Raw genomic sequence first — 57671 nt, forward strand, 5'->3', positions numbered from 1 at the left:
CCGGCGACACCTACGGCCTGCACCTGCCGCTGATCGACGGCACCGAAGTGGCGATCGCCTTCGAAGAGGGCGACCCCGATCGCCCCTACATCGCCCACGCCCTGCACGACAGCGAACGCCCCGATCTGGTTACCGACAGACGCCGGGATCACACCCGCAATGTCTTGCGCACGCCGGCCAACAACAAGCTGCGCATGGAAGACAACCGCGGGCAGGAGCACGTCAAGCTCAGTACGGAATATGGCGGCAAGAGCCAGCTGAATCTGGGGCATTTGGTGGATGCCAAGAAGCAGAAGCGCGGGGAAGGATTCGAAGTCAGGACCGATGATTGGGGCGCGATTCGTGCCGGTAAGGGCCTCTTTATCAGTGCCGATGCGCAACCCAAGGCGCAGGGGCAAGTGCTCGATATGAATGCTGCCCTGGCGCAACTCAATAACGCCTTGCATCTGGTCACTGCCCTGGCGCAAAGCGCTGACGTATCCGGCGCATTAGCCGCCGACACGCAAGCGCAACTGGGTTTGCAGCAAGCCCTGAGCGGTCTGCAAAAGGCGGGTTTGTTGGCGTCTGCGCCTGCGGGTATTGGCTTGGCAACACCGGCCAATCTGCAACTCTCGGCCGGCCAGAACCTCATCGCTACGGCGGGCGACAGTGCCGACGTCAGCGTATTCAAACGCTTCAGCCTTGCCGCAGGGGAGGCCGTCAGCTTATTCGCGCAGAAGCTCGGGATGAAGCTCATCGCCGCCCGTGGTGCGGTGGACATCCAGGCACAAAGCGATGCCATGACCCTGCAAGCACACAAGGCACTGACCCTCAACAGCATCAGCGACGAAATCACCTTGAATGCAGAGCAGGGCATCACCCTCGTCAGCCGGGGTGCGTACGGATAACTCCGGCGACCCTGAGCGCAACCTCCAACTGTCCGAGGCCCGTGCCCTGGCCGTGCGTGACTGGATGCAGCGCATGGGTGATATTCCCGGCAGCTGTTTTGCGATCCAGGGCTTTGGTGCCCAGCAACCTGTCGCCAGCAATGAGACCGAAGCCGGGCGCCTGGAAAATCGCCGGGTGGATATTCGCCTGGTTCCCGAGACCGCTGCGTGTGCAATCCCATCGCCGGTGCCGCTGGCGAGTATTGACAGCACGCACCGGCCAATGGATAGGTGATGCACTTTCAACCTTGTCCTGGGCCCGACGCATGCTGATCGCCGCATCGATATTCCTCCTGACCATCACCCTGGTCATCTGGCAACCCCGCGGCCTGGGGGTGGGCTGGAGTGCCATGCTCGGCGCCGGGTTGGCGCTGCTCAGCGGTGTGGTGCACCTCAGCGATATCCCGCTGGTGTGGGAGATCATCTGGAATGCCACCGGGACTTTTGTCGCGCTGATCATCATCAGCCTGCTGCTGGACGAAGCCGGTTTTTTTGCCTGGGCGGCCTTGCATGTGGCGCGTTGGGGGCGAGGCAGGGGGCGGCGGTTGTATGCCTGGATGATTGTGCTGGGGGCGCTGGTCTCGGCGCTGTTTGCCAACGATGGCGCGGCGTTGATCCTGACGCCGATCGTGATGTCGATGTTGCTGGCCCTGCGTTTTTCCCCGGCGGCGACCCTGGCCTTCGTCATGGGCGCCGGGTTTATCGCCGACACCGCCAGCTTGCCGCTGGTGGTGTCGAACCTGGTGAACATTGTCTCGGCGGACTTCTTCCATATCGGCTTCAACCGCTATGCCGCGGTGATGGTGCCGGTCAACCTGGTGGCGGTCGCGGCCACGCTGGTGGTGCTGATGGGGTTTTTCCGGCGGGACATTCCGCTGGCCTATGACCCTGGGCAACTGGCGAAGCCGAAGAACGCGATCCACGACAAGCCGACCTTTTATGCCGGCTGGGTGGTGCTGGTCATTCTGCTGCTGGGATGTTTTGCCCTGGAGCCGCTGGGGATTCCGATCAGTGCGATTTCGGCCGTGTGCGCGGTGCTGTTGTTGATCGTTGCCGGACGTGGCCACAGGATTTCCACGCGCAAAGTGCTCAAGGAGGCGCCTTGGCACATCGTGATTTTCTCCCTGGGCATGTACCTGGTGGTCTACGGCTTGCGCAATGCCGGGCTGACCGCGTACCTGGCGGGTTGGCTGGACGTGTTCGCCCGCCAGGGCGTGTGGGGCGCGGCGATGGGCACCGGGTTACTGACGGCGCTGCTGTCCTCGTTGATGAACAATCTGCCCACGGTGCTGATTGGCGCCTTGTCGATCGATGCCAGCCAGGCGACCGGGGTGGTCAAGGAGGCGATGATCTACGCCAACGTGATCGGCAGCGACCTGGGGCCGAAAATCACCCCCATCGGCAGCCTGGCGACCTTGCTGTGGCTGCATGTGCTGCAGCGCAAGGGCATCCTGATTGGCTGGGGGTACTACTTCAAGGTCGGGATTGTGCTGACGTTGCCGGTGTTGTTGCTGACCCTGGCGGCGTTGGCGGTGCGGTTGACGGTGGGATTCTGAGAATGGACACCACCCTGTAGGAGCCGGCTTGCCGGCGAAGGCGTCCTTGAGAGCGCTATAAAGCTTCGCTGGCAAGCCAGCTCCTACCCAAGCCAGCTCCTACAGGGTTTTGAACGGCATCAATTCCCCGGCACATTCGGCCAGCGGTCCGAGACCAGGAACAGCCGTTCGGCTTCCTCCCAATCACCCCGGGCGTTCTCGCTCAGGCGCACCAGCAGTTGCGCCGGCGCCAGTGGGTCGAGGTGGTCCAGCCAGTCCTGCAATTGTTCAGCCTCCCAGGTCTGTTCCGCCGGATAGTGGGCCGGGGCCAGCCAGGCGTGGCGGGGCAGGGGTTGCCAGCGGCCGGGCGGGCGTTGGGCGACGAAGGCCGGCCAGTCCTGCTGGTGCAGCCAGCTGCCGCGCAGGTGTTGTGGATGGGCGCCGGCAGGTGCGGCGGCGTGGCCGGGCCAGGGATAGAGCAGGTAGCCACCGAGCCACAGTTTGGCGCTGAAGTCGCCGACCTCCAGCGCTGCCAGGGCTTCGCGGCTCTCCGGGCGGGCGGAAATGGGCAACTGATGCTGGCTCAGGTGCGCCAGTTTCAGGTCCAGCCGGTCGTGGCAGCCGGGCCCCAGCCACTGCGCCGGATCCGTGCCATCGCCGTGCTGCGGCCCCAGGTACAGCTTGATCGCCAGCTCCAGGTGATGCACGCCGTCGCGATCGCGCAGCAGCATGTCCAGTTCACCCAGGGTATGGCCTTCGCGGCGGATCGGCAGGTTGGCGGCGATCAGTTCGATGCCCGGTGCCTGTTCCACGGCAAACTGCCACAAGCGCTCGTAGTACAGGCCCAGGCGCCGGGTGCGGGCCTGGGACAGCCAGTGCAGCAGCGCGTAGCTGTCGCGGTCCAGTTGCCGCAGCCAGTGCTCCAGGCGCTGCGGGTCGCGCACCCAGTCGCTGCCGGCCAGTGGGTGGCGTTGCGGCCAGGGCGTGGCGCAGAGCATCGGCGGGGCGAGGATGACCCACGCCAGGTCACGCACTTCAGGGTGGCGTAATTGCTGGGGCAACTGCAGCAAATCGGGAAATAGGATCATCCTGCGAGCATAGCCGCAAACCGCAGTGGCTCCTTGCCGCTGAAAGGATTTTGTCTACGGCGCGCTTTCGCCCATAATCGGGGTTTTCGCCGTCGCAGACCTCAGGGCCTGCCGACCGGGGCGGCACAGCCCCCACGGTCAACCGACTCATGCTAGGAGCCCCATGGAGCAATTTCGCAATATCGGCATCATCGGTCGCCTGGGCAGTTCGCAGGTGCTGGATACCGTTCGCCGACTGAAAAGATTCCTGCTGGACCGGCACCTGCACGTGATTCTCGAAGACACCATCGCCGAAGTCTTGCCCGGCCACGGCCTGCAAACCTCGTCGCGCAAGATGCTCGGCGAAGTCTGCGACATGGTCATCGTTGTCGGCGGTGACGGCAGCCTGCTGGGCGCCGCCCGCGCGCTGGCCCGTCACAACATTCCGGTGCTGGGGATCAACCGCGGCAACCTGGGCTTTCTCACCGACATCCGCCCCGATGAGCTGGAAACCAAGGTCGCTGAAGTGCTCGACGGCCATTACCTGGTGGAAAACCGCTTCCTGCTGCAGGCCGAAGTCCGCCGGCACGGCGAAGCCATCGGTCAGGGCGACGCGCTCAACGACGTGGTGCTGCACCCCGGCAAATCGACGCGGATGATCGAGTTCGAGCTGTACATCGACGGCCAGTTCGTCTGCAGCCAGAAGGCCGACGGCCTGATCGTCTCGACGCCCACCGGTTCCACCGCCTACGCGCTGTCCGCCGGCGGGCCGATCATGCATCCCAAGCTCGATGCCATTGTGATTGTGCCAATGTACCCCCATACCTTGTCCGGAAGGCCAATCGTGGTCGATGGCAACAGCGAGCTGAAAATCGTCGTGTCCAAGGATATGCAGATCTACCCGCAGGTCTCCTGCGACGGGCAGAACCATTTCACCTGTGCGCCCGGTGACACCATCACCATCAGCAAAAAAGCGCAGAAACTGCGCCTGATCCATCCGCTGGATCACAACTACTACGAAGTCTGCCGGACGAAGCTGGGCTGGGGCAGCCGCTTGGGTGGTGGAGGCGACTGATGCTCGATCCCGCGCGTAGCTACGACCTGATCGGTGACGTGCACGGTTGCGCTCATACCCTTGAGCATCTGCTGGACCGGCTCGGTTACCAGAAGTACGGCGGCGTGTGGCGTCACGCCCGGCGCATGGCGGTGTTTCTCGGCGATGTGATCGACCGTGGCCCGCGAATCCGCGAGGCCCTGCACATCGTCCACGACATGGTCGAGGCCGGGCAGGCGCTGTGCATCATGGGCAACCATGAGTTCAACGCGCTGGGCTGGTCTACCCCGGCACCACCGGGCAGTGGCAAGCAGTACGTGCGCGAACACACGCCACGTCACGCGCGCCTGCTCGAAGAGACCCTGACCCAGTTCGCCCACCATCCGGGGGACTGGCACGACTTTCTCGCCTGGTTCTACGAAATGCCGCTGTTCGTTGACGCCGGGCGTTTTCGCGTGGTGCATGCCTGCTGGGACGGCGCGTTGATCGACGTGCTGCGTCAACAGTACCCGGAGGGCCGGGTCGACGAGCATTTCGTCCAGGCCGCCGCGGTGCCTGGCAGTTTTGCCTGCATGGCCTTCGACCGCCTGCTGCGCGGCACCGATATGCGCTTGCCCCATGGCCAGACCATGACCAGCGGCGATGGCCTGACGCGCGCGTTCTTCCGCACCAAGTTCTGGGAAGACAACCCGCAGACCTACGGCGATATCGTGTTCCAGCCGGATGCCTTGCCCGAACCGGTGGCGCAGACGCTGCTGTCGCCGGTAGAAAAAAACAAACTGCTGCGTTACGACGCCCAACAGCCGTTGTTGTTTGTCGGCCACTACTGGCGCAGCGGCACGCCGGCACCGATCCGCGCCAACCTGGCGTGCCTGGACTACAGCGCCGTGCTCTACGGCAAGCTGGTCGCCTATCGTCTGGACCAGGAAACCCGCCTCGACCCGAACAAGTTCGTCTGGGTCGATGTTGAACGGCCGGAGGCCCCGCAATGACTGCTGTTGCCGTACTGCGCCTGCCGCTGAGTGTTGATCTCAGTGGTTTCGTCAAACTGCTGCAGCGCATGCAGGTGCCCCATCGGGTCAGCGAGGAGGCTGGCGAGCAGGTGCTGTGGGCGCCGGAGTCGATCAGCGAGGACGTGCGCTCGCTGTATCAGCGTTTTCCGGCGGGCGATCCCGAGCAGCAACTGGACCTGCCACCGACCGCGCGCTCACAGCGTCCCGGCTTCGTCGAGCAACTGCGCCACAGCCCGATGACCGCACTGGTGCTGCTGGCGACCCTGATCGTCGGCGGCCTGACGCTGCTGGGCTCCAATCTCGACACCATGGAATGGTTTTCCTTCCTGCAATACCGGATTTCGGGCGAGTACATCCAGTTCACCCCGCTGACCGAAAGCCTGGCGGCAGGGCAGTGGTGGCGCCTCGTGACGCCGATGCTGATTCACTTCGGTTTCCTGCACATCGCCATGAACGGCATGTGGTACTGGGAACTGGGGCGGCGCATCGAGGCGCGCCAGGGCGGGATCAACCTGCTGGGCCTGACCCTGCTGTTCAGCCTGGTGTCGAACTACGCGCAGTATTACTACGGCGGTCCGGGGCTGTTTGGCGGCCTGTCCGGGGTGTTGTATGGCTTGCTCGGGCACTGCTGGATCTACCAGTGGCTGTCGCCCAACCCGGCGTACCGCCTGCCCCGTGGGGTGCTGGTGATGATGCTGGTGTGGCTGGCGCTGTGCATGTCCGGGCTGATGTCGATGATCGGCTTCGGCGAAATCGCCAACGCGGCCCATGTCGGCGGGTTACTCGTCGGATGCCTCAGCGGTTTGTTGGGTGGCTTGTACAGTCGCCGTAAAATCGCCCTCTAATTCTGTTATGTCACTGAAGAGCACGGAGACCCTGATGCCCTCTTTCAACGAAATGATCAGCAATATCACCCCCGAGATCTACCAGAGCCTGAAACTGGCGGTAGAGATCGGCAAGTGGTCCGACGGCGGCAAACTGACCACCGAGCAGCGTGAATTGTCCCTGCAGGCGATGATCGCCTGGGAAATGCAGAACCTGCCGGAAGACCAGCGCACCGGTTACATGGGCCCGCAGGAATGCAGCTCGAAGTCGATCCAGGTGCCGAATATCCTGTTCAAGTCGGATGCCATCCATTGATCGAGATTGGCCGCGGTGCAATCAGCAAAATGTCGGCGCGCCTCGACGGGCCGAACGTGCAATACGCCTTTCGCCTGGGCGACAGCGAGGTGCCGGTCAACCCGTTGATCGGCTCCACGGTGCGCCTGGAATACCTGGGGGCAATCCACTGCACCCATTGCGGGCGCAAGACCAAGACCAGTTTCAGCCAGGGCTATTGCTACCCGTGCATGACCAAGCTGGCGCAGTGTGACGTCTGCATCATGAGCCCGGAACGCTGCCACTACGACGCCGGCACCTGCCGCGAGCCGCAGTGGGGCGAGCAGTTCTGCATGACCGATCACATCGTCTATCTGTCGAACTCCTCCGGGGTCAAGGTCGGGATCACCCGCGCCACCCAGTTGCCGACCCGCTGGATCGACCAGGGCGCCAGCCAGGCGCTGCCGATCATGCGTGTTGCCACTCGCCAGCAATCGGGCTTCGTCGAAGACCTGTTGCGCAGCCAGGTGGCCGACAAGACCAACTGGCGCGCCTTGCTCAAGGGCGATGCCGCACCGGTCGACCTGGCCCAGGTCCGTGACCAGTTGTTCGCCAGTTGTGCCGACGGCTTGCAGGGCTTGCAGGAACGATTTGGCCTGCAGGCGATCCAGACAGTAACCGACGTCGCGCCGCTGGAAATTCGCTATCCGGTCGAGCAGTACCCGGCCAAGATCGTCAGTTTCAACCTGGACAAGCAGCCGATTGCCGAAGGCACGCTGATGGGCATCAAGGGCCAGTACCTGATTTTCGACACCGGCGTGATCAATATTCGTAAGTACACGGCCTACCAGCTCGCCGTGCATCAGTAAGGACTCCAGCATGCGCACCGAACAACCGAAGATGATTTACCTCAAGGACTATCAGGCACCCGAGTACCTGATCGACGAAACGCACCTGACCTTCGAGTTGTTCGAGGACCACAGCCTGGTCCACGCGCAGCTGGTGATGCGCCGCAACCCCGAGCGTGGCCCGGGCCTGCCGCCGCTGGTGCTCGACGGCCAGCAGCTGGAGCTGTTGGCGGTGAGCCTGGCCGACCAGGCGCTGGACGCCGGCGACTACCAGTTGACCGACAGCCACCTGACCCTGCATCCGACCAGCACCCGTTTCACGGTTGACACCAGCGTGCGCATCCACCCGGAAACCAACACCGCGCTGGAAGGCCTGTACAAGTCCGGCACGATGTTCTGCACCCAGTGCGAAGCCGAAGGCTTTCGCAAGATCACCTATTACCTCGACCGCCCGGATGTGATGAGCGCCTTCACCACCACCGTGGTCGCCGAGCAGCACAGCTACCCGGTGTTGCTGTCCAACGGCAACCCGGTCGCCTCCGGTCCTGGCGAAGACGGCCGGCACTGGGCGACCTGGGAAGACCCGTTCAAGAAACCGGCCTACCTGTTTGCCCTGGTGGCCGGTGACCTGTGGTGCGTCGAAGACAGCTTCACCACCATGAACCAGCGCGACGTGGCGCTGCGCATCTACGTCGAGCCGGAAAACATCGACAAGTGCCAGCACGCCATGAACAGCCTGAAGAAGTCCATGCGCTGGGACGAAGAGGTGTATGGCCGCGAGTACGACCTGGACATCTTCATGATCGTCGCGGTCAACGACTTCAACATGGGCGCCATGGAGAACAAGGGCCTCAACATCTTCAACTCCAGCGCCGTGCTGGCCCGTGCCGAGACCGCCACCGACGCCGCGCACCAGCGGGTCGAAGCGATCGTCGCCCATGAATACTTCCACAACTGGTCGGGCAACCGCGTGACCTGCCGCGACTGGTTCCAGTTGTCGCTCAAGGAAGGCTTCACCGTGTTCCGCGACTCGGGCTTCTCCGCCGACATGAACTCGGCCACGGTCAAGCGCATCCAGGACGTGGCCTTCCTGCGCACCCACCAGTTCGCCGAAGACGCCGGCCCCATGGCCCACGCCGTGCGCCCCGACAGCTTCATCGAGATTTCCAACTTCTACACCCTGACCGTCTACGAGAAGGGTTCGGAAGTGGTCGGCATGATTCACACCCTGCTCGGCGCCGAAGGTTTCCGTAAAGGCAGCGACCTGTACTTCGAGCGCCATGACGGCCAGGCCGTGACCTGCGATGACTTCATCAAGGCCATGGAAGACGCCAACGGCGTCGACCTGAGCCAGTTCAAGCGCTGGTACAGCCAGGCCGGTACGCCGCGCCTGGCGGTAAGCGAGTCCTATGACGCCGCCGCGAAGACCTACAGCCTGACCTTCCGCCAGAGCTGCCCGCAGACCCCGGACAAGGTAGAAAAACTGCCGTTCGTGATCCCGGTTGAGTTGGGCCTGCTGGACAGCCAGGGCAACGAGATTGCCCTGCGTCTGGCCGGCGAAACGGCGGCGCAAGGTACTTCCCGGGTGATCTCGGTGACCGAAGCCGAGCAGACTTTTACCTTCGTCGACATCGCCGAACAACCGCTGCCGTCGTTGCTGCGTGGCTTCTCGGCGCCGGTCAAGCTGAGCTTCCCGTACAACCGCGACCAACTGATGTTCCTCATGCAGCACGACAGTGACGGTTTCAACCGCTGGGATGCGGGCCAGCAACTGGCAGTGCAGGTGTTGCAGGAATTGATCGCCCAGCAGCAGAAGGGCGAGGCCATGGTGCTCGATCCGCGGCTGGTGACGGCGCTGAAAACCGTGCTGTCCGATGAGTCGCTGGATCAGGCCATGGTCGCCGAAATGCTCTCGCTGCCGGGTGAAGCCTACCTCACTGAAATCAGCGAAGTGGCGGACGTCGAGGCGATCCACAACGCCCGTGAATTTGCCCGCAAGCAACTGGCAGAGGCCCTGTTCGAAGGCCTGTGGCTGCGTTACCAGGCCAATCGCGACCTGTCCCGCCAGACCCCGTACGTCGCCGAAGCCGAGCATTTCGCCCGGCGTGCCCTGCAGAACATCGCGCTGTCGTACCTGATGCTCAGCGGCAAGCCGCAAGTGCTGGCGGCGACCCTCGAGCAGTTCGAGCATTGCGACAACATGACCGAGCGCCTGACCGCGCTGGCGGTGCTGGTCAACTCGTCGTTCGAAGAGCAGAAGGCCCAGGCGCTGGCGAGCTTCGCCGAGCACTTCAAGGCCAACCCGCTGGTGATGGACCAGTGGTTCAGCGTGCAGGCTGGCAGCACCTTGCCCGGCGGTCTGGAGCGGGTCAAGGCGCTGATGCAGCACCCGGCGTTCACCCTGAAGAATCCGAACAAGGTGCGGGCGCTCATCGGTGCGTTCGCCGGCCAGAACCTGATCAACTTCCATGCCGCCGACGGCTCCGGCTATCGCTTCCTCGCGGATCTGGTGATCGAGCTCAACGGCTTCAACCCGCAGATCGCCTCCCGCCAATTGGCACCGCTGACCCGCTGGCGCAAATACGACAGCGCCCGCCAGGCGCTGATGAAGGCCGAACTGGAGCGCATTCGTGCCTCCGGTGAATTGTCCAGCGATGTATATGAGGTGGTCAGCAAAAGTTTGGCTTGATGCTGTAGGAGCCGGCTTGCCGGCGATAGTCGCCAACGATGACGCGAGCATCCTGACTGTACGCGGCGCTCTCAGGTCCTTCGCCAGCAAGCTGGCTCCTACGGGTTATTCGCCTGCCTGGATTATGCATACGATCCCCTGTAGGAGCCGGCTTGCCGGCGAAGCTCGTGAACGATAACGCGGGCATCCTGACTGCACGCGGCGCTCTCAAGTCATTCGCCAGCAAGCTGGCTCCTACGGGTTATTCGCCTGCCTGGATTATGCATACGATCCCCTGTAGGAGCCGGCTTGCCGGCGAAGCTCGTGAACGATAACGCGGGCATCCTGACTGCACGCGGCGATCTCAGGTCATTCGCCAGCAAGCTGGCTCCTACGGGTTATTCGCCTGCCTGGATTATGCATACGATCCCCTGTAGGAGCCGGCTTGCCGGCGATGGTCGTGAACGATAACGCGGGCATCCTGACTGTACGCGGCGCTCTCAGGTCCTTCGCCAGCAAGCTGGCTCCTACAGGTTATTCGCCTGCCTGGATTATGCATACGATCCCCTGTAGGAGCCGGCTTGCCGGCGAAGCTCGTGAACGATGACGCGGGCATCCTGACTGAACGCGGCGCTCTCAGGTCCTTCGCCAGCAAGCTGGCTCCTACGGGTTATTCGCCTCCCTGGATTATGCATACGATCCCCTGTAGGAGCCGGCTTGCCGGCGATGGTCGTGAACGATGACGCGAGCATTCTGAATGCACGCGGCGCTCTCAGGTCCTTCGCCAGCAAGCTGGCTCCTACAGGTTATTCGCCTGCCTGGATTATGCATACGATCCCCTGTAGGAGCCGGCTTGCCGGCGATGGTTGTGAACGATGACGCGAGCATCCTGACTGCAGGCGGCGCTCTCAGGTCCTTCGCCAGCAAGCTGGCTCCTACGGGTTATTCGCCTGACTGGATTATGCATACGATCCCCTGTAGGAGCCGGCTTGCCGGCGATGGTCGTGAACGATGACGCGAGCATCCTGACTGCACGCGGCGCTCTCAGGTCCTTCGCCAGCAAGCTGGCTCCTACAGTTCCGCCGCCAGCAAGCAGGCCCCCACAATCATCGAGCTCAGCGAGCCTTTTTTCATCATCCCCACGAATGCCCACACATTCACCATCTACCCTCAATCCCCAGGTTAACAAAACATAACGTGGCGTTGATTGTCAGACGATTCCAAAGCTGGATAGGATAAGCCAGCCCGCAGAAGGGGCTCTAGATGGCAGGTTTCAGCAGTGTGTTGAAGCTGTTTAAAAAGAGCATGAACTCCCCGAACGGCGCCCCAAGGGTTGAACGACCTGACAATAATAATGGGAGAAAGGTCTATGAGTGAGCCTGTCATGGGTGTGGGTATTGGCCGCCCGCCGGCGCTGCGCAGATTCGCGATGCTGGCTACAGGGCTCTCGCTGCTGGCGACTGCAGTGCTGTCGGCCCCGGTGCTGGCGGCCGCGACGCCTGCCGTCGAAACCGTCTATTCGATTGAATCGGCCAAGGCCGCCAAGGGCTTGATGCTCGATGTGGTGCACGCCGGCAACCGGCTGATCGCGGTCGGTGATCGCGGGCACATTCTCTACTCCAATGACCAGGGCGCCACCTGGACCCAGGCCAAGGTGCCGACCCGGCAACTGCTGACGTCGGTGTTCTTCGTTGATGAGCAGCACGGCTGGGCCGTGGGCCACGACGCGCAGATCCTCGCCAGCGCCGATGGCGGCGTCACCTGGACCAAACAATTCGAAGACCTCAAGCGTGAAGCGCCGTTGCTCGACGTCTGGTTCAAGGACACCAGCAGCGGCTTTGCCGTGGGTGCCTATGGGGCTTTGCTGACCACCATCGACGGTGGCAAGACCTGGGAAGACGTCAGCGACCGCCTCGACAACGAAGACCAGTTCCACCTCAACGGCATTGCCGCGGTCAAGGATTCCGGGCTGTTCATCGTTGGCGAACAGGGCAGCATGTTCCGCTCGGCCGACTGGGGCGAGACCTGGGAGCACGTCGAAGGGCCGTATGAAGGCTCGCTGTTCGGCGTGATCGGCACCGCCCAGCCAGCGACCCTGTTGGCCTACGGCCTGCGTGGCAACCTGTTTCGCTCAACTGATTTTGGCAGCACCTGGGAACCGGTCGAACTCAAGGCCGCTCGTGGTGCGCTGGAGTTTGGCCTGGCGGGCGCGACCCTGCTCGACGATGGCTCCATCGTCATCGTCGGCAACGGCGGCAGCGTGGTGCGCAGCAGTGACGATGGCCAGAGCTTCAGCGTGTTCAATCGGCCGGACCGGATCTCCGTGTCGGGCGTGACCGCCGCAGGCAATGGCAACCTGATTCTGGTCGGACAGGGCGGCGTTCGCGTGTCGATGCCAACCGGCGCTGAGCTAAGCAAATGAGCCGGGCACATAATAAGAAGGCGGAGATATGACATCCATGAGCAGCCACCACCAAGACAAGGCGACCTTTCTCGAACGCCTGATATTCAACAACCGCCCGGCAGTCATCGTGATCTGCCTGCTAGTGAGCATTTTCCTGTTCTGGCAGGCGACGCTGATTCGCCCCTCCACCAGCTTTGAAAAGATGATCCCGCTGGAGCATCCCTTCATTGAAAAAATGATGGAGCACCGCAACGACCTGGCCAACCTGGGCAACACCGTGCGGATTTCGGTGGAAGCCACCAACGGCGACATCTTCTCCAAGGAGTACATGGAGACCCTGCGCCAGATCAACGACGAGGTGTTCTACATCTCCGGCGTCGATCGTTCGGGGCTGAAGTCGCTGTGGAGTCCGAGCGTGCGCTGGACCGAAGTGACCGAGGAGGGTTTTGCCGGGGGTGAAGTGATCCCGCAGAGCTACAACGGTTCGGCCGACAGCCTCGAACTGCTGCGCAACAACGTGCTCAAGTCGGGGCAGGTCGGGCGCCTGGTGGCCAACGATTTCAAGTCGAGCATCGTCGATATCCCGCTGCTGGAGTCCTACCCGGACCCGCAGGACCAAGGCAAGCTGCTGGCCCTGGACTACCAGAAGTTCTCCCACGAACTTGAAGAAAAGATCCGCGACAAGTTCGAAAAACAGAACCCCAACATCAAGATCCACATCGTCGGTTTCGCCAAGAAAGTCGGTGACCTGATCGATGGCCTGATCATGGTCGTGCTGTTCTTCGGCGTGGCCTTCGTCATCACCCTGATTCTGCTGCTGTGGTTCACCAACTGCGTGCGCAGCACAGTGGCGGTGTTGATCACCACCCTGGTGGCGGTGATCTGGCAACTGGGTTTGATGCATGCGTTCGGCTTCGGTCTTGACCCGTACTCGATGCTGGTGCCGTTCCTGATCTTCGCCATCGGTATTTCCCACGGTGTGCAGAAAATCAACGGCATCGCCCTGCAATCCGGTGAGGCCGACAACGCCCTGACTGCCGCCCGGCGCACCTTCCGCCAGTTGTTCCTGCCGGGGATGATCGCGATTCTCGCCGACGCCGTGGGCTTCATCACCTTGCTGATCATCGACATCGGGGTGATTCGCGAGCTGGCCATCGGCGCCTCGATCGGCGTGGCGGTGATCGTGTTCACCAACCTGATCCTGTTGCCGGTGGCGATTTCCTATGTCGGCATCAGCAAGCGCGCGATCGCCCGCAGCAAGAAGGACGCGACCCGCGAGCATCCGTTCTGGCGCCTGCTGTCGAACTTCGCCAGCTCGAAAGTCGCCCCGGTGTCGATCCTGATTGCCCTGGTCGCCTTCGGTGGCGGCCTGTGGTACAGCAAGAACCTGAAGATCGGCGACCTCGACCAGGGCGCGCCGGAACTGCGTCCGGACTCGCGCTACAACCAGGACAACAACTTCATCATCAGCAACTACTCCACCAGTTCCGACGTGCTGGTGGTGATGGTCAAGACCAAGGCCGAAGGCTGCTCGCGCTACGAAGCCATGGCGCCGATCGATGAGCTGATGTGGAAGATGCAGAACACCGAGGGCGTGCAGTCGGCGATTTCCCTGGTGACCGTGTCCAAGCAGATGATCAAGGGCATGAACGAGGGCAACCTGAAATGGGAGACCCTGTCGCGCAACCCGGACGTGCTGAACAACTCCATCGCCCGTGCTGACGGTCTGTATAACAACAGCTGCTCGCTGGCGCCGGTGCTGGTGTTCCTCAACGACCACAAGGCCGAAACCCTCGACCGCGCGGTGCATGCGGTGCAGGAGTTCGCCAGGGAGAACAACAAGGACGGCCTGGAGTTCATCCTGGCAGCGGGTAACGCCGGGATCGAGGCGGCGACCAACGAGGTGATCAAGGAGTCGGAGCTGACGATTCTTATCCTGGTCTACATCTGCGTCGCGACCATGTGCATGATCACCTTCCGCTCGTGGGCGGCGACCCTGTGCATCGTCCTGCCGCTGGTGCTGACCTCGGTGCTGGGCAACGCCCTGATGGCCTTCATGGGCATCGGCGTCAAGGTCGCGACCTTGCCGGTGGTGGCGCTCGGGGTGGGGATTGGCGTGGACTACGGCATCTACATCTACAGCCGCCTGGAAAGCTTCCTGCGTGCCGGCTTGCCGCTACAAGAGGCGTATTACGAGACGCTCAAATCCACCGGTAAAGCCGTGCTGTTCACCGGCCTGTGCCTGGCCATCGGCGTGTGCACCTGGATCTTCTCGGCCATCAAGTTCCAGGCCGACATGGGCCTGATGCTGACCTTCATGCTGTTGTGGAACATGTTCGGTGCCCTGTGGCTGCTGCCGGCACTGGCACGCTTCCTGATCAAGCCGGAGAAACTGGCGGGGCAGAAGGGTAACTCGCTGTTCGCCCACTGATCCTCGGTTGTACTGAAAACGAAAGCCGCGCCCTTCAACAGGCGCGGCTTTCGGCGTTTCAGGTAGGGCGATCAACCCGGCAGCAGGTTCAGGAACAGGCGCTGATCCCCAGGTGCGGTGATGGGGCTGTAGAGGTCGCGCACGATTACTGTGTTGTCCGCTCCGGCCTGGGCAATCAGGTCCTTGAAAATCATGAAGCGATGTTCAGGGCGTTTGAGGTGGGCCACGCTGTAGGTGGAGGACGTCGCCTGGTCGTAGTGAAAGTGCGCGTACCACAGGACCTTCACCGAGTTCTTCTCGCGAATGGCGAACTCCGTCAGATAGTCCTTGGCCGCCGTGCGCTTGAGCGCCTGGATCAGGCCAATGTCCACCGCCTGATGCTGCACCAGGTACTCGATGTTGTCCTGGCGCGGGCGCTGCGCCTTGTAGCCCTCGATGCAGGCTTGCTGGCCCTTGAGGCGGGTTTGCGCGGCGCTGTCGCGCAGTACCTGCAGTTCGCTGGCCAGTTGTGGATGGTCGGGATGGGCGTGTTCCAGTTCGCTGGCCAGGGTTTCCAGCTGCCGGGCCTGGAACTCCAGCATATCGTTCCAGTCGCGGGGGTTGAGTTGATCACGGCGGTGCGGGTCGGCGAGTTTCTTTTTCTGAAACTCGATCGAGCGCTCGATGGCCGGGATTTGCGCCGTCAGTCGCTGGCCTTCTGCACGCAATGTCGCAAAACTGCGCGGTTTCACGGCTGGAGCAGGCCGTACCGGTTCGGCGTCGACAATCCTCACCCAGCCTTCATTGGGATGCTCGATGTAACGTCCACTGACTTGCAGCGTCACCGGATTGCGGGTGACCAGTGTCGCAAACGGCGTATCGGCATCCGCCGGCTGCAGGTCGCCGACCAGGGCGCCGTTGTCCCGCGACTTGAACACGCGTTTGGTGCTTGAAGGCACTTTCACCGGTTTCAGGGTGACCGGCAAAGGCGGCAGGAACTCATCCTCGCGCAACAGATCGGCAAGCTCGGCTTCGGCGCTGCCGCGCGCGGTTTCCAGGCGAGTCATCAACAAGTCCATGAAGGGCTGGCGGACCAGCGGCGACTGCAGGTCCTGCAGCAGACGGTTGAGTTCCAGTCGCCCTTCATAGTGTTTGAGTACATTGCCCAGGACGTCCTTGCGCTCTTGCGGGGTAAAACCATCGGTGCTCATCAGGTCGAGGTGGGAGTTCTCAAACGCCACCATGTTGTCCCGCCGCTCCTCGTAGGCCTTGAGGAAAAACTGCTCCTGCGGTGTAGCGGCGTCGCCGTAGAAGTCGATGCTCAGGGTGTTGAGCACGTCGAGCGATTCGAGGGTTGCGGTGTCGCGATTGTAGAACCGGGTACGGGGGTTGTCCCTGAGGAATTTGAGGCGGGCTGCCGGCCCGGTCTTGAAGTTCCGCGCCAGCTCCGCCAGGACGTCATCGAAGGCGATCATCGCGCCTGTGTAGCGCTCGGAGGCGGCAAAATGGATTTCCAGCAGGTCATACATGCGTTGCGAGCTTTCGACGTCGCTGATCTTGTGTTGCATCTCGATCAGCGGCTCGCCATGTTCGGAGATGAAGCTGGCCAGGTACAGGTCCGACAACCGATGGATCCGCAGTACACGGGCGCCGAGAATCTTGTGATATTCGTCCGTCGCCATGCCCTCGAAGTCGAAACGCACATCGACGTCCTTGAGCTGTCGGAAGGCTTCGATCAGGTCACGCCGGGCCTGGATCAACTGATCGATGACGATCTCCTCACGCTCCTGCAGCACCTGGACAGCCAGCCGGCTGCGCGATCGCGCAAGCACCTTGAGCCGCTGGTCGGCAATCAGTTGGCGCTCCTCGGGTGATGCCCGCAGGCGCTCGCGGGCAATGCCGAGGTCGTTGTGGTTTTGTTCGTAGGCTGCCTGGGCGACGCTCAGTTGCTGGTCCAGATCCTTGGCTTCTCGGATCAACTGCGAGGCGTTCACGCCGATTCGATTGATCTCGTCACTGGCCAGTTGGCGCTTCTTTTCTATTTCCGCCAGCTTGCTCTTCAGGCGATTTTTCGGCCCGCCACCGCGCAGCTTCAAGCCCCGGTCAAGCGTCCAGCGGCCCTGGCCGTCGTTCTTGAGCTGAAACCCGGGGTGGCGGGGTTTTTGCGGGTGAACGATGTGCACCTCGCCGGTCCCGGCATCGACGCTGACCTTGAACAACAGGCCGGCCACCGACCCATGCCATTGATTGTCGAAACGGTACAGCCCCTTGAACATGCCGATTTCCACCGGCTCGGGCACCGGCACGGGCCAGTCGACCTTCAATTCGAGCAAGGCATTGAGCAGGCGCCTGTTGGATGAATCCCGGGCGGTCGAGTGAATGAAATCGACCTGGGTGTTATCGCCGGCTGGCGGCGAAGCGGGCAAGCCGGTGGTCCCTGGTTCGATGGTGACACTGGCGCCCGCAGCTTCCTCGGTAGCGCGACGCAGGGCCGCGAGGTGCAGCGGCGGCTCTATCGAGTCGGGCGTGGGCAGGGCGGGATGGCCGCGAGAAGAGAAGTGCATCAGCACCAGGCCGATATTGAGCAACAGGTCGACCCAGGCCAGCTCCCTGGCGGTGGGGTCATCACTGTACAGGGCTGCCATATCGTTATTGAGGCTGACGGCCAGTTGCAGCATCCATCCGGCAAGCATCGCCGGACCACTGAGCAGCGGCATGAGGATCGCGTTGAACAGCAGCCAGCCGCCCTCGCGGACAATCGCCCAGCGGCTCTCGGCGTTGGACACCGTTTCGCGGTCGGCGAGGTCGACCAGCGCCCGGGCGTTGCAGGTGTAGAGGTACCCGGTCAGGTTGCCGCTGGCCAGGGCCTCGGCCAGCGAACCTGGCGACGCCGGGTCGCTGGCATCCTGGGCCAATCGGGCCGGCTGCGGTTTTTCCCAGCGGACGCTGTCGTCCCCAGGCAGGAATCGCAGGAGATGCGGGCTGTTGAAACCATCATGGTCGTAGATCGGCCGGGCCTTGTCCGGTAGCCAGCTCAGCACACTGTCCTGCAGGGCGCCGGCTTGGGCAATGGCCTGGAACAAGGCCTCGCGGCTGGCGAATTGCAGCAGGGCGTCCTGATAGACGGGACGATAGAGGATGTGCGGACCAAGGGCGGTGTCACGGGGTTCGATGATGAACATATTGTCGACCACGTCTGCGTGCGCCCCGGGTGTGCGGATGAAGGCCAGCGGGCGGATCACGATGTCCTCGCCGTCGACCACGCGCTCCGGCGCCTGGCTGTGCAGCACCGCGTTGACATAACGGTAACCGAGGAAGCTCAGGCCGTGCTCGCCGCGAATTGCCTGCTCCAGCGCCTGCAGCGGCAACTGGACCTTGAGCGCCTGGCCAAACAGGCCAGCGCGGCGGGCTGCTTCGTTGGCGTCGTCGAGCAACAGGGCCTTGATCCGCAGCGGGTAACGCTGGCCAATGTCGACCCGGCTGATCAGGCCCTCGGTGCTGCTGAACAGCCCCGGTTCACCGAGGATGTAGTCGGCGTTGAGCCAGTCTGGTACGGCGTTGCCGCTGTTGTCGGTGACGGTCATGTTGCGCGTGGGCACAGCGCTGAGGTTGCGGATCGCCAGTTCGCTCAATGGCATCGGCACGCGGGTGATGAAACTGCTGCCCAGATCGCCGGCCGGCACATGGAAGTTGAGCAACAGATCCTGTGGCTGATTTGCGACCTCGGGGTGATCGAGGCGTAACTGCGTGCGCAACGTATCAAGGGTGAAGGCCTGCAGGTTGTCGATGCCCTCGAGGAACGATTTGCCCGCGGTCAGCCGTTGCAGCCGCGCTTGCTCCACCAGCAAGCGGCGGTATTCGACACGCTGGCTGTCGCTCGCGTCCTTGAGCCATTGCGGCAGGGCCGACGGGAGGGTGTCGACGACAGGCGTCGCGGGGGCAGGCGCATGGCTGAAAAACGGGCTCGGGTCGGTGCAGGCGGCGACGCGTTGCTCGAGGGCGGCTACGCCCAGCTGTGCTGGAAAGCGCAAGGCCTCGAGACTTTGCAACTGGCGCTCCAGCAGCAAGGCGGCCTGGCTATCGAAGATATTGCCGTCCGGCTCCGCGCGATCGATGCTGATGGTCTCGCTGACGAACTGGCGCGCCACTTCGCGGCCCCAGGCCTCATTGAAGGCTGGTAGGTCGGTATAGGTCTCCAGGCGTCCGGAGGCGCGGTACAAAAACACCCGATCAGCCTGGACCAGCAGCAGGTCCGGACTGAGCAACGAGCCGCTTTGCCCGCCGCCGACCAAGCGGGTTTCCAGGCACCAGGCATGCACGAAACCGTCGGGGTAGGGCACGGCCTCGCGCTGGCGGCGATCGGGGTGGCGCGCCAGCTCATACAGCGCGTCCCTGGCGCCGGCCTGCTCCGTCGGCAGCAGGCTGGCGGCGCTGCTCAGGCCACTGGCCAACAGATCGCCGAGCCATTGCCAGTGGCTGCAGCCGCGTTCGTCCTGCTGGTTCCAGAAGTCGCTCAACACGTTCTGCAAATGCGTGCCGAGGGTTTCAGCCAGGGCCAGGATCTGCTCCTGGATCACCGCCATCGCCGGTCGCCTTGGGCCCTGCGCTTCGTAGTACAGGCGTGAAGGAGGCTGGTTGCTGAGAAAGTACGGGCGAGCGTCGATCTCTTCGGTGAGATCGAGGCGGGTGTCGTTGGCGAGAAAGTCCAGGGCAACGTCGAGCAGCATTCGCAAATCCCAGCCACCGGTCTGGTTGGGGATGGCCAGCTGGGTGACTTCCAGGTTGACCGGCAGGGTCGGGTATTGCTCGAGGATACTGGCTTGCAGCACGTGCGCGACGACCTGGCGCAGGGTCGGGCGGCTCGCGAAGCGCCGGGCGACTGCCTGGGCGGGTGCCTCGGTGGAGGGGTTTTGCATGGCGGATTCCTTTCTGCGGCAAAAACGTGGGTGGGTTGCCAGCATGCAGCCCGTACCCAGCCTCGGTGCGATAGCACGCTACCGCCCTGGTTCTGGCCAAACGTGCCGGCCTTGGCCGAGCCTGCAATGGGGTATGATGGGCGCTTTCCCATGCACAGATTGATCGCCATGACTGCTGTAACCGACACCCTGCTCAACGCCCTGGAAACCTGCGACATGCTGGAGATCGACGGCCTGCACGCTTTCGATTTTTCATTGGACGAGGACGATAACCTGCTCATCGAGTGCATGGACGGTCGCGCCAACAAGCGCTGGGCGTTCAGCCCGGCCCAGGTCGAGGCGGCTGTATTCGACACCACCCTGCAAAGCTGGACCCTTTCCAGCGATGCCGGCGAGCATCGCCTGGTGTGCCTGAGCGCGTTCAGCGGCAGCAATGATGAGGACGACGAGCATGCGGATGCCTAAGCTCTGGCCTTTGTTGATGGCCGCAGGCGTCGGCACGATGAGCGGGCCGGTAGCCGCAAGTGACAGCCATCAGCTGTTGATCGGCAGCTATACCCAGGGCAGCAGCCAGGGCATTTATCGCCTCAGCTTCGACAGCCAGACGGGCCAGCTCGACACCACGCCGTTGCAGGTGATCCAGAGCGCCAACCCCTCGTGGCTGACCTTGTCGGCGGATCAGCGCTGGCTGTTCGCGGTCAATGAAAATGGCCCGGGGCAGCGCGATGTGGTAGGACGGGTCAGCAGCTTCGCCATCGACCCCAGGACCCGGCAATTGAGCCCGGTGAATCAGGTGCAGAGCCTGGGCAACGAACCAACCCATTCGAGCCTGAGCGCGGATGGACGCTACCTGTTCGTCAGCAACTATTCGGTGGCTGAAGATCCGGGCGGCAGCCTCGCGGTGTTGCCGGTCGATGCCGAGGGCCGGCTATCGCCACCGGTGCAACTGAGCAGCCATCCGGCGAGCCGGGTCAATCCCGAACGGCAGATGTCGGCGCATGTGCATTCGACGGTGTCCTCACCCGACGGCCAGTACGTGTTTGCCAACGACCTGGGGGCCGACCGGGTGTTTGTCTATCGCTACGAGCCCAAGGCCAACCCGGAGCATCCGCTGAGCGCGGCGACCCCGGCCTCGGTGCAACTGCCGCCCGGCAGTGGGCCGCGGCACTTGCTGTTCGGCGCCGATGGCAAGCACGCCTACCTGAGCATGGAGATGAGTGCGCAGGTGGCGGTGTTCGACTACCAGGCGGGGCAACTGACCCAGCGGCAACGGGTGGACCTGGCCGCCGGGCAGCCGGCAGCCAACAAGGCCGCTGCCGCGTTGCATGCTTCCAGGGACGGCAAGTTCCTCTACGTCAGCAACCGTGGCAGCGCCAATGAGCTGTTGGTGTTCGCCATCGATCCGCTCAGTGGTGAGCTGAAAGAGCTGCAACGGCGTTCGGTGGAGGGCGATCATCCGCGTGAGTTCAGTCTCGATCCGAGCGAAAAATTCGTGCTGGTGGCCAACCAGAAGAGCAACCAGATCGTGGTCATCGAGCGTGACCGGCAGACCGGTCTGCTGGGCAAGACCGTGCAGAAACTGCCGTTCGATGCCCCCAGCGACATCAAGTTCCTGAGCCCTCAATAAGACGGCAGGCCCCGGATAACGGGGCCTGCACCCTTGTATTAATCAGAGTGATAACGGCTACTGCTACAAAAGATTTCAAGCGCCCCACGCCTCGGGCGTAGTTTTGCTTCACGGCCTACACAGGCAAGCAAGCCAACTGCATACGAGGGTTACCGCCATGAATTTCAATCTCTTCTCCGTGATCGCCGCTTCCGCCATCTCCGCCAGCGTGGTCCTGCCAGCCGGTGCCAGCGTCGAAATCAACTCGAAAAAATCCGCGACCCAGAGCTACACCCAGAAGTATCTGCAGCAGAGTGCCAATTTTTATGCGGCGCTGGATCACAAGGGGCAGCATTGAGGGCAGATTTCGGCTGTGTTGCTGATGGCCTCTTCGCGAGCAAGCTCGCTCCTACAGGGGGTTGCAGTTACCGCAGATCTCGTGACCGACCATAAACCCTGTAGGAGCTAGCTTGCTAGCGAAGAGGCCAGTGCCTTCAACATCACTGTTGGATGACACACCGCCTTCGCGAGCAAGCTCGCTCCTACAGGGGGTTGCAGTTACCGCAGATCTCGTGACCGACCATAAACCCTGTAGGAGCTAGCTTGCTAGCGAAGAGGCCAGTGCCTTCAACATCACTGTTGAATGACACACCGCCTTCGCGAGCAAGCTCGCTCCTACAATTGATTTGCCCTACTGCTTGACCATCACCGCCGCAAACAACCCCGACTGCAACAACCCCTCCAACCAGGCCTGCACATGCCGATACGGCGTCTGCGCGAACCAGTCGCGGTCGACGTGGGCGAATTGGCGGATGAAGGGCAGCAGGGCCATGTCAGCCAGGCTCGGGTGGGCGGCCAGGAGATAATCCTGGCGCTGCAGTAATTCATCGAGCTTGCGCAAAAACACCTCGCCCTCGGCGCGGTAGTGTTCCATCGGCTGTTCGGGATAACGCTCGGCGTATTTGTAGCGATTGAGCAGCAGCTTGAACGACTGGTCGTTTTCCTCGATCAGTGCCGCCATCAAGGGGTGTGCATCCGGGTTGTCCTTGAGCAGCCAGTCTTGTGGATCGTGCTGCTGCAAGGCCCAGCGCATGATGTCCAGGCTTTCCTCCAGCACCCGCCCGTCAACGCTCAACACCGGCACCGTGCCCTTGGGCGACAGGGCGAGCATGGCGGCGGGCTTGGCCTTGAGGCTGACTTCGATGATTTCGACTGCCACCCCGCTGTAGCGCAAGGCGAGGCGGGCGCGCATGGCGTAGGGGCAGCGGCGGAACGAATACAGGGTGTTCATTTCACCTCCAGGGTGCTCAGGCCATTGCCCTGACGGCGGACCTGGATCTGCACCGGAATTCGCTCATGCATTTCCTGTACATGGGAGATCACCCCGACCTTGCGCCCCTGCGCCTGCAGGCCATCGAGGGCGTCCATGGCCAGTTGCAGGGATTCTGGGTCGAGGCTGCCGAAGCCTTCGTCGATAAACAGCGATTCGATTTTCAGCGTGCTCGAGGCCATCGACGCCAGCCCCAACGCCAGTGCCAGCGACACCAGGAAGGTCTCGCCGCCGGACAGTGAATGCACCGAGCGCAGTTCGTCACCCATCTCGGTGTCCATCACCAGCAAACCGAGCATGCTGCCGCCGCGCTTGAGCCGGTAGCGGCGCACCAGTTGGCGCAGTTGGGCGTTGGCGTGATGCACCAGCAGGTCGAGGTTGTAGGCCTGGGCGATCTTGCGGAACGTATCGCCGGTGGCCGATCCGATCAGCGCGTTGAGCCGCGCCCAGCGCTGCCACTCGTTGTAAGCCGCCTCGATGCGCTGGGCCAGGGCCTGATTGGCGTCCTGGCGGCGCTGGTCTTCGGCTTGTTGCGCGCGCAGTTCGGCGCAGTGCTGTTCGCGCTGGGCGTTGTCGTGCTGCAGCGCGGCCAGGGCACCGGCCAGTTGCTCGGCATCGAGTGCATCGGTCTGTTGCGCCTGGTGATCAAGCAAGCGTTGTTCACGCTCCTGCAGCAAGACCCTGGCCTGTTCGATGGCCGACTCACTCAACTGAAGTTGCTGGCGCAGCTGGCTGACCTGCTCGTCGCTGTAGCCCAGCAACTGCTCCAGGCCACCGTCGTCCAATTGCGGGTGCTCGGCCCGCCAGGCGGCGATGCGCGTGTCCAGCTCGGTGCTTTCGGCCTCCAGGCTCTGTTGGCGTTGCTGCGCGGCCTTGAGTTCGGCGGCCAGCTGAATCAGCTGACGGGCAACCTCGTGCAATTGCTGTTCGGCCTGGCCTTGCGCCTGACGCGCCTGTTCCACCGCCTGCTCCAGATGCTGCTGCCACTGTTCGGCACTCGGTTGTTCGCCCAGCAACGCACCCAGGGTATCCCGGGTGGCCTGCTGTTGTTCGGCAAGCGCCTGGTGCTGTTGCTGCGCGGCGTGCAATTGCTGGCTGCGGTGCAATTGCCGTTCCTGTTCTTTGTCCAGGTTGAGTTGGCGCTGCTGCTGCTCTTCCAGCTCCTCGCGTTGTTGCGCCAATTGCTCCAGGCGCTGGCTGACCTGCTGATCGAGCTGCATAAAGGTCGCGGCCGGTTCCTGGCGCAGCCCTACCATGATTTCGGCGGGCAGCAGGCTGGCAAAGGCCGCGAGTTCGTCTTCCAGGCGTTGGCGGTCGTTGCCCAGTTCCTGCTGCTGCAAACTCAGTTGTTGCGTCGCCTGCTGGCTGGCCTGTTCGGCACTCTGCAGGGCCTGGCTGAGGCGTGCAGCCTCCTGCTGCACGGTGAGCAGGGCGCTCTGGCGTTGTTCGTCCTGGGCGATGCGCTGCTGCAATTGCTGGTTCTGCTGGCTCAGCCAGGCCTCGCGACGCGCCTCGTCCTGAGCGAACAGTTGGGCAGCCAGCGGATGGGCTTCGAGCTCCGGGGTCAGGCCCTGTTGCTGGACGGCGAGCTGTTCCTGTTGCTGCAACAGTTCTTTCTGCTGGGCGATCAGGCCACCGACTTCGGCACGCAACTCGCCGAGTTTTTCCTTCAGTTGATCGACGGCCTGCTGGGCGTTGGCCTGCTCACTTTCATCATGCCGGCCGAGACTCTGCAGCAAGGCTTCGGGTTGATGATAGGGATGTTCGGCACTGCCACACACCGGGCAAGGCTGATCGTCCTGCAACTGTGCGCGCAGTTCTTCGACGCTGGCACTGCGGGCCAGGCGCTGGCGCTCCAGCAGTTCCCGGGTGACCTGCAGGGCCTGTTCGGCCAGGGTCAACTCGGCCTTGGCCTGCACGCCCTCACGGGTCAGGCGTTCGCGCTCGCCATGCACGCTGTTCAGGCGTTCCTGCAGCGCCTGGCCGCGGCTGTGCAGTTGCTGCTGACTGGCCCAGAGCCGACTCAACTCTTCTATCGCCCGCAGTTGCTTGCGGTTGTCCTGAAGCAGGCTGCCGAGGATCTGCACCTGCTCGGCGACCGCCGCCGGCTCGACATCGGCCTCGCTGTAGAGCACCGCCAGTTGCTGGCGTTGTTGCTCCAGGTGAGTGGCGCTGTCGCTGGCACGCTGTTGCAGGGCAAGCAGTTCGGCCTCGCCCTGTTTCAGCCGATTGCCCACCAGCATCAGCTGCTGCAGGCGCTCGCGGTGCAGGCGCCAGGCCTCGCGGACCGGCGCCAGGTGTTGGCTGTGCTCCAACTGGCTGGCGATGCTCGCCAGTTGCTCGGCGGCGTGCTGTTGCCGTTCGAGCATGTGCGCAATGGCCTGTTGGCCCTCGAGGCTGGCCTGTTCGGCGCCGTGCTTGTGTTCGGATGCGGTATTGATTGCCTCGCCCAGCCGCTGCAGGTTGGCTTGCTCGGCAAATGCCTGGCGCAGCCGCGGGGCACTGCTGCTGTGTTGCTCCTGAGCCTGGTGCAGCGTTGTCCTGGCGCTGGCCAGGACCCGTTCGAGTTCGCCCTGACGCGTCTGGAGCGTGCTCTGTTGGGCGCTGTGCTCGTGGATCTGTGCAGCCAACGGGCTCAGTTGCGCAGAGAGCTCGGCCTGCCGGGCAAACTGATGCCGTTGCGGTGCCAGGTGCTCCAAACGCTTGAGGTTCAGGCGGTCGGCGGCCTGGGCGTCGACCGCCTGTTGAGCGTGTTGCAGCTGTTCGCCGGCAGCCCGGTGCAGCGCCTGGATCTGCTGCAGCTCCTTGAGCCAGCTGTGTTGCAGCTCGAGCTGTTTGAGTTGCGCCTGGCCGTCCTGCAACTGTTGCTGGGCGTCAGTCAGACGTTGGTCGAGCTCGGCACGGGCCTCGGCCGCCAGCGGGGTAATGCCGCTGGCCTGGTCCTGCAGCAGCTTGTGGGCTTCGCGGGTTTCCTTGCTCTTGTCGAACGCGCGCTTGCCCAGGCGGGTGTAGAGCGCAGTGTCAGTGAGTTTTTCCAACAGCTCGCTGCGGTCGTTGTCGTCGGCCTTGAGGAAGGCGCTGAACTCGCTCTGGGCGAGCATCACCGCGCGGGTGAATTGCTCGAAGTTGAGTCCCAGCACCGCTTCGAGCTGGCTCTTGTATTCGCCTTTCTGGCTGGCCAGCAGTTGATCGGTGTCGAGGTCGCGCAGGCTCTGGCGACTAGCTTGCAGTTTGCCGTTGGCTTTTTCCCGGGCGCGGTTGGCTTCCCAGCGGGCGCGATAGCGACGACCGTCGATGCCGAGGAAATCGACTTCGGCGAAGCCTTCGCCGGTACCGCGACGCAGCAGGGTACGTGGGTCGCCGGTGGCTATTTCGCCGTCGGCGTCGGGCACCTTGGCGTCACGTCCGGTGTTGTTCAGCCGCGGCACGGCGCCGAACAGCGCCAGGCACAGCGCGTCGAGCAGGGTGCTTTTGCCGGCGCCGGTGGGCCCGGTGATGGCGAACAGGCCGGAGCTCGCCAGCGGCTCGCGGGTAAAGTCGATTTCAAATGGCCCGGCCAGGGAGGCGAGGTTCTTCAGGCGGATGGCGAGGATTTTCATGGCTGTTCGCTCTCCTGTTGCACGTCCTGCAGCAGTTGTGCGAAGTCCTTGAGGGTCTGCTCGTCGACAGCGCTGCCGTAGCTGTCCTGCCAGGCACGGCTGAACAGTTCGTGGGGCGTGAGCTGGTCCAACTCAATCAGTTGGCTGTTGTCGTCGCTGCCATCGCGGCTGCCGCTGCCGGCGTACTCGGCGGCAATACGCACCAGGCGCACGGCCTTGCCTTGCAGGGCGGTCTCGATTTGCTGGCGCAGGTCCGGTTGCGGCTCGTCGAGGCGCACTCGCACCTCCAGCCAGGGCTGACGCTGGACGTCGGCCAGCAGGTCGATGTCCGGCAGCTCCGCAAGCTGTCCGAGGATATCACTGAGCGGCGCCGGGCCCATGCGTTGCAGATTGACTGCGCGCGGGATCAGCCGCGGTTCGACACTGACCAGGGTCTCGCCGTCGAGGCGCACATCGAGGATCTGGTGCTGATAGCCGATTTCGGAAAACGACAGCGGAATCGGCGAGCCGCAATAACGGATGCGTTCTTCGCCGTTGACCTTCTGCGGCTTGTGCAGATGGCCGAGGGCAACGTAGCTGATGCTCGGGCCGAACAGGCTGGCGGGCAGGGCCTCGGCGTTGCCGATGATCAGGCTGCGTTCGGAATCCTCGGACACCGAGCCGCCGGCCATGTGCGCATGGCTGATGGCGATCAGCGCCTGGCCCGGCTGGCGTTTGGCGTTGGCCGCCTCGATCAGCCATTCGTGGACCTGGCCGATGCCGCGCAGGTAGTTGTCACCCAGATGGGCGCCGGTGACTTCGGCAGGACGCAGGAAGGGCAGGGCCAGGCACCAGGCAGCAATTGCCCCCGAATCATCGGGCAGGGGGATCAGCAGGCGTTCGGCATCCAGTTGCCCGTCATCGAGCCACAGCACGCGGCCCAGCGCGTGGGCACGCAAGCGGCGCATCAGCGGCGCGGGCAATTCGATCCGCGACCCGGAGTCGTGATTGCCGGAGATCATCACGATGGTCAGCAGCGGCTGTTGCTCGTGGGCGCTGACGATGAAATCGTAGAGCCGTTCCTGGGCTTTGACCGGCGGATTGACCGTGTCGAAGATATCGCCGGCGATCAGCAGGACGTCAGGTTTTTCCTGCGCCAGTTGACGCAGCAGCCAATCGAGGAAACAACCGTGTTCAAAGTCGCGTTCCTGGCCGTGGAGGTTTTGCCCCAGGTGCCAGTCGGAGGTGTGAAACAGACGCAAGGCGGACTCCGTTGAATTGATGAATGGGTGCGCTGTATGGGCAGCCTTTGTGGGCTTGTGGTCGATCACAATGTCTGCATCCACCTCAAATCCCTGTAGGAGCGAGCCTGCTCGCGATGAGGCCAGCACATTCAGCGTTGAATGAGCGGCCGCCATCGCGAGCAGGCTCGCTCCTACAGAGGCATATCCGATTATTTGGGGTACAAAGGCGGCAAGCTGCTGTCGCCCTGTGGCGCCTGGACCCCTTCGGCGGTAGGAATGGCGCGAATCGCGCGCCACAGCTCTTCGCCTTGCCAATACTGCCCGCTTTCGCTGTACAGCGCGCCGTTCAGGCCGTCCAGTGCATCGGACAGCGGTACGAAGCGCGCGGCCATGTCGGCCAGGGTTTCCGGTTGCTGGCGGGCCCAGGCGTCGAGGGCCTGGCGGGTGGCTTGTGGGTCGTTGGCCAGGCTGGCGCGCTTGAGGTCGTCGAGCACCGTGCGCGGGCTCGGGCCGGTCTGCGCCGCGCGCAGAATCGCCGGTTGCCAGCGCGCTCGCCACCACAGGCCGAAGCCCAGTGCGGTGGTGCAGGCGAGGATCAGCGTTGCGAGTTTCCAGTACCACAGCTCTTCACTGTCCACTGGGGTTTGCGCGCTCAAGTTGCCCGCCGGTGTGTCGACCATCAGGCTCGGGTTGTTGAGGATGTGCAGGGTGCGCGCCGGCAGGCTGCTGTGCTCCAGGCGATCTTCCTGGGTGTTCCACCAGACCACGTCCACCGCCGGTAACTCGATAGTGCCACTGCGGGTCGGTACCAGCGCTTCGCGGTCCTCGCGACTGCCGATCAAGCCATGATCCGTGTTCTGGTTGCTCATTTGTGGCTGGTCGGGATAACGCCGCAGGCCATTGACGTCAGTCGCCGGCAAGGGCGGCAGTTGCGAGCTGGCCAGGCCTTCGGCCTTGAGGGTCAGGCTGCGGGTCAGTGAGTCGCCGACCTGGCTGCGGTCAGGCTCCGGGCTCCAGCTTTCGCCCAGGGTCAGGTTGCGTGCCGGCAACCACGGGGTGTCGGCTGGATAGTCAGCCGGCTTGGCCTTGACGTTGAGGTGGTTTTCGGCGGAGGTGATGCGCAGCAGTTTGCCCGACTTCGGCCCCTGGCCTGACTGCGTGTCGACCAGCGTCGCGCTGAACACCTGGGGTGGAATGCTCAGCACCCCGCTGTGTTGCGGATAGATCGCATAGCGCACTTCGATCACGCCATGGCGCACGTCGTTGATCAGTTTTTCATAGGTGCGCGACTCGCCCAGTTGTTCGACGCGGGCCTCGGCTATCTGCAGCGGGGTGACGCTGCTGTCGTCGTACAGCGACACCGAGTGATAGACGCGCAAGGTCAGTATGGCCTGGGCCTGCACGTACACGGTGTCCTGGTCGAGGCTGGCTTCGATGAACACCGGTTCCAGGGTGCTTGGAGACTCCTGGACCTGGTCGGGCGCGACCTGAAGTTCGATCGGCTCGCTGCTGAATTCCCCCAGTTGCAGCGCCGGAATCACCACCGTCCCGGTCTGTTTGGGCAACAAGGTGATGATCCAGCGCGTGGTGGCCTGGGTTTCACCGTTGAGGGTGGTGGGCTGGTTGACCTGACGGGTGCCACGCACTTCGAACAACGGCTCCAGGCTGCTCAGGTCGGGCTTGCCGAACAGCGTGACGTCGCTGGATTCGAGGGTCAACTCGACCGTTTCGCCAGCGCTCAGTTGGCTGCGATCGACGCTGGCGCCCAGCCCGGCAGCCTGGGCATTGAAGGTCCAGAGCAACAGGCTGAGCGAGAGTGCGGTGAAGCGGGTCATCGAGTTTTTCCCTGATCCTGATGTTGTTGCTGTTCGTACCAGAACTTGCGCCTGAGCAGTTCACCCGGTTGATCGGGGATCTTGCGCAACCATTGTTCAAGGGCTTCGCGGTGTTCGCCATCAAGGTCGACATCGGCGTCGCTGATCGGCGGCACGGTGGTCTGCTCATCCCCCAGTTCGCTGCCCGGTACTTCATTATCGCCCGGTTGGGGCGGCTGCTCGGTCGCGCCTGGCGGATTCGCCGGGGTGTCGTTTTCGTGTGTGGCGGGTGGCTCGCCTGGCTCGGTCTGGCCCTCGGTCGGGGTTGTTTCGCTGCCCGGCGGTTCGCCGGTCGAGCCGGGCGGCGAGGCTTGCTCGGCGGCTTGCGCGGGTTGCTCTTCGGGCGGCGTCTCCTCGACGGCTGGTTGCGGTTGGCTCTGTTTGAGCAGGGCTTCCACCAGGGCCTTGTTGGTCAGCGCCGGGCGCAGGTCGGGTTGCAATTCCAGGGCCTGATCGTAGGCATCCAGGGCGGCCTCCAGTTCACCGCTGCGGGCCAGCGCATTACCGCGATTGTAGTGGGCGCGAGCGTCGCCGCCCTGGGCGAATCGCTCGGCGGCCGCCGCATACTGGCCGGCCTCATAGAGTGCCACACCTTGCCATTGCGGGTCTTCGAAGTGCTCGGCGGCGGCCAGCGGCTGTTTCTGCTTGAGCAGGCGCAGGCCCTGCTGGTCCGCGCGCAGCCACAGGTCGTTGAACTCGAAGGCGTAGCTCGGTTGCGGCAGCAGAAACAACAGCGGCAGGCACAACAGCCAGCCACGTCGCCCGCCGCAGGCGGCCAGCAGCAACAGCGGCAACAGCAGCCAGTAGCCCTGGTCGGCCCAGGTGTCGAGGCGCAGAGTCTGGCCATCGTCGCGCACGCTGTGGGGCGCATCGAACAGGCCGAGGCTGCGCAGGTCGCTGTCATCGACCCGGGCCTGACGATAGCGGCCGCCCAGTTCATTGGCGAAGGCGCGCAGGGCCGGGCTGTCGAGACGCGGCACAAGGATTGCGCCTTGCTCATCCTTGAGGAAACTGCCGTCTTCGGCGGTAACCGGCGCGCCTTGCGCGGTGCCGATCCCCAGCATCAACCATTGCGGTGCCTGACCACGCAGGGCCTGGCGAATGCCCTGGCGTTCCTGCTCGCTGAGGGACGAGCCAATCAGCAGGATCCGGCCCTGGCCGAGGGCTCCGCGCTCGAGCAGGGTCAGCGCCTTGGCCACGGCCAGGTCGGCGCGATGGCCGGCCTCGGGCATGATCGACGGCTTGAGGGCTTCGAGCAGATTACGGCTGGTGGCCAGGTCATCCGACAGCGGCACCAGGGTGTGGGCGCTGCCGGCGTACACGACAATTGCAGTCTGCGCGTCGCTGCGGCTCTGCAACAGGTCGAGCAGCTTGCGCCGGGCTTGTTCCAGGCGCGTCGGCGCGACGTCGGTGGCGAGCATTTCCGGGGTCAGTTCGAGCAATACCACCAGTGGGTCGGCGGGCTTTTGCGCAGTCTGTTCGACTCGATCCCAGCCGGGGCCGAGCAGCGCCAACAACGCCAGCAGCCAGGCCAGGCCGAGGACAAGCCACGGCGCCTTGCTTTCGCGGCCACTGCCGCCTTGCAGCAGGGCAGCGTGAAAGGCTGGTGGCAGGATCATCTGCCAGCGCCCGGCGCGCTTTTGCCGGTGCCAGAGTTGCCAGAGCAACCAGCCGAGCACCGGCAACAACAGCAGCCAGAATGGACGGAACCAATGGGGCCAGAGGTCGATCATCGACGCCTCCGCAGCCGCAGGCGTTTCAGCCGTTCGCGCCAGTCAGGGTGCTGCTGGAGGAAATGCGAGCGGCTGAGCAGGCGTTGCAGCGGGTTGTGCGGCCAGCGCTCGCGCACCACCAGCAACAGACTCATCAGCAATGCGGCCGCCAGCGGCCAGCTGTACAAAGCCTGGGCCGGCCGGGCCTGGGTCGGTTGCTGGTTGACCGGTTCCAGTTGGTCGAGGGTCTGACGGATCGCTTCCAGCTCGGCGCCGTCGCGGGCGCGGAAATAGCGGCCACCGGTGGCCTCGGCGATTTCCTTCAGCGCCGGCTCATCGAGGTCCAGGCTCGGGTTGACGCCGAGAAAGCCCAGGGAACCGCTCTGCTCGGGATCGGCACCGATGCCGATCGGGTAGATCTTCACGCCTTCCTCGGCCGCCAAGCGGGCCGCGGTCAGCGGCGCGATTTCACCGCCATTGTTGGCGCCGTCGGTCACCAGGATCAGCACCCGGCTTTGTGCCGGACGCTGGCGCAAGCGCTTGAGCGCCAGGCCAATGGCGTCGCCGATGGCGGTGTTCTTGCCGGCGATGCCGATTCGCGCTTCGTCGAGCCAGACGCGCACGGTGCGCCGGTCGAAGGTCAGCGGTGCCTGCAGGTAGGCCTGGCTGCCGAACAGGATCAGGCCGACCCGGTCGCCATCGCGCTGCTCGAGAAAGTCCCCGAGCAAGTGCTGGACCAACGCCAGGCGACTGACGTCCTCGCCTTGCCATTGCATGTCGGGGAAGTCCATCGAGCCCGAGACATCCACCGCCACCAGCAGGTCGCGGCCGCTGGCGGCAATCGGCAGCGGTTCGCCGAGCCATTGCGGGCGGGCGGCGGCCAGCAGCAACAGGAGCCAGAGCAGGATGAACGGCGCCTGTTGGCGCCAGGTCGGCAGGTTGGCGCGGGCACGACGTCTAGCGAGCTGCTCGAGGTCGCCAAGGAAGCTGACCTTGAGCGCCGGTTCACCGCTGTCGGCGGCGGGCAGCAGGATGCGCATCAGCCACGGCAGCGGCAGCAAGGCGAAGATCCACGGCCAGGCGAACTCAAACATGTTTGCGAATCCAGGTGTCGATGGCCTGGGTCAGGCCGGCGATGGCCTTGTCATCGAGTTTGCATTCCGGTTTGTAGGCGCCCTCGACCAGGATCATCCAGCGCGTCAGGCCGGCTGCCGGGCAGCGGTTGTCGAGAAAGGCCAACCATTTGCGCCCGTTCAGGGTGTGGCTCTGGCTGTAGGGGTAGTCGTTGCGGCACAGGCGCTTGAGCAGGCCGTTGAGTTGCTGCAGCCAGGCTCCGGCGGGAGCGCCGTCGTAGGGTTTGGGCATCTGTGCCAGCTCCGCCAGCGCGGCAACGCGCAACGGATCCAGCGGCTGTTCGGCGCGCACCACGCGACGCTTGATCGGGATAAACCGGCGCAACTTCCACAGGCCGAAGCCCAGCAGCGGCAACAGGACCAGCAGCAGCCACCAGCCGGGTGCCGGTGGCCAGAACGGGATGGGCGGCGGGCTCATCAGCGGTTGCAGTTGTTCGAGGCCGTTCATTGGCTTTTACCTGGACGCTGTGGGTTCAGGTATTCGCGCAGTTGCTCGACCATTTCGCTCTGGGTGCTCAAGGGCATCAGCAGCACTCGCAGTTTTTGCGCCAGCAGTTCCCAGCGGGCGATGCGGGCTTCGGCCTGGGCGCGATAGGCTTGGCGCAAGTCGAAATTCAGGGTGTCGAGTTCCAGTTGCGCGCCGCGCTCGGCAAAACGTAGCAGGCCGGCCGCGGGCAGGGCGTGGTCGAGGGGGTCGGAGAGCGGCAGCAACAGCAGGTCGCAATGGCGCGACAGCAGGCTCAGTTGTTGCTCGGCGCCGTCCGACAGGGCGCGCTCGTCGCAAATCACGATCACCAGGCTGCCCGGGCGCAGCACTTCACGGGCGCGGCGCAGGGCCAGGCCGAGGTCGTCAGCGGCCGGCTCGCTTTCGGTGCTCAGGGTCTGGTTGACCCGCACCAGGCGGTTGAGCAGTTGCAGCAGGCTTTGCTTGCTGCGCCGTGGCTTGATTTCGTAGTGCTGGTTGTCGCCGTAGACCAGTCCGCCGACCCGATCGTTGTGACCCAGCGCGGCCCAGCCAATCAGGCTCGCGGCCTGGGCGGCCATGACCGACTTGAACATCAGCCCCGAACCGAAAAACAGCCGGCGGCTTTGCTCGACCATGATGAAGATCGGTCGCTCGCGTTCTTCATGGAACAGCTTGGTGTGGGGTTCCTGGGTGCGCGCGGTGACTCGCCAATCGATGGTGCGCACGTCGTCGCCGGCCTGGTAGACCCGCACCTGGTCGAAGTCGACACCGCGTCCGCGCAGCTTGGAGTGGTGCAGGCCAATCAGCGGGCTGCGCTGGCTGGGAGTGGAAAACAGTTGCACTTCGCGCACGCGGTGGCGCATCTCGATCAGTTCCGAGAGGCTGACGCGTATGCCAGGTTCCGCGGCCGGTGTGTTCATCGGGCTCAAGCGACGGCGACGACGTCGAGGATCCGCTGGACCACCCGATCCTGGTCGATCCCGGCGGCCTCGGCTTCGAAGGACAGAATGATGCGGTGGCGCAACACGTCGAACAGCACCGCCTGAATGTCTTCGGGGCTGACAAAGTCGCGCCCGGCCAGCCAGGCATGGGCCCGTGCACAGCGATCGAGGGCGATCGAACCCCGGGGGCTGGCGCCGTAGGCGATCCACTCGGCCATCTCCGGGTCGAACTTGCCCGGCGTGCGCGTGGCCATGACCAGTTGCACCAGGTATTCCTCCACGGCGTCGGCCATGTACAGGCCGAGGATTTCCTTGCGCGCGGCAAAAATCGCCTGCTGGCTGACCCGGCGTTCCGGCTTGGTTTCGCCATTCAGCGCTTCGCCACGGGCCTGTTGCAGGATCCGCCGCTCGACCGCCGCATCCGGAAAGCCGATTTTCACGTGCATCAGGAAGCGGTCGAGCTGGGCTTCGGGCAGCGGGTAGGTGCCTTCCTGCTCGATCGGGTTCTGCGTGGCCATCACCAGGAACAGCGGCGATAGATCATAGGTACTGCGCCCAACGCTGACCTGGCGCTCGGCCATGGCTTCGAGCAGGGCCGACTGGACCTTGGCCGGTGCGCGGTTGATTTCGTCGGCCAGTACCAGGTTGTGGAAGATCGGGCCTTGCTGGAACACGAAGCTGCCGGTTTCCGGACGATAGATTTCCGTGCCGGTGATATCGGCGGGCAGCAGGTCGGGGGTGAACTGGATGCGATGGAACTGCGCTTCGATGCCTTCGGCCAATTCCTTGATGGCCTTGGTCTTGGCCAGGCCCGGTGCGCCTTCGACCAGCATGTGGCCGTCGGCGAGCAGGGCAATCAGCAAACGCTCGATGAGCTTTTCCTGGCCGAGAATCTGCGCGGAGAGAAAGGTTCGCAGCGCCAGCAGCGCTTCACGGTGTTCCATCGTCGTGTGTTCCTGGAAGAGGGCCGGGCTGTCTTGCCGCAACGCGCCCGGTCGGGGGCTGCTACTTTAATCCATCCGGGCCCTCGGCGACTAACGGCACCGGGCAAAATCTGCAAATAAACGCCATTGCGGCGGTTGGCGGGAGTCCATGGGCAGGCTCCCGCGCAGGTGCGGCGGGTCAGTTCTTGAAGCTGGAGTGCTTGCGGCCCTGGTCAAAGAACGCGAACACCACCACCAGCACGCCGGAAATCAACAGGATCAGGCCCACGCCATCGGTGGAGTGGGTCGCCGAATTGGCCACCAGCGCCAAGCCTCCCAACGGCGCCAGGCCACCGGCAATCGCCGTGCCGATTTCGCGCCCGGTGCCGAAGCCCGAAGAGCGGGTCTGGGTCGGGAACTGGCGGCTCAAGAACGACCCCTGGGGTGCGAACATCATCGGCGCGAGAATCCCGGTGCCGATGGCGATGGCCAGGTAAATCATCATTGGCTCGCCGGTGTTCAGCAGGCTCAGGAACGGGTAGGCGAAGACCGCCGACAGCAGGCCGCCGAGCATCAGCACCTGCTTGCTGCTCCATTTGTCACACAGCCAGCCGAAGCACGGCACGGCAACAATCGCCACCAGGCTGGCGATGGTCACCGACAGCGAGGTGACATGGGCTTCGACGCCCTTGAACTGGGTCAGGTAGGCCAGGGAGAAGGTCTTGAAGATGTAGCTCAGGGCGTTGTAGCCGATGGCGACGAACAGCACCACGGCCAGGCCCTTGAGGTCATTTTTGAAGAGCAATTTGAGCGGCGATACCTGGGGTTTCTCCGGGGTGCTGTCGAGTTTCTCGAACTGCGGGGTTTCCGGGATGCTGCGGCGCACCCACAGGCCGACACCCACCAGCACGATGCTGCAGATGAACGGGATGCGCCAACCGCCGGCCAGCAGGAAATCGTTGCCGTTCATGGTCAGGGCGTAAACGGTCAGCGACGACAGCAACAGGCCGAGGTTCAGCCCCAGCGCCGGCCAGGCACCCTGGCTGCCGCGCTTGCCCTCACTGGCGTGCTCGTAGGAGGTCACCGCCGCGCCGGACAGTTCGGCGCCAGCGCCGAGGCCCTGGATGATCCGCACGAAGACCAGAATGATCGGCGCCCAGATGCCGATCGAGGCATAGCTGGGGATCAGGCCGATCAAGGTGGTGCACACGCCCATCATGCAGAAGGTGATCACCAGCACCTGTTTGCGGCCGAAGCGGTCACCCAGGTAGCCGAACAGAATGCCGCCGAACGGACGGGCGATAAAACCGATGGCGAAGGTCGAGAAGGCCAGCAGCGAGGCAACGGCAGGGTTGCTGGGGTCGAAGAAGATCTTCGAGAACACGATCGCCGCCATGGTCGCGTACAGGTAGAAGTCGTACCACTCCAGCATCGAGCCGAAGATCGTCGCCGCCGCGACCTTGCGCAGGCGTTTGTGTTTTTGTTGCGGGGTTTCGTGGGCGGTCGGAGCCGCGTGATGTACCGACATCAGAGAGTTCCTTGTAGGTCTTTGTAGTTATTTTCAAGTGGGTGTCGGGCACCCGTGCAGCAGGGTTCAGCGGGCGTTGAAGATCCTCTGGGCAATCATCTGGCCGATGGGAATGGCCGAGGTCGCGGCCGGCGAGGGGGCGTTGCAGACGTGGACCATGCGTGGGGTTTCGGCGAACAGAAAGTCGTGGACCAGGGTGCCGTCGCGCATCACCGCCTGGGCGCGGATCCCGGCCTCGTACGGCAGCAGGTCCTCGACTTCCAGTGACGGGCAGTACTTGCGGCACTGTTCGAGGTAGCCGCGCTTGAACAGCGAGTTTTTCATTTCGCTGGTGCCGGAACCGAGGTTGTTCCAGAGGGTTTTCCAGAAGCCGGGGAAGCGCGCGTACTCGGCGACGTCGCGCCAGTTGATCGAGAATTTGTTGTAGTTCTCCCGGCCCAGGCCCAGTACCGCATTGGGGCCGACGGTGACGCTGCCATCAATCATCCGCGTCAGGTGCACGCCGAGAAACGGCAGCTCCGGGTCGGGAATCGGGTAGATCAGGTGGTTGACGATCTGGTTCTTGCTGGCGGGCAGGCGGAAGTATTCGCCGCGAAACGGAATGATCTGGTGATCAATCTTGACCCCGGCCATGGCCGCCAGGCGATCGGACTGCAGGCCGGCGCAGGCCACCAGTTGCCGGGCCTGCCAGACGCGGTCGTGGCTGCTGATGGTGACCTGGTCGGCGCTTTCCTGGATCGCGGTGATGGTGGTCTGCAGGCAGATCTCGCCGCCGGCGGCTTCGATGACCCGGGCCATGGCCTGGCACACCTGTTTGTAGTCGACTATCCCGGTGGCATCGAGGAACAGGCCGCCGAGACCGACGATGTTCGGTTCGCGGCGGCGCAACTCAGTGGCGTCCAGTTGTTCGACCTTCAGGCCGTTCTGCTTCGAGCGCTCATACAGGGCATGCATGCGCTCGACTTCCAGCGGCGTCGAGGCCACCAGCAGCTTGCCGCAGACTTCGAACTTGATCTTGTGTTCGGTGCAGAAGTCCTTGGTGGCCTGGGCGCCACGCTTGCACAGGTCGGCCTTGAGGCTGCCCGGCGCGTAGTAGATGCCGGCATGGATCACGCCGCTGTTGTGCCCGGTCTGATGCCGGGCGAGGACATTTTCCTTCTCCAGGATCAGCAGCGACGCGCCAGGCTGGCGCTCCAGCAGGGCCATGGCGGTGGCGAGGCCGACGATGCCGCCGCCGATGATGCAGTAGTCGTAGATCATGCAGGTGTCACCTTGGATTGCGTGGCAGAGAGTCTGCTTATCAGGTTGTCAGACAAAGTATTCCAAACAAAAGCGCCGGCAAGCGGCGCCTGTGATGCGGTGTTTCAGTCGATGCTGGGCAGGTCGATTTTCAAGCGCAGGGCCGCGGCCCGCAGGTGTGCTTCAGCGCAGGCAGCGGCTTGTTGACGGTCGCCACGGGCGATGGCTTCGTAGAGTGCCTGGTGTTCGCGCCCGGCATCGGCGGAGCCGCCCACCGAGTGCGCTGCGGAGTTTTCCCAGGCGGTGCGGCGTGCCTCGGCCAGTTGCCCGCGCAGAAAGTCGTGGAAGGCAACGAAGTAGTCATTCTTGCTGGCGTCGGCAATGGCCCGGTGAAACTCGACGTCGGCCAATGCTGCGGCGGCGAAATCACTGCGACGCTCATGCATTTCCTGCAGGGCAGTGCGCATGCGCAGCAGGTCCGCCTCGTCACGGCGCTGAGCCGCGATGGACGCGGCCTGGGTCTCGATCCACAGGCGCATTTCGAACATCTGCACCAGGTCCGGTGTACGGCCCTTGGTGCTGGGGAAGCGGAACACGCTGCCGTTGGGATTTTGCGAGATGAACGAACCCAGGCCCCGCCGGCTGATGAGGATGCCATCGGCCTTGAGCTGCGCCACGGCCTCGCGCACCACGGAGCGGCTGACGTTGAGTTGCTCGGTCAGTTGTTGCTCGGTAGGCAGGCGCGATTCGGCGGTCAGGCGTCCGGATTCGATTTCTTCGCGGATAGCGTTGACCACGCGTTCGACCAGGGTGTCGGGGCGTTGTAGCTGCAGCATGGGGTGGGTGGCTCGCAAGTCAGGTTGTCAGACAATGCCCGTGGGCTGATGGCTTGTCAAGAATTCAGCGTGGGCTCACAGCTCGCTGACGTAGGTGCCAGTGCCCTTGAGGATGGTCTGCAGGGTTAGTTCGACTTCCGCCAGGTCGGCGGGTGCGGTGCTGTGGAGAATCTCAAGGTGATCGGCGCCATTCAGTGCATCGGCGTCGGCGGCGGCGATTTCCAGCAGCAGGCGGGTAGCGCTGAAGGTGACCTTGACGCCGTCCAGGGTCGAAGGCTCGCCGTCGAGGGTGATCTCCAGTGCGTCTTCGTCCGGGTAGCGGGTCATCAGGAACATCTCGCCCTGATTGGTGTGGCAGCAGAGCATGGCCAGGTTGTCTTCTTCGTCGTCGCAGGGGTTGGCGATCAGGTGGGCGGTGGTCATTTTCATCGAGGGGGTCCTGGTGCGGGGCGGGCAAAGGGGGATTTTGCCAGCCTCGAGCTTTTTTTGCTGCGCTGGTTTTTCCAGAGTTGGAGATCGACGAGCGACTATGTAGGTCTTTTCCGAAGGGAGTGGGTATCAGCGATCAGCGATATTTCCGCACGGTCGGTAGGAGAAAAGGAGGGCGTAGGAAAATCATGGAGTTCGGCACTTATTGATTGTTTTTCAGTGGTTTTTGCCTCTATTTTCTCGGCTCCCCTGTCAAGGACGAAGGGGGGCTCCGATTGAATAAGGAACCTCTGTAATGAATCAATATTTCGAACTGTTGGCCGAAGTCAGGCACCTCGATGAAGACGCTATCGAAGACCTTTACCAGCGCTATCTGGCCGGCGAGAAAACCAGCGACCTGCTGGTCGAGTACAAGATCCCGGCGACGGTGCGCAGCCTGCTCAAGGTCTTGCCGCCATTGCTCAGCAAAGACTTGAAATGCCCCTACTGCGACCTGCCGATGTGGGCCAGGCGCCACGCCCGCGGCACCCCGGCCTCTCAACGGCCGACCTACCAATGCGTGCGCTGCGAGCATCGCCATCTGCCGCTCGGACACTACGGCAGACGCAGTTCGTGCAAATGCACCCGTTGCTACCAGGCCCACCAGCAGGAGCTGGCTGCCCAGGCCGGGCGTGATCGTGAAGCGCTGCTCAAGCATTACCCGCTGGATGGCCAGCCAGTTGCCTACGCCCGTCTGGGTTTCGTGCAGAAGTTGACGTTGCTGGCCTTGCTCGAAGGGGGAGAGCCTGCCTGTGACAGTATCGCGCCCCTGGACGCGCCGACGCGCAACGAACCACTGGCCAGCAGTGCCGAAAGTGCCGAAGACTTGCTGCGCAGCCTCTACGAGAGCGGGATTCTGCGAGTGGATGCCAGCTCGGATATCAAGGCCTTTGAACGGACGGCCGACTACCGCATCCAGCATTACGGCGCCGTGCGCTGGCAGCCCAATCTGGCGCTTGCAGCGGGGTCGTCCAGTACCTGTGAGGCGCTTTACCAGGCGCTCTATCAGGATTTGTCCGGCAGTGTGGCGCACGCCTGCAAGGCAGAACTGCACGGCTTGCTGTTCAGTCTGGCCCGCGCCGAATCCCTGAGCTATATCCGGGTACTGGCCAGCGAAGTGGATTTTCACTTCAGCGCCGAGCACAAGGCCGAATGGGTGTTGGGGCAGCTCTTGCAGGACTTTTCTGTCAGCGAAATCCACTATTTCGCCAAGCTGGCGGTAAAAAATGCCGTGCATTTTTATGCAACCGGCAACGCCAAGGGCAAAAGCCACGCCGTCAATACCATTCCCAACCGGATGTTGAATACGGCGCAGCGTGCCCTGGAAGAAGGCTGGCGCAAACCTGTCAGCCGCGATGCCCGGGTTCCCCGCTCGGCGTTGCACCGACTGCTGTATGACGTGGTGCTCAAGGACAGCAGTGCCGGCTACACCAAAGCCCCGGGGCGTTACTGGAAAGAAGAACTGCTGCCACGTTTTTTCTCCCTCGCCAACGAGGACGAGTCAGGGATGGTGTTGTTCTGTCGCGAGTGCGACTCGACCAATGTCGATCTGCGGATGGACAAGGTGCAGGTGGAAACCCTGTGTTACGACTGCGGCACCTTGAGCCGGTATCAGGCGTTTTATGAGCTGATCGATTGATGCTGTGGTGGGTGACGGGCGGTGGCTCCTGACTCAAATGTCAGAAAATATGTCGTGAACGCTTGCCGGTAAACCGGTCACTTCCAGTACGCAAGCCCGGAAAACCTGCCCATAAAGCCGCCGTTTTCACCTGCGCCTGCTAGTGTTGTTCGATGCAGCGGCGCGCAGCAGCGTACCGATGACCGAATATGTCGCAGCGTCGCAAGCACGGGCCTTGCCGCTCTCGTTAAGCTGCGCAACGGATGGACACCTGTAAAGGCATTGCCCGCTGACGGGCAGTCGTTTTTGCAGATGCCCATCGTGACACGTGAATGTGACGCGAACGCCGCGTCCAGCTTCACCCACCTGTCACCCTGTCGACCTCTGCCCGAGTTTCAGGACCAGGGTGACGCAGCGCCCCGCAAGGGGTTTTGCACGCGAGCTTCCATCAATAACAAGCCCTAGCGGAGTACCACAGATGGCGTTCTTCACCGCAGCCAGCAAAGCCGACTTCCAGCACCAACTGCAAGCGGCACTGGCGCAGCACATCAGTGAACAGGCACTGCCACAAGTGGCGCTGTTCGCTGAACAATTCTTCGGCATTATTTCCCTTGATGAACTGACTCAGCGCCGGTTGTCCGACCTCGCCGGCTGCACGCTTTCCGCCTGGCGCCTGCTTGAGCGCTTTGATCATGCGCAACCGCAAGTGCGCGTCTACAACCCCGACTACGAGCGCCACGGCTGGCAGTCGACCCACACCGCGGTCGAAGTCCTGCACCATGACCTGCCGTTCCTGGTCGACTCGGTCCGCACCGAGCTGAACCGCCGCGGCTACAGCATCCACACCCTGCAGACCACCGTGCTCAGCGTGCGTCGCGGGGCCAAGGGCGAGTTGCTGGAAATCCTGCCCAAAGGCACCCAGGGCGAAGGCATTCTGCAAGAATCGCTGATGTACCTGGAAATCGACCGCTGCGCCAACGCTGCCGAACTCAACGTGTTGAGCAAGGAACTGGAGCAGGTGCTGGGTGAAGTGCGCGTTGCCGTAGCCGATTTCGAGCCGATGAAGGCCAAGGTGCAGGCGCTGATCGACAGCGTCGACAACAGCCAGTTCGCCATCGCCGCTTACGAGAAGGGCGAGATCAAGAGCTTCCTCGAGTGGCTGGTGGGCAATCACTTCACCTTCCTCGGCTACGAAGAATTTGTGGTCCGTGAAGACCAGGCCGGCGGTCATATCGAATATGACCAGGATTCCTTCCTCGGCCTGACCAAGCTGTTGCGCGCCGGCCTCACCGCCGAAGACCTGCGCATCGAAGACTACGCGGTGAACTACCTGCGCGAAGCGACCCCGCTGTCGTTCGCCAAGGCCGCCCACCCAAGCCGTGTGCACCGTCCGGCGTACCCTGACTACGTGTCGATCCGCCAGATCGATGCCGACGGCAAGGTGATCAAGGAATGCCGCTTCATGGGCCTGTACACCTCGTCGGTGTATGGCGAAAGCGTGCGCGTGATTCCGTACATCCGCCGCAAGGTCGAAGTGATCGAACAGCGCTCCGGCTTCCAGGCCAAGGCGCACCTGGGCAAGGAACTGGCCCAGGTCCTCGAAGTGCTGCCCCGTGACGACCTGTTCCAGACTCCGGTCGACGAGCTGTTCAGCACCGTGATGTCGATCGTGCAGATCCAGGAACGCAACAAGATTCGCGTATTCCTGCGCAAAGACCCGTACGGCCGTTTCTGCTACTGCCTGGCCTACGTGCCGCGCGACATCTATTCCACCGAAGTGCGGCAGAAGATCCAGCAAGTGTTGATGGATCGCCTGAAAGCCAGCGACTGCGAGTTCTGGACCTTCTTCTCCGAGTCGGTACTGGCCCGCGTGCAGTTGATCCTGCGTGTCGACCCGAAAAACCGCATCGACATCGATCCGCTGCTGCTGGAAAAAGAAGTGGTCCAGGCTTGCCGCAGTTGGCAGGACGACTACGCGGCGCTGACCGTCGAAAGCTTCGGCGAAGCCCACGGCACCAACGTGCTGGCGGACTTCCCGAAAGGCTTCCCGGCCGGTTACCGCGAGCGCTTTGCCGCGCATTCGGCGGTGGTCGACATGCAGCACCTGCTGAGCCTCAACGAAAAAAATCCGCTGGTGATGAGCTTCTACCAGCCGCTGGGCCAGGTCTCCGGCCAGCGTGAGCTGCACTGCAAGCTGTACCACGCCGACACGCCGCTGGCGCTGTCCGACGTCCTGCCGATCCTGGAAAACCTCGGCCTGCGCGTACTCGGTGAGTTCCCGTATCGCCTGCGTCACACCAGCGGCCGCGAGTTCTGGATTCACGATTTCGCCTTCACCGCTGCCGAAGGCCTGGACCTGGACATCCAGCAACTCAACGACACCCTGCAGGATGCGTTCGTGCACATCGTGCGCGGCGACGCCGAGAACGATGCGTTCAACCGCCTGGTGCTGACCGCCGGCCTGCCATGGCGCGACGTTGCGCTGCTGCGTGCCTATGCCCGCTACCTGAAGCAGATCCGCCTGGGCTTCGACCTCGGCTACATCGCCAGCACCCTGAATAACCACACCGATATCGCTCGCGAATTGACCCGGTTGTTCAAGACCCGTTTCTACCTGGCGCGCAAGCTGACCAGCGAAGACCTCGACGACAAGCAACTGCGTCTGGAGCAAGCGATCCTCAGCGCCCTGGACGACGTCCAGGTGCTCAACGAAGACCGCATCCTGCGTCGCTACCTGGACCTGATCAAGGCCACCCTGCGTACCAACTTCTACCAGACCGACGCCAACGGCCAGAACAAGTCGTACTTCAGCTTCAAGTTCAACCCGCACGCGATTCCGGAGCTGCCGAAGCCGGTGCCGAAGTTCGAAATCTTCGTCTACTCGCCGCGCGTCGAAGGCGTGCACCTGCGCTTCGGCAACGTTGCCCGTGGCGGCCTGCGCTGGTCCGACCGTGAAGAAGACTTCCGCACCGAAGTGCTGGGCCTGGTAAAAGCCCAGCAGGTGAAGAACTCGGTGATCGTGCCGGTGGGTGCGAAGGGCGGCTTCCTGCCGCGTCGCCTGCCACTGGGCGGCAGCCGTGACGAGATCGCGGCCGAGGGCATCGCCTGCTACCGCATCTTCATTTCCGGTCTGCTGGACATCACCGACAACCTGAAAGACGGCGCGCTGGTTCCGCCATTGAACGTGGTTCGCCACGACGATGACGACCCGTACCTGGTGGTGGCAGCGGACAAGGGCACCGCAACCTTCTCCGACATCGCCAACGGCATTGCCATCGACTACGGCTTCTGGCTGGGTGACGCCTTTGCGTCCGGTGGTTCGGCCGGTTACGACCACAAGAAAATGGGCATCACCGCCAAGGGTGCGTGGGTGGGCGTACAGCGTCACTTCCGCGAGCGCGGCATCAATGTCCAGGAAGACAGCATCACGGTAGTGGGCGTCGGCGACATGGCCGGCGACGTGTTCGGCAACGGCTTGCTGATGTCCGACAAGCTCAAGCTGGTCGCGGCCTTCAACCACCTGCACATCTTCATCGACCCGAACCCTGAGCCGGCATCGAGCTTCGCCGAGCGTCAGCGCCTGTTCGACCTGCCGCGTTCGGCCTGGTCGGACTACGACACCAGCATCATGTCCGAAGGCGGCGGGATCTTCTCCCGTAGCGCGAAAAGCATCGCGATTTCCCCGCAGATGAAAGAGCGCTTTGACATCCAGGCCGACAAGCTGACCCCGACCGAACTGCTGAATGCCTTGCTCAAGGCGCCGGTGGATCTGCTGTGGAACGGCGGTATCGGTACCTACGTCAAGGCCAGCACTGAAAGCCACGCCGATGTCGGCGACAAGGCCAACGATGCACTGCGTGTGAACGGCAACGAACTGCGCTGCAAGGTCGTGGGCGAGGGCGGCAACCTCGGTATGACCCAGCTCGGTCGTGTCGAATTCGGCCTCAACGGCGGCGGCTCCAACACCGACTTCATCGACAACGCCGGTGGCGTGGACTGCTCCGACCACGAAGTGAACATCAAGATCCTGCTCAACGAAGTGGTGCAGGCCGGTGACATGACCGACAAGCAGCGCAACCAGTTGCTGGCGAGCATGACCGACGAAGTCGGCGGCCTGGTGTTGGGCAACAACTACAAGCAGACCCAGGCCCTGTCCCTGGCAGCCCGTCGTGCCTACGCACGGATTGCCGAGTACAAGCGCCTGATGAACGACCTCGAAGGTCGCGGCAAGCTGGATCGCGCCATCGAGTTCCTGCCGGCCGAAGACGCCCTCAACGAGCGTGTTGCGGTAGGCCATGGTCTGACCCGTGCCGAGCTGTCGGTGCTGATCTCCTACAGCAAGATCGACCTCAAGGAGCAGCTGCTGGGCTCCCTGGTGCCGGATGACGACTACCTGACCCGCGACATGGAAACCGCTTTCCCGCCGACCCTGGTGAGCAAGTTCTCCGCCGCCATGCGCCGTCACCGTCTGAAGCGCGAGATCGTCAGCACCCAGATCGCCAACGACCTGGTCAACCACATGGGCATCACCTTCGTGCAGCGACTCAAAGAGTCGACCGGCATGACCCCGGCGAACGTGGCCGGCGCCTATGTGATCGTGCGTGACATCTTCCATCTCCCGCACTGGTTCCGTCAGATCGAAGCCCTGGACTACAAGGTGTCGGCTGACGTGCAACTGGAAATGATGGACGAGCTGATGCGTCTCGGTCGTCGCGCGACGCGCTGGTTCCTGCGCACCCGCCGCAACGAGCAGAACGCGGCCCGTGACGTCGCGCATTTCGGTCCGCACCTCAAGGAGTTGGGCCTCAAGCTCGACGAACTGCTGGAAGGCCCGACCCGCGAAGGCTGGCAGAAGCGTTATCAGGCGTACGTCGAAGCCGGTGTGCCGGAGTTGCTGGCGCGTATGGTGGCGGGTACCTCGCACCTGTACACCCTGCTGCCGGTGATCGAAGCCTCGGATGTGACCGGTCAGGATCCGGCCGAGGTGGCCAAGGCCTACTTCGCCGTCGGTGAGAAGCTGGACATTACCTGGTACCTGCAACAGATCAGCGCCTTGCCGGTGGAAAACAACTGGCAGGCCCTGGCCCGTGAAGCGTTCCGCGATGACGTCGACTGGCAACAGCGGGCGATCACCATCTCGGTCCTGCAGCAGGGCGATGGCAGCCAGGACGTGGAAGCGCGCCTGGCCCTGTGGATGGGTCAGCACGAAGCGATGCTCGAACGCTGGCGCGCCATGCTGGTGGAAATCCGTGCCGCCAGCGGCACCGACTACGCCATGTACGCGGTGGCCAACCGCGAACTGCTGGACCTGGCCCTGAGCGGCCAGGCGGTGGTCCCGGCCTCGGCTGCCGCCGAGCTGGAGCCGGCGGCCTGATCAGGCGCTGAATGAAAAAACCCGCATCGAGTGATGCGGGTTTTTTTTTGCAACTGCAGGAGCGACCGCAGATCTGTTGATCAACAACAAACTTTGTGGGAGCCAGCCTGCTGGCGAAGAAGTTGATGCGGTGTAGCTGGTGACCCCATCGCGACGGTGCGACGATTCGACAGGCCCGCTCCCACAGTGGATTTGTGTCGATCAAAACGGTTGTGGAGCATGCAAGTCCTGTAGGAGCCAGCTTGCTGGCGAAGAAGTTGATGCGGTATGGCTGATGGCCCAATCGCGAGCGAACTCGCTCCTACAGGGGGTTCAGAATCTGCTCATCCGGCGCCAGCACCATGAACACCAGCAGCTTCGCCGGTGCGCTGCTGCTGGCGTTTTTCGACACCAGATGCTCGGAGCCAGCCGGCTCGTACCAGTACTCGCCAGCCTTGTAGGTGATCGCTTCACCACCCTTGACCTGGGAAATGATCTGCCCGGACAGCACATAGGCCATGGCCGTGCCCTGATGCTTGTGGGCGATCGAGGCCTGGCCGGGTTGGTAGTCGACTTCGATCATCAGCGCCTTTTTACCGGGCGCATTGAGCAGCATCTGGTCCTGCAGCACCTTGACGGTTTCCGCCGGTGCGCCGCTGTCGTGGGCGAACACGGCTGTTGAAACCAGCAGGCTTAAAACGGTGAGGCCGGATGCGAACAGAGTATGGATTTTCATGGGGGGCACCTTCGGGCGGGTTGTGCTGAGTCAGGCCTTACGGTAAGCCCGATTGCCGATGCGACAAACAGCCAATCCCGAGGAAGGCGAGGAGACCAATGCGCGTTTTGAGATGGACAACACTTACCGGGTCTCAGGCGACGTGCAGGAGAATCTCGCGCAGGCGGTCGAGGGCGATGTCGATGTCCAGCGTCTCGATCGCACCAAAGCCCATCAGCAGCCCGTTGCGCGGAGCTTGTTGGTAGAAAAAGTCGTCGAGACCATACAGCCCGACTTCGACTTTTTTTGCCAGGTCGATGACCAGCGCCACGTCCACCTCGACCTTGAACAGCAGCACCAGGTGAAATCCGGCAGAGCTGGGAATCGCTTCGAGCCACGGCGACAGATCCGTGGCAACCCGGCTGAGAATCCTCTCGCGGCGTCCGGTATATACCGTGTGACAGCGACGAATGTGCCGCAGCAGGCAGCCCTGGCTGATGAACCTGGCCAGCGCCCACTGCGGCAGTGTCGAGGTGTGCAGGTCGGTCAACTGCTTGGCTCGCTGCACCGCTTCGAGGATCGCTGGCGGCAGGATCGCGTAGCCCAGGCGCAGCTCCGGCAGCAGGGTTTTCGAGAAGGTCGCGACATAGGCGACGAGCCCATGGCGGTCCATGCTTTGCAGGGAGTCGGTGGGGCGGCCTTCGTAGCGGAATTCGCTGTCGTAGTCATCCTCGATGATGATCGCCCCCAGCGCATGGGCCCGCTCCAGCAGCGCCTCACGGCGTGCCTGACTCATGGCCAGGCCAAGCGGAAACTGATGCGAGGGGGTGACGTAGATCAGCCGCGTGCCCTCGGGAATCTGCTCGACCTGGATCCCATGCTCATCCACCGGCACCCCGACCACCTCGGCGCCGTGGGAGGCGAACAACAGGCGCGCCGGCGGATAACCCGGGTCTTCCATGGCCACCCGGCAGCCGGGCTCGATCAGCACCCGGGCGATCAGGTCCAGCGCTTGCTGGGCGCCGTTGCACACCACCACATCAGTGTCCTCGCAGACCACGCCCCGAGAAAACGCGATGTGCCCGGCGATCGCGCTGCGCAGCGCTGGCAAACCCGCCGGCTCGCTGTAGAAACCCTTGGCACCGGCCATCTGGCGCAGGGCAAACGCGGTGCAGCGGCGCCATTCGTCCTGGGGAAACAGGCCTTTGGTGGTGGCGCCGCCTATGAACTCGTAGCGCAACGAACCTTGCAGGCTGGGATGGCGCAGGAACACCGGCAGGTTGCGCCAGCGCTCGACGGTCTCGGTGCTCGCCAGTTGCGAGTGATGCTGCTTGCGCACGCTGCCCGGCGGACGCGCATTGACGAAAGTGCCCTTGCCGATCATGCCGGTCAGGTAGGTGTCGTAGGTCAACAGCGCGTAGGTGTCGGAAACGGTCTTGCGCGACACCCCCAATTGCTCCGCCAGCAGGCGGCTGGGGGGCAGCTGGGTGCCAGCCGCCAACCGGCCCGACTCGATGGCTTCGCGCAGTTGCCGGTACAGCTGGCCGGCAAGGTCCTTGCGGCCGTTGATCACAACATGGAGTTCCAAGGTCGCCAGTTCCTGTGCCGATGGGAGGCGTCAGATTACTCCAGTGCTCGTCGTGTATCGACAACGCGCGCCACGGGTTAGACTCGGATGCCCAATCGCCATCAAGGAAGAGCGTCCATGGCCGCACACGAGCCGAGCATCATCATCGAGCGTTTCGCCGAAACCCACGTCGAAGGCGTGACCGCCCTCTACAACGATCCCGCCGTGGCCCGGCAGGTCCTGCAAATGCCGTTTCAGTCCAGCGCCGTGTGGCGCAAACGCCTGGCCCCGGACAACGAACACGCGGTGCAACTGGTGGCGCTGCACCAGGGACAAGTCATCGGCAACATCGGCCTGGAGCAAATCAGCCGGATCCGTCGCAGCCACTGCGCCCACATCGGCATGGGCGTGGCGCAGGCGTGGCAAGGCCAGGGGCTGGGCTCGCGGCTGTTGGCGACAGTGCTGGACCTGGCAGACAACTGGATGAACGTAAGCCGCGTTGAATTGACGGTGTACGCGGATAACCAGGCGGCGATTGCCCTGTACCGCAAATTCGGCTTCGAGACGGAAGGGCTGTTGCGCCAATATGCGGTGCGTGATGGACGGCATGTCGACGCCTTGGCCATGGCGCGTTTGCGCCACGGTTCAGAAGCGGGTTGAGTCAATCGCCGAGGGCAAACGCCACCGCAGCCCGCGCATGCAGTTCAGTGGTATCAAGCAGCGGCAACTCGCTGTGTTCAGGTTTGATCAGCAGGCTGATTTCCGTGCAACCCAGAATGATCGCCTGGGCACCACGGGCGGCCAGTTTCTCGATCACCTGCTGGTAGCGGACGCGGGAGGTGTCGCTGATGACGCCGACGCAGAGTTCGTCGTAGATGATCCGGTGCACGGCTTGCCGGTCTGCGGCGTCGGGCACCAGTACCTGCAGGCCTTGGGCGCTCAGGCGCTCCTTGAGGAAATCCTGTTCCATGGTGAAGGCGGTGCCCAGCAGGCCAACGGTACGAGCGTCGATGGCTAGCGCCGCCTGGCCGGCGGGTTCGGCGATGTGCAGGAAGGGCACGGAAATCGCCGCCTGGATCTGCCCGGCGACCTTGTGCATGGTGTTGGTACAGAGCACCACGCACTCGGCACCGCCGGCCTCCAGGCTACGGGCTGCATCCACCAGGATCTGCGCCGCATCGTCCCAGCGTCCGGCATGCTGGGCCTGTTCCACCGGACCGAAATCGACGCTGTGCATCAACAGTTGTGCCGAGCGCAGCGGGCCGAGGCGGTCGCGGACCTGCTGGTTGATCAGACGATAATATTCGGCGCTGGATTCCCAGCTCATGCCGCCGATAAGGCCGATGGTGCGCATGCGATTCTTCCCTGGAGTGGATGGTTGACGAGCGACCCACACTGTCGCCCGTCCATCTTCCGTACGCAAGGACCAGGCTCAGGCGTCGACGTTGCCCCAACCCGGCTTCGCCACCTCCGGCGCCACCGCATCGATGCGCTTGCCGGTGGCCTGCTCGACCCGTTGCGCGACTTCGGGGTCATCGGCAAACGGGATCAGGCTGGCGTCGTCCAGACTCTGGCCTGTCTGGTGCCGCAGGCAGCACTCGATGGCCAGCCAGAGGAATCCCAGTATCAGCATGTCGATCATGGTCGGCTCCTTGCCTCAGGCAATCTGCGCTTCACGTTCGGCCAGGCGCACGTCGGCAACCCGCACCGTGCGCCAGGTGTTGTAGGCCATCAGCAGCATGCCGCTGAGGAAGAACACGCCGCCGACAAAACGTACGATGAACCCCGGATGACTGGCCTGCAGCGCTTCGACGAAAGAGTAGGTGAGGGTGCCGTCGTCGTTGATCGCACGCCACATCAGGCCCTGGGTGATGCCGTTGACCCACATCGAGGCGATGTAGAGCACGGTGCCGATGGTTGCCAGCCAGAAGTGCGCATTGATCAGGCCGATGCTGTGCATCTGCTCGCGGCCGAAGATCTTCGGCACCATGTGGTAGGTGGCGCCAAAGGTGATCATCGCCACCCAACCGAGGGCGCCGGCGTGCACGTGGCCTATGGTCCAGTCGGTGTAGTGGGAGAGGGCGTTGACCGTCTTGATCGCCATCATCGGCCCTTCGAAGGTCGACATGCCGTAGAACGCCAGCGACAGCACCAGGAACCGTAGGATCGGATCGGTGCGCAGCTTATGCCAGGCGCCGGAGAGGGTCATCATGCCATTGATCATCCCGCCCCAGCTCGGCGCCAGGAGGATCAGCGACATCGCCATGCCCAGCGACTGCGCCCAGTCCGGCAGGGCAGTGTAGTGCAGGTGGTGCGGGCCAGCCCAGATGTACAGGGTGATCAGCGCCCAGAAATGCACGATCGACAGGCGATAGGAATACACCGGGCGCCCCACCTGTTTCGGCACGAAGTAATACATCATCCCGAGGAAACCGGTGGTGAGGAAGAAACCCACGGCGTTGTGCCCGTACCACCATTGGACCATGGCATCGGTGGCCCCGGAATACACCGGGTACGACTTGAACCAGTCCACCGGGATCGACAGGTGATTGACCACGTGCAGCATGGCGATCACTACGATGAAGGCGCCGAAGAACCAGTTGCCGACGTAGATGTGTTGGGTCTTGCGCTGCACCACGGTGGTGAAAAAGACGATGGCGTAGGCCACCCAGACCACGGTCATCCACACGGCTCCGCTGAACTCGATCTCGGCGTATTCCTTGGTGGTGGTGTAGCCCAGCGGCAAGGTCACCAGCATGATCACGATCACCGACTGCCAGCCCCAGAAGGTAAAGGCGGCGAGTTTGTCGCTGTACAGCCGCACCTGGCAGGTGCGCTGCACCGCGTAGTAGCTGGCGGCAAACTGCGCGCTGCCGGCGAAACCGAAAATCACCAGGCTGGTGTGCAGCGGCCGGAGCCGGCCGAAGGTGGTCCACGGCAAGTCGAGGTTGGCTTGCGGCCATACCAGTTGCGAGGCGATCCACACGCCCATGGCCATGCCGATCACACCCCATACCACTGTTGCTATGACGAATTGGCGGACGACCTTGTAGTTATAGGCCTGCCCGATTGTTGCTGTGCTCATGGTCATTGCTTCCACGGTTGCAAAGTCTTGCCAGGCCACCCGGCCTGGCATGGGTCGCACTCTAGGAAACCCGCCGGAAACAAAACAGGCTCAGAAAAACGCCATAAATGCGGATCAGATTAATCGCCTGCCAGCGGCGGTTCACAGGCCGCTGATATGGTTTTTTCGCAATTAGCTGAATCTGTAACGCACTGAGCCGTTGCGCCATAGTCAGCGTCCTTTCGAACGCGCCGTAGAGCCCGATCCTGCAGATGAGGTAGCGACATGTATCAATACGATGACTATGACCGGGCCCTGGTCTTTGAACGGGTCGCGCAGTTCCGCGATCAGGTGCAGCGCTACCTGGGCGGCGACCTGAGCGACGAGGAATTCCTGCCGCTGCGCCTGCAGAACGGCCTGTACCTGCAAAAGCATGCCTACATGCTGCGGGTGGCGATTCCCTACGGCACCCTGAATGCGCGGCAGATGCGCACGCTGGCGGCAATTGCCCGGGATTACGATCGCGGCTACGGGCACTTCACTACGCGGCAGAATCTGCAATTCAACTGGATCGAGTTGGCCGAAGTCCCGGACATCCTCGAGCGTCTGGCGGAGGTCGAGATGCATGCGATCCAGACCTCCGGCAACTGCGTGCGCAACATCACCACCGAAGCCTTCGCCGGTGTAGCGGCGGACGAGTTGATCGACCCGCGTCCGCTGGCAGAAATCCTCCGCCAGTGGTCGACGATCAACCCGGAATTCCTGTTCCTGCCGCGCAAATTCAAGATCGCCATCTGCAGCGCCGAACAGGACCGCGCGGCGATCATGATGCACGACATCGGCCTCTATCTTTACCCCGACGCGAGCGGGCAGATGCTGCTGCGGGTGATTGTCGGCGGCGGCCTGGGACGCACGCCGATCCTCGGCCTGCAGATTCGCCAGGACCTGCCCTGGCAGCACCTGTTGTCATACGTCGAGGCCGTGCTGCGGGTGTACAACCGTCACGGGCGGCGCGACAACAAGTACAAGGCGCGGATCAAGATTCTGGTCAAGGCCTTGGGGATCGAAGCGTTCGCCCGGGAAGTGGAGCAGGAGTGGCAGCACCTCAAGGACGGTCCGGCACAGCTGACCGAAGAGGAGTTCCAGCGAGTCGCCAGTGCCTTTGTCGCGCCGAATTATGCGCCACTCGCCGACACCTGCCTGGAGCACGGCACGCGCCTGGCGGACAACCCGGCCTTCGCCCGCTGGGTGGCGCGTAACGTGCAGCCGCACAAGGTGCAGGGTTATGCCAGTGTTGTGCTGTCGACCAAGCCAGGCAGCGCCGCGCCGCCGGGTGATGTCAGTGATTGGCAGATGGAGGCGGTGGCGGCCTGGTCGGAGCAGTTCGGCTTCGGCGAGATTCGCATTGCCCACGAACAGAACGTCATCCTGCCGGATGTGCCCAAGGCCCAGCTCTATGCCTTGTGGCGCCTGGCCTGCGAGGCCGGGCTGGGCAGCGCCAACGCGGGGCTGGTGACGGACATCATCGCCTGTCCGGGTGGCGATTTCTGTGCCCTGGCCAATGCCAAGTCGATCCCCATTGCCCAGGGCATCCAGGCACGGTTCGATGATCTGGACTATCTGCATGACCTGGGGGATATCAGCCTGAATATCTCCGGTTGCATGAATGCCTGTGGTCACCACCACATCGGCAATATCGGCATCCTCGGCGTCGATAAAAACGGCAGCGAGTGGTACCAGATCACCCTCGGCGGTGCCCAGGGCAAACACAGCGCGCTGGGCAAAGTCATCGGCCCTTCGTTCAGCGCCACCGAGGTGCCAGAGGTGATCGAGCAGATCATCGCCACCTTCGTGCGCTATCGCGAGCCGGAAGAGTTGTTTGTCGATACCGTGCAACGCATTGGTCTGGAGCCGTTCAAGGAACGGGTGTATGCCAAGGCGGTGGAGGGGGTGGCATGAACAATCTGCTGCGCTGGCGCCATGGGGGGGCGGAGCTTGACCGGGAGGATCGCTGGACCTTGATTGATACGGCCGAGTCTCAGTGGGGCGAAGGGCCTTTGCTGTTGCCGCTGGCGCTTTGGCTGACGGAGGCTTCGAGTGAGCATGCGGTGTGGCTGGGCCCGAATGATGACGTCGAAAGCCTCACACCCTGGCTCGGCCACCTGCCGATGATCGCCCTGCAGTTCCCCGACTTCCGCGATGGCCGTGCCTACAGCCAGGCCTATCTGCTGCGCACTCGCCTGGGTTGGACCGGAGAATTGCGGGCGATTGGCGACGTGCTGCGCGACCAGCTCAGCCACATGCGCCAATGCGGCTTCGATGCCTTCGCTGTACGCGCCGACAAATGCCCCGAGGATGCGCTCAAGGGGCTGGCCGGGATGAGTGTGTTGTACGGCCGCTCGGTGATCGAACCCCGGCCGCTGTTTCGGCGCAGGGGGTAGGGCTGCGGTTGCTCATGGCGGTGAGCACACAACCCCCTGTAGGAGCTGGCTTGCCAGCGAAAATCCCAAGACCGCCGCCGTCATCCAGCATGCCCGCGTCATCGTTGACGTCCATCGCGGGCAAGCCCGCTCCTACAGTTTGATCTGCGTTCACCGCAGATCCCCTGTAGGAGCCAGCCTGCTGGCGATAGCGGTGTGTCAGGCGCTGCAGATGTTGAATGTGCCGGCCCCATCGCGATCAGGCTCGCTCCTGCAGGTTGATCACCCCTTCAACGCCGGATCCCCCGGATTGAGCTTCTTCCAGCCCTGCAACAATACCTGGGCCTTCGGCTCCTGGTTACTGTTGAGGTAGTACTGGATCAACGCGAGCCGCGCGCTGCGGTTGGTCGGTTGCTGCTCGATCAATTTCTCCAGCAGCGCGCAGGCTTCATCGACTTTTCCTTGCTCATGCAGGGCCACCGCCAGCACATAACCGTACTGCGGGTTCTGCGGCTCGAGCTTCACCGCAGCGCGCAGGGCCTGCATGGCTTGCTCGCGGTTGCCGGCACGGATCAGCGCCAGGCCCTGGGTGTGCTGCAGCAGCGCCGCATCCGGATGCTCCTTGAGACCTTGCAGCAGCAATGCCTGGGCCTCGGCGGTTCGGCCCTGTGATTCCAGCCACTGCACCAGCGTCACCAGCGCCGGGTAGAAATCGGCGTCACGCTTGAGGGCCGCCCGCAGACGCGGCTCGACCTCGGTGCCGCGACCGCTGGCCTGGTACAACATCGCCAGATTGAGGTTGGCTTCGGCGCGTTCGGCCAGGCTCAACTGCACCTGCTCGTACTCGTCGATCGCCGCCTGCCAGTTGGTGTGCGCGCTGCCCAAATTGTTGGCAGCACTCAGCAGGTCACGGGCGGCGGCGATGCGCACCGCCTTGACCGGATCACTCAGCAGCGGTGTGTACAGGGCCACGCGTTCGGGGGCGGGAAGGAAGGCACTGACCGCGCGGATCGCACTTTCACGGACCTGCGGTTCGCGGTGCGCGAGGTCCTTGCTGGCCAGCTTGAGCGCCTGTTCGCTGGGGTATTGCGGCAGCTCACCGAGCAAGGTGGCACGCTGGATCGCCGGCAGGTTACTGCGCTGCAACTGCTCATACAGCACCTGCGCGGCACCCGGCTGACCGCCGCGCACCTGCCACAGACTCTCGTCGTATCGCGGCGCCTGGGCCGCAGGACTGGCGTTCCACAGCTTGAACTGTTCGGTGACCTTGTCGCCGGCCTTGCCCTGGTGACAGGTCAGGCAGGCATCCGGGGTGCCGAGTTTTTTCGCTCGCTCGGGGTTGGGAATGCTGAAGCTGTGGTCATGACGGAAGTCGTTGCCCATGTAGAACTTGCCGGGCATGTGGCAATCGACGCACTGCGAACCCGGCTGGCCCATGGTGTGGCGGGTGTGCTCGATGGAATCGTAGTTCTTCGCTTGCAGGCCCTTGCCATCGACCCCTTCGACGGCGGTCTTGCCTGCGGTGTTGTGACACTGCAGGCACACGCCGTTACCGGGGGCCTTGAGCTCAGTACTGTGGGGGTTGTGGCAATTGCTGCAGCGCACGCCCTTGTCGAACATCTTGCTCTGCAGGAACGAGCCGTGTTCGAACACTTCGTCCTGGATCTTGCCGTCCAGCGCATACAGTTCGCGGGTCAGCACGCTGGGCAGGTAGTCGTCCATCAGCCGCTTGCCGACGGTGTAGCCATCCCCCAGCGGCGCGCGACGGGAGTGGCAGCGGGCGCAGGTCTCGATTTCAGTGGTGGCGTTGCGGTCCTTGAGGTCGACGTCGAAGCCGGCATGGATTAGGTCGGTTTTTTTCGCGCTCCATTGCAGGTGATTCGAGGCCGGGCCGTGGCAGGCCTGGCAGCCGACGCCGAGGCTGTTCCACTGACTGGCGAAGCTGTTGCTGGCGGCATCGAAGTTGCGCTTGAAGCCGGTGGTATGGCACTCGACGCACATGAAGTTGGCGTTCTGGCTCGGCTTGCTCCAGTGCAGCGGGTTCTTGAAGGTCACGCCTTGGCCGGGATAGAGGTGAAACCAGCGATGTTTCTCGGTATCCCAGGCCACGCCCAGGGCCTGCAGGCGGCCTTCACCAACCTCGATCAGATACTGCTGCAACGGTGCGATACCGAAGGTGTAGGCGACCTTGAAGTCGGCATTCTTGCCATCGGCGCCCGGGGTGTTGACCCAGAACCCATCGTCCTTGCGGAAAAACCGAGAGGTTTCGCCTTCGGCCTTGAAGCTGCGGTCATTGAAGTCGGCCAGCACCGTCTGCGCATCGGCGACCTGCATCGCCAACTGGTGATGGGAGCCTTGCCAGTCCTTGACCTGTTCGCTGTGACAGCCCTGGCATTGCTGCTCGTCGACCATGCTCGCCGGCGGCAGCGGCGCCGCTGCAGGCTCGGGCTCGGGCTTGGGCGCCGGAGCGACAGCAACGCTGGGCGCCACGTAGGGCACGGGGCTGGGTTTGCTGGCAAACAGAAACCAGCCCAGCCCGGCCATTACCAGCAACAGCAGGGCGGCGGTGGCGGGGAACAGATAGCGGGACATCAGGCTTGGTTGGGAATCAGGGTCAGGCTGGGTGTTGTTGTTTTTAGTAATGGGCATTGCGACTTCCATGGTCCAGAGGCGAGGAGCGTCTACAGCATGAGGTTGTAACGGTTGGGCGGGGCGCTGTCATCCTGATTTTTTGTGGTGTGTTTGTGGCCGCCTTCGCTGGCAAGCCAGCTCCTACAGGATTTTTGAGCGACACAGAACCCTGTGGGAGCCAGCCTGCTGGCGATGAAATTGACGCGGTCTCCTTGACCTGCACATCCCTTACTCCCCCACGAACCACCGATAATACGGATTCGCCGAGTCCCCCCGCATCACCTCCCGTATATCCCGGGCCCACGCCTGGCGGTCGCCGTCGTAGGCATGCAGGCTGGCGCGATAGAACTGCATCAGGCGTTGCTGGTGGACGTTCATCCGCTCGCTGAAGGCTGGATCGGAGTTGAGCAGTGGCGGCGGGCGATGCAGGTCGAGCAGGGCGGGCAGTACCCGGCTGATTTCCTTGGCCCGCACCCAGGGCGCGTATTCAATGCGTGGCTGGTCATCGGTGACCGCCAACGCCTGGCCGGCAAACTGCTGCAAACCCTGGCGATCGGTGACCCAGGTCGCCAGCAGCGCCGGCGCCGAACTCACCCCAACCTCCTGCAAGGCGTTGCGCACGCTGTCCTGGGCATAGCGCTGGCTGATGCGTGCGGCGTCCAGTTCGATCGGCTCGAGGGAGCCCACCAGCAACATTTCATGGAACTCGCTGGTCCAGACGTTGGCGTAGGGGAACACCTCGAGAAAGCTCTGCACCAGCGCCCGCGAGTCGTCGATGTTCTGCGTCGGCAACGGCAGCCACTGCGCCACCAGGCCCTTGGCTTCGAGACGTTGCGCCGCCAGTTGGTAGAAATCCCGGGAGTACAGGTTGACCACGCCGGCGGCCGAGGGCGGCGGTGGTTCGAGGGTGATCAGGTCATAACGCTGTTCGCTGCGCAGCAGTTCCTGGCGACCGTCGCGCAGGCGCACGTCGAGGGCCGGGTTGGCGCCTGCGTTGTAGTTGCCCTTGAACAGCGGCGCGGCCTGCACCACCGCCGGCAACAGTTCGGCGACCACCCGTTGTTCAAGTCCGGGGTACTGCAGCAAGGCGCCGGCGGTGATGCCGGTGCCGAAGCCGATCACCAGCGCCGAGCGCGGCTCGCCGTTGTGAATCAACAACGGCAGCAGCGCCTGAATGCGCATGTAGCGCAGCGACGGCATGGCATCGCCGGTGTTCGACACGCCCTGGATATACAGACGCTGGAAGGTCCGCGGCTGTTTGCCCTGAGTGACCACCGCCACGGTGCCGCCGCGGCCCTCCTGATAAAACGCCAATTCACCATTGCGCGCGCCCGGCAGCAGGCTCGCCAGCTTGTCGACCGGCGTCAGTACGGCGACCCCCAGCGACAGGACGGCGACCGCGATTACCCCTTGGCGCGTGCCTTTGTTGAGCGCCCGACCTTGGCTGATGGCGATCACCCCGACCGCTGCGGCAATCAGCGCCAGC

At 63.4% G+C, this 57671-nt stretch carries 40 protein-coding genes and 2 pseudogenes (1 of these 42 running past the window's edge); 20 read left to right on the forward strand and 22 right to left on the reverse strand.

Features of this window, described 5'->3' with window-relative positions; all coding sequences use genetic code 11:
- The 3 genes and pseudogenes from ACZYR5_RS13015 to ACZYR5_RS13025 form a co-directional block, all read left to right on the forward strand.
- The coding region (locus tag ACZYR5_RS13015) for a DUF2345 domain-containing protein (RefSeq protein ID WP_489107621.1) at positions 1-887 on the forward strand (887 nt) is incomplete at its 5' end.
- Positions 880-1161 (forward strand): annotated as a pseudogene (locus ACZYR5_RS13020) (OmpA family protein); the annotation flags it as partial. The gene ACZYR5_RS13015 and the pseudogene ACZYR5_RS13020, both read left to right, overlap by 8 nt.
- 31 nt (positions 1162-1192) lie before the next feature.
- Complete coding sequence (locus tag ACZYR5_RS13025) at positions 1193-2482, forward strand: arsenic transporter (RefSeq protein ID WP_489092857.1); 1290 nt, start codon at positions 1193-1195, stop codon at positions 2480-2482.
- Between the two features lie 119 nt (positions 2483-2601).
- Here ACZYR5_RS13025 and ACZYR5_RS13030 read toward each other — a convergent pair whose 3' ends face one another.
- Positions 2602-3549, reverse strand: a complete 948-nt coding sequence (locus ACZYR5_RS13030; protein ID WP_489092858.1) for a DUF1853 family protein — start codon at positions 3547-3549, stop codon at positions 2602-2604.
- A 163-nt stretch (positions 3550-3712) separates the two neighbouring features.
- On the opposite strand from ACZYR5_RS13030, the gene ACZYR5_RS13035 reads away from it, so the two are divergent.
- From ACZYR5_RS13035 to ACZYR5_RS13075, 9 genes and pseudogenes are all read left to right on the forward strand, one after another.
- Complete coding sequence (locus ACZYR5_RS13035) at positions 3713-4603, forward strand: NAD(+) kinase (protein WP_489092859.1); 891 nt, start codon at positions 3713-3715, stop codon at positions 4601-4603.
- A complete protein-coding gene (locus ACZYR5_RS13040; RefSeq protein ID WP_489092860.1) occupies positions 4603-5574 on the forward strand; it encodes a metallophosphoesterase in 972 nt (323 codons plus the stop codon). The genes ACZYR5_RS13035 and ACZYR5_RS13040 overlap by 1 nt, the downstream gene beginning before the upstream one ends.
- On the forward strand, positions 5571-6440 hold the full coding sequence (locus ACZYR5_RS13045; RefSeq protein WP_489092861.1) for a rhomboid family intramembrane serine protease: 870 nt from the start codon (positions 5571-5573) through the stop codon (positions 6438-6440). The genes ACZYR5_RS13040 and ACZYR5_RS13045 overlap by 4 nt, the downstream gene beginning before the upstream one ends.
- Positions 6441-6474: 34 nt before the next feature.
- The gene (locus ACZYR5_RS13050; protein WP_489092862.1) at positions 6475-6735 is read left to right on the forward strand and encodes a YeaC family protein; all 261 of its coding nucleotides are present in this window, start codon (positions 6475-6477) and stop codon (positions 6733-6735) included.
- A complete protein-coding gene (locus ACZYR5_RS13055) occupies positions 6732-7562 on the forward strand; it encodes a DUF2797 domain-containing protein (RefSeq protein ID WP_489092863.1) in 831 nt (276 codons plus the stop codon). The genes ACZYR5_RS13050 and ACZYR5_RS13055 overlap by 4 nt, the downstream gene beginning before the upstream one ends.
- A gap of 10 nt (positions 7563-7572) precedes the next feature.
- The gene (gene pepN / locus ACZYR5_RS13060) at positions 7573-10230 is read left to right on the forward strand and encodes an aminopeptidase N (protein WP_489092864.1); all 2658 of its coding nucleotides are present in this window, start codon (positions 7573-7575) and stop codon (positions 10228-10230) included.
- Positions 10231-10663: 433 nt separating this feature from the next.
- Positions 10664-10741 (forward strand): annotated as a pseudogene (locus ACZYR5_RS13065) (outer membrane lipoprotein carrier protein LolA); the annotation flags it as partial.
- 837 nt (positions 10742-11578) lie between these two features.
- Positions 11579-12631: a WD40/YVTN/BNR-like repeat-containing protein gene (locus ACZYR5_RS13070; RefSeq protein WP_489092865.1), complete on the forward strand. Its 1053-nt coding sequence runs from the start codon at positions 11579-11581 to the stop codon at positions 12629-12631.
- Positions 12632-12668: 37 nt separating this feature from the next.
- Positions 12669-15044, forward strand: coding sequence for an efflux RND transporter permease subunit (locus ACZYR5_RS13075; protein ID WP_489092866.1), 2376 nt, complete (start codon positions 12669-12671; stop codon positions 15042-15044).
- A gap of 71 nt (positions 15045-15115) precedes the next feature.
- Here the strand turns inward: ACZYR5_RS13075 and ACZYR5_RS13080 are convergent, their stop codons facing one another.
- Entirely contained in the window at positions 15116-19939 is a 4824-nt protein-coding gene (locus ACZYR5_RS13080) for a dermonecrotic toxin domain-containing protein (protein ID WP_489092867.1), read from the reverse strand.
- A gap of 168 nt (positions 19940-20107) precedes the next feature.
- Here ACZYR5_RS13080 and ACZYR5_RS13085 point away from each other — a divergent pair, with 168 nt between their 5' ends.
- From ACZYR5_RS13085 to ACZYR5_RS13095, 3 genes are all read left to right on the forward strand, one after another.
- Positions 20108-20404, forward strand: a complete 297-nt coding sequence (locus tag ACZYR5_RS13085) for a DUF5629 family protein (RefSeq protein WP_489092873.1) — start codon at positions 20108-20110, stop codon at positions 20402-20404.
- On the forward strand, positions 20397-21566 hold the full coding sequence (locus ACZYR5_RS13090; protein WP_489092868.1) for a lactonase family protein: 1170 nt from the start codon (positions 20397-20399) through the stop codon (positions 21564-21566). Before ACZYR5_RS13085 ends, ACZYR5_RS13090 begins: the two co-directional genes overlap by 8 nt.
- Before the next feature lie 157 nt (positions 21567-21723).
- Positions 21724-21903: a hypothetical protein gene (locus ACZYR5_RS13095; protein WP_489092869.1), complete on the forward strand. Its 180-nt coding sequence runs from the start codon at positions 21724-21726 to the stop codon at positions 21901-21903.
- Between the two features lie 333 nt (positions 21904-22236).
- On the opposite strand, the gene ACZYR5_RS13100 is transcribed toward ACZYR5_RS13095, so the two are convergent.
- From ACZYR5_RS13100 to ACZYR5_RS13160, 13 genes are all read right to left on the reverse strand, one after another.
- Positions 22237-22836 (reverse strand): glutathione S-transferase, encoded by a 600-nt coding sequence (locus ACZYR5_RS13100; RefSeq protein ID WP_489092870.1) that lies wholly within the window; start codon positions 22834-22836, stop codon positions 22237-22239.
- The gene (locus tag ACZYR5_RS13105) at positions 22833-26474 is read right to left on the reverse strand and encodes an AAA family ATPase (protein WP_489092871.1); all 3642 of its coding nucleotides are present in this window, start codon (positions 26472-26474) and stop codon (positions 22833-22835) included. Before ACZYR5_RS13105 ends, ACZYR5_RS13100 begins: the two co-directional genes overlap by 4 nt.
- Positions 26471-27715 carry an exonuclease SbcCD subunit D C-terminal domain-containing protein gene (locus ACZYR5_RS13110; protein WP_489092872.1) on the reverse strand — a complete coding sequence of 415 codons (1245 nt, stop codon included), beginning with the start codon at positions 27713-27715 and terminating at the stop codon, positions 26471-26473. Before ACZYR5_RS13110 ends, ACZYR5_RS13105 begins: the two co-directional genes overlap by 4 nt.
- A 191-nt stretch (positions 27716-27906) precedes the next feature.
- Entirely contained in the window at positions 27907-29532 is a 1626-nt protein-coding gene (locus ACZYR5_RS13115; RefSeq protein WP_489090397.1) for a BatD family protein, read from the reverse strand.
- A complete protein-coding gene (locus ACZYR5_RS13120) occupies positions 29529-31304 on the reverse strand; it encodes a vWA domain-containing protein (protein ID WP_489090398.1) in 1776 nt (591 codons plus the stop codon). The genes ACZYR5_RS13115 and ACZYR5_RS13120 overlap by 4 nt, the downstream gene beginning before the upstream one ends.
- Positions 31301-32377 (reverse strand): vWA domain-containing protein, encoded by a 1077-nt coding sequence (locus ACZYR5_RS13125; protein ID WP_489090399.1) that lies wholly within the window; start codon positions 32375-32377, stop codon positions 31301-31303. Before ACZYR5_RS13125 ends, ACZYR5_RS13120 begins: the two co-directional genes overlap by 4 nt.
- Positions 32370-32864, reverse strand: a complete 495-nt coding sequence (locus tag ACZYR5_RS13130; RefSeq protein ID WP_489090400.1) for a DUF4381 domain-containing protein — start codon at positions 32862-32864, stop codon at positions 32370-32372. The genes ACZYR5_RS13125 and ACZYR5_RS13130 overlap by 8 nt, the downstream gene beginning before the upstream one ends.
- Entirely contained in the window at positions 32861-33802 is a 942-nt protein-coding gene (locus ACZYR5_RS13135) for a DUF58 domain-containing protein (RefSeq protein WP_489090401.1), read from the reverse strand. The genes ACZYR5_RS13130 and ACZYR5_RS13135 overlap by 4 nt, the downstream gene beginning before the upstream one ends.
- Positions 33803-33807: 5 nt before the next feature.
- The gene (locus ACZYR5_RS13140) at positions 33808-34767 is read right to left on the reverse strand and encodes an AAA family ATPase (protein WP_027616549.1); all 960 of its coding nucleotides are present in this window, start codon (positions 34765-34767) and stop codon (positions 33808-33810) included.
- 178 nt (positions 34768-34945) lie between these two features.
- Positions 34946-36274 carry an MFS transporter gene (locus tag ACZYR5_RS13145; RefSeq protein WP_489090402.1) on the reverse strand — a complete coding sequence of 443 codons (1329 nt, stop codon included), beginning with the start codon at positions 36272-36274 and terminating at the stop codon, positions 34946-34948.
- Positions 36275-36340: 66 nt separating this feature from the next.
- Complete coding sequence (lhgO, locus tag ACZYR5_RS13150; protein ID WP_489090403.1) at positions 36341-37534, reverse strand: L-2-hydroxyglutarate oxidase; 1194 nt, start codon at positions 37532-37534, stop codon at positions 36341-36343.
- 104 nt (positions 37535-37638) lie between these two features.
- Positions 37639-38349 carry a FadR/GntR family transcriptional regulator gene (locus tag ACZYR5_RS13155; protein ID WP_489090404.1) on the reverse strand — a complete coding sequence of 237 codons (711 nt, stop codon included), beginning with the start codon at positions 38347-38349 and terminating at the stop codon, positions 37639-37641.
- Positions 38350-38424: 75 nt separating this feature from the next.
- Entirely contained in the window at positions 38425-38778 is a 354-nt protein-coding gene (locus tag ACZYR5_RS13160) for a hypothetical protein (protein WP_489090405.1), read from the reverse strand.
- Positions 38779-39073: 295 nt separating this feature from the next.
- Here ACZYR5_RS13160 and ACZYR5_RS13165 point away from each other — a divergent pair, with 295 nt between their 5' ends.
- On the forward strand, positions 39074-40456 hold the full coding sequence (locus ACZYR5_RS13165; RefSeq protein WP_489090406.1) for a hypothetical protein: 1383 nt from the start codon (positions 39074-39076) through the stop codon (positions 40454-40456).
- 457 nt (positions 40457-40913) lie between these two features.
- Positions 40914-45809, forward strand: coding sequence for an NAD-glutamate dehydrogenase (locus tag ACZYR5_RS13170; RefSeq protein WP_489090407.1), 4896 nt, complete (start codon positions 40914-40916; stop codon positions 45807-45809).
- A gap of 301 nt (positions 45810-46110) precedes the next feature.
- Here the strand turns inward: ACZYR5_RS13170 and ACZYR5_RS13175 are convergent, their stop codons facing one another.
- Both ACZYR5_RS13175 and pdxR read right to left on the reverse strand, forming a co-directional pair.
- Entirely contained in the window at positions 46111-46524 is a 414-nt protein-coding gene (locus tag ACZYR5_RS13175; RefSeq protein ID WP_489090408.1) for a cupin domain-containing protein, read from the reverse strand.
- 133 nt (positions 46525-46657) lie between these two features.
- Positions 46658-48091: a MocR-like pyridoxine biosynthesis transcription factor PdxR gene (gene pdxR / locus ACZYR5_RS13180; RefSeq protein ID WP_489090409.1), complete on the reverse strand. Its 1434-nt coding sequence runs from the start codon at positions 48089-48091 to the stop codon at positions 46658-46660.
- Positions 48092-48208: 117 nt separating this feature from the next.
- On the opposite strand from pdxR, the gene ACZYR5_RS13185 reads away from it, so the two are divergent.
- The gene (locus tag ACZYR5_RS13185) at positions 48209-48730 is read left to right on the forward strand and encodes a GNAT family N-acetyltransferase (protein ID WP_489090410.1); all 522 of its coding nucleotides are present in this window, start codon (positions 48209-48211) and stop codon (positions 48728-48730) included.
- A 1-nt stretch (position 48731) separates the two neighbouring features.
- Here ACZYR5_RS13185 and ACZYR5_RS13190 read toward each other — a convergent pair whose 3' ends face one another.
- From ACZYR5_RS13190 to ccoN, 3 genes are all read right to left on the reverse strand, one after another.
- Positions 48732-49424 (reverse strand): aspartate/glutamate racemase family protein, encoded by a 693-nt coding sequence (locus ACZYR5_RS13190; protein WP_489090411.1) that lies wholly within the window; start codon positions 49422-49424, stop codon positions 48732-48734.
- 78 nt (positions 49425-49502) lie between these two features.
- Positions 49503-49712 (reverse strand): cbb3-type cytochrome c oxidase subunit 3, encoded by a 210-nt coding sequence (locus ACZYR5_RS13195; RefSeq protein WP_489090412.1) that lies wholly within the window; start codon positions 49710-49712, stop codon positions 49503-49505.
- A gap of 15 nt (positions 49713-49727) precedes the next feature.
- Positions 49728-51155, reverse strand: a complete 1428-nt coding sequence (gene ccoN, locus ACZYR5_RS13200) for a cytochrome-c oxidase, cbb3-type subunit I (RefSeq protein ID WP_489090413.1) — start codon at positions 51153-51155, stop codon at positions 49728-49730.
- A 264-nt stretch (positions 51156-51419) separates the two neighbouring features.
- On the opposite strand from ccoN, the gene ACZYR5_RS13205 reads away from it, so the two are divergent.
- Both ACZYR5_RS13205 and ACZYR5_RS13210 read left to right on the forward strand, forming a co-directional pair.
- A complete protein-coding gene (locus ACZYR5_RS13205) occupies positions 51420-53093 on the forward strand; it encodes a nitrite/sulfite reductase (RefSeq protein ID WP_489090414.1) in 1674 nt (557 codons plus the stop codon).
- A complete protein-coding gene (locus ACZYR5_RS13210) occupies positions 53090-53575 on the forward strand; it encodes a DUF934 domain-containing protein (protein WP_489090415.1) in 486 nt (161 codons plus the stop codon). Before ACZYR5_RS13205 ends, ACZYR5_RS13210 begins: the two co-directional genes overlap by 4 nt.
- Positions 53576-53836: 261 nt before the next feature.
- Here the strand turns inward: ACZYR5_RS13210 and ACZYR5_RS13215 are convergent, their stop codons facing one another.
- Together ACZYR5_RS13215 and ACZYR5_RS13220 are read right to left on the reverse strand one after the other, a co-directional pair.
- The gene (locus tag ACZYR5_RS13215; RefSeq protein WP_489090416.1) at positions 53837-56203 is read right to left on the reverse strand and encodes a tetratricopeptide repeat protein; all 2367 of its coding nucleotides are present in this window, start codon (positions 56201-56203) and stop codon (positions 53837-53839) included.
- A gap of 210 nt (positions 56204-56413) precedes the next feature.
- Positions 56414-57671: the final stretch of a fused MFS/spermidine synthase gene (locus ACZYR5_RS13220; RefSeq protein WP_489090417.1), read on the reverse strand. The gene runs 1262 nt beyond the window's last position; 1258 of the gene's 2520 nt are visible here — the last part of the coding sequence; the start codon falls outside the window, past its right edge — the gene reads right to left on this strand; it ends in the stop codon at positions 56414-56416.

Source organism: Pseudomonas sp. F007 (assembly GCF_057814275.1).

What these genes read in the sequence shown, in the direction of transcription:
- pepN (WP_489092864.1), top strand. Translation starts at nt 7,573, where the DNA reads ATGCGCACCGAACAACCGAAGATGATTTACCTCAAGGACTATCAGGCA.
- ACZYR5_RS13090 (WP_489092868.1), top strand. Translation starts at nt 20,397, where the DNA reads ATGCCTAAGCTCTGGCCTTTGTTGATGGCCGCAGGCGTCGGCACGATG.
- ACZYR5_RS13170 (WP_489090407.1), top strand. Translation starts at nt 40,914, where the DNA reads ATGGCGTTCTTCACCGCAGCCAGCAAAGCCGACTTCCAGCACCAACTG.
- ACZYR5_RS13105 (WP_489092871.1), bottom strand. Translation starts at nt 26,474, where the DNA reads ATGAAAATCCTCGCCATCCGCCTGAAGAACCTCGCCTCCCTGGCCGGG.
- lhgO (WP_489090403.1), bottom strand. Translation starts at nt 37,534, where the DNA reads ATGATCTACGACTACTGCATCATCGGCGGCGGCATCGTCGGCCTCGCC.
- ACZYR5_RS13130 (WP_489090400.1), bottom strand. Translation starts at nt 32,864, where the DNA reads ATGAACGGCCTCGAACAACTGCAACCGCTGATGAGCCCGCCGCCCATC.
- ACZYR5_RS13080 (WP_489092867.1), bottom strand. Translation starts at nt 19,939, where the DNA reads ATGCAAAACCCCTCCACCGAGGCACCCGCCCAGGCAGTCGCCCGGCGC.
- ACZYR5_RS13165 (WP_489090406.1), top strand. Translation starts at nt 39,074, where the DNA reads ATGAATCAATATTTCGAACTGTTGGCCGAAGTCAGGCACCTCGATGAA.
- ACZYR5_RS13140 (WP_027616549.1), bottom strand. Translation starts at nt 34,767, where the DNA reads ATGGAACACCGTGAAGCGCTGCTGGCGCTGCGAACCTTTCTCTCCGCG.
- ACZYR5_RS13095 (WP_489092869.1), top strand. Translation starts at nt 21,724, where the DNA reads ATGAATTTCAATCTCTTCTCCGTGATCGCCGCTTCCGCCATCTCCGCC.
- ACZYR5_RS13175 (WP_489090408.1), bottom strand. Translation starts at nt 46,524, where the DNA reads ATGAAAATCCATACTCTGTTCGCATCCGGCCTCACCGTTTTAAGCCTG.
- ACZYR5_RS13045 (WP_489092861.1), top strand. Translation starts at nt 5,571, where the DNA reads ATGACTGCTGTTGCCGTACTGCGCCTGCCGCTGAGTGTTGATCTCAGT.
- ACZYR5_RS13195 (WP_489090412.1), bottom strand. Translation starts at nt 49,712, where the DNA reads ATGATCGACATGCTGATACTGGGATTCCTCTGGCTGGCCATCGAGTGC.
- ACZYR5_RS13160 (WP_489090405.1), bottom strand. Translation starts at nt 38,778, where the DNA reads ATGAAAATGACCACCGCCCACCTGATCGCCAACCCCTGCGACGACGAA.
- ACZYR5_RS13120 (WP_489090398.1), bottom strand. Translation starts at nt 31,304, where the DNA reads ATGATCGACCTCTGGCCCCATTGGTTCCGTCCATTCTGGCTGCTGTTG.
- ACZYR5_RS13155 (WP_489090404.1), bottom strand. Translation starts at nt 38,349, where the DNA reads ATGCTGCAGCTACAACGCCCCGACACCCTGGTCGAACGCGTGGTCAAC.
- ACZYR5_RS13025 (WP_489092857.1), top strand. Translation starts at nt 1,193, where the DNA reads ATGCTGATCGCCGCATCGATATTCCTCCTGACCATCACCCTGGTCATC.
- ACZYR5_RS13145 (WP_489090402.1), bottom strand. Translation starts at nt 36,274, where the DNA reads ATGTCGGTACATCACGCGGCTCCGACCGCCCACGAAACCCCGCAACAA.
- ACZYR5_RS13085 (WP_489092873.1), top strand. Translation starts at nt 20,108, where the DNA reads ATGACTGCTGTAACCGACACCCTGCTCAACGCCCTGGAAACCTGCGAC.
- ACZYR5_RS13100 (WP_489092870.1), bottom strand. Translation starts at nt 22,836, where the DNA reads ATGAACACCCTGTATTCGTTCCGCCGCTGCCCCTACGCCATGCGCGCC.
- ACZYR5_RS13205 (WP_489090414.1), top strand. Translation starts at nt 51,420, where the DNA reads ATGTATCAATACGATGACTATGACCGGGCCCTGGTCTTTGAACGGGTC.
- ACZYR5_RS13040 (WP_489092860.1), top strand. Translation starts at nt 4,603, where the DNA reads ATGCTCGATCCCGCGCGTAGCTACGACCTGATCGGTGACGTGCACGGT.
- ACZYR5_RS13115 (WP_489090397.1), bottom strand. Translation starts at nt 29,532, where the DNA reads ATGACCCGCTTCACCGCACTCTCGCTCAGCCTGTTGCTCTGGACCTTC.
- ACZYR5_RS13135 (WP_489090401.1), bottom strand. Translation starts at nt 33,802, where the DNA reads ATGAACACACCGGCCGCGGAACCTGGCATACGCGTCAGCCTCTCGGAA.
- ACZYR5_RS13215 (WP_489090416.1), bottom strand. Translation starts at nt 56,203, where the DNA reads ATGCCCATTACTAAAAACAACAACACCCAGCCTGACCCTGATTCCCAA.
- ACZYR5_RS13210 (WP_489090415.1), top strand. Translation starts at nt 53,090, where the DNA reads ATGAACAATCTGCTGCGCTGGCGCCATGGGGGGGCGGAGCTTGACCGG.
- ACZYR5_RS13125 (WP_489090399.1), bottom strand. Translation starts at nt 32,377, where the DNA reads ATGTTTGAGTTCGCCTGGCCGTGGATCTTCGCCTTGCTGCCGCTGCCG.
- ACZYR5_RS13185 (WP_489090410.1), top strand. Translation starts at nt 48,209, where the DNA reads ATGGCCGCACACGAGCCGAGCATCATCATCGAGCGTTTCGCCGAAACC.
- ACZYR5_RS13190 (WP_489090411.1), bottom strand. Translation starts at nt 49,424, where the DNA reads ATGCGCACCATCGGCCTTATCGGCGGCATGAGCTGGGAATCCAGCGCC.
- ccoN (WP_489090413.1), bottom strand. Translation starts at nt 51,155, where the DNA reads ATGAGCACAGCAACAATCGGGCAGGCCTATAACTACAAGGTCGTCCGC.
- ACZYR5_RS13035 (WP_489092859.1), top strand. Translation starts at nt 3,713, where the DNA reads ATGGAGCAATTTCGCAATATCGGCATCATCGGTCGCCTGGGCAGTTCG.
- ACZYR5_RS13030 (WP_489092858.1), bottom strand. Translation starts at nt 3,549, where the DNA reads ATGATCCTATTTCCCGATTTGCTGCAGTTGCCCCAGCAATTACGCCAC.
- ACZYR5_RS13070 (WP_489092865.1), top strand. Translation starts at nt 11,579, where the DNA reads ATGAGTGAGCCTGTCATGGGTGTGGGTATTGGCCGCCCGCCGGCGCTG.
- ACZYR5_RS13050 (WP_489092862.1), top strand. Translation starts at nt 6,475, where the DNA reads ATGCCCTCTTTCAACGAAATGATCAGCAATATCACCCCCGAGATCTAC.
- ACZYR5_RS13075 (WP_489092866.1), top strand. Translation starts at nt 12,669, where the DNA reads ATGAGCAGCCACCACCAAGACAAGGCGACCTTTCTCGAACGCCTGATA.